The organism is Pseudoduganella sp. R-31 (assembly GCF_049913235.1).
Taxonomy (GTDB): Bacteria; Pseudomonadota; Gammaproteobacteria; order Burkholderiales; family Burkholderiaceae_D; genus Rugamonas.
Window position 1 is genome coordinate 4373800 of the sequence record NZ_CP183986.1, and the last position, 55413, is coordinate 4429212.

Here is a 55413-nt window from a genome sequence, read left to right on the forward strand (position 1 = left end):
AGAACAACAACGGCGAACTGAAACTGGTCACCGACTACTACATCAGCCAAGGCAAGCTGGGGGTCGACAAGTTCCGCGAAGGCGACCAGAAAACCCCGCTCGGCGTCTACTACATCACCGGCCGCGTAGCGGGCCCCAAGCTGCCCGACTTCTACGGCGCCAGCGCGCTGCGCATCAACTACCCCAACGAATGGGACCGCCTGAATGGCCGCAGCGGCGGCGGCATTTTCCTGCACGGCACGCCGGCCGACAATTACAGCCGCCCGCCCCTCGCTTCCGACGGCTGCGTGGTGCTGACCAACGACGATTTGCGCAAGCTTGAAAACACCGTCGATATCGGCAGGACGCCGGTAGTGATCGCCGACCACCAGGAGTTCATCAGCAAGGCCAAATGGGATAACGAGCGTTTTACCGCGAACCGCCTGGTCGAATCCTGGCGCGCCGACCTGGTCAGCGCCGACAGCAAGCGGCTGTTGAAGAATTATTCGGGCAAGTTCAAGTCGGCCAATGGCGAAGACCTGAAGACCTGGTACGAAAAAGACATGCGCCCGCTGGCCAGCGTGAATGGCCTCAGCGTGTCCCTCAGCGAAGTCACCATCTTCCGCTACCCGAGCCGCGACGATATGCTGGTCAGCACCTTCACCCTCGAATCGAAGATCGGCAAGAACCGCTCCACCCAGCGCAAGCGCCAATACTGGGCGCGTGAAGGCAGCGAGTGGAAGATCATCTTCGAAAGCATGATCTGAAAATCCCCCTGCGCACGCAGCTACTGAGTTGCGCCGCGCTGGCCGGCATCGCCCTTGCCATCCTCCTCTTCCGGCGCCAGCCGCTTGCCGCACTGCTGCTGGGCGGCTGGCCATGGTGGCAGCAAGCGCTGGCCGGCATCGCGCTGGGGCTGGCCGCCGGCGGCATGTCGGCCCTGACCACATTGCGCAAGCCCCATGCCGAAGCGGTGCAGCGCACCGCCGCCAGCTATACAAGGCTGGACCTCAGCGGCTGGAATCCCCTGTGGATTTCGCTTGCCGCCGGGGTTTCGGAAGAACTGCTGTTCCGCGCCGCGCTGCAGCCGCTGGCAGGCGTCTGGGGCGCCAGCCTGCTGTTCCTGCTGGTGCACGCCGGCGCCTACGACTTCCGCCGCTTCGACCGCGCCGCCCTGTGGCAGGCCAGCGGCGTATTCGGCATGGGCGTGCTGCTCGGCTTCGCCTTCGACTACATCGGCTTGCTGGCCGTGATGATCGCCCATGCGCTGGTCGACATCATCGGCCTTTACCTGGTGCGCCGCATAGCGGAAGGCGCAAAGCGCTTGCGGTAATCGCTGGGAGAAACGCCCAGCTTGCGCTGGAAGACGGTGCGCAGCCGTTCTTCATTGCCAAACCCGCACAGGCGCGCCACCTGTTCGACCGTGCGTTGCGATGCCTCCAGCATGCGCCGCGCAGCCTCAAGCCTGAGTGCCTCGACGCCCTTGGCCGGCGTGCGGCCGGTCTTCTCCTTGTACACCCGCGCGAAGTTGCGCGGGCTCATATTCACCTGGCCGGCCAGCACTTCGACGGGCAGCTCCAGCGTCAGGTTTTCCATGATCCACAGGTGCAGGCGTTCGAAGGTATCGCCGCCGGCCTCCTGCGCCAGCAGCAGTTCGCTGAACTGCGCCTGGCCGCCGGGGCGCTTGAGGAAAACCACCAGTTCGCGCGCCACCTGCATCGCCACCTCGCGCCCGCAATCGGCCTCCACCAGCGCCAGGGCAAGGTCTATGCCGGCTGTGACGCCGGCCGACGTCCATACCGCCTCCTGCCGCACGAACAGCGAGTCGCGATCGATGTCGACGGCCGGAAAGCGCTCCTGCAGCAGGTCGCACATCGCCCAGTGCGTAGCGGCCCGCTTGCCGTTCAAAAGGCCGGCCTGCGCCAGCAGGAAGGTGCCGCTGCAGACCGATGCCGTGCGCCGCGCGCGGCTTGCGGCACCCGCTAGCCAGTCGCTCAGCTCCCTCAACAACGATTGCACGCGCGGCATCTCCGGCGAACCGGGAACGATGATCGTGTCGATCTCCTGCAGCAGGAAGCAAGACAGCGGTTCGGTCGCCAGGGCCATGCCTTCGGCGCTGCGCACCATGCCGCCGGCCAGGCTGGCGACCCAGCGCGCATAGCCTGGCAAGCCGCGTTCGCGCATGCGTTTGTCGGCGGCCCAGAACACGGTCTGGGGGCCGCTCAAGTCCAGCAGGCCCACCTCTTCATAGGCCAGGAACAGCACCAGGCGGTCGCCCTCCATATTTGGCAGGAAATAAGGGGTATTCGTCATTCCTGCCGATTCTCGCCGTCCTAAGATGGTCTGTCAACGCGACAGCAACCCAAAGGAGAAAAACCATGAAAATCGTAGTCATTGGCGGCACCGGCCTGATAGGCGGCAAACTGGTCAAGCTGCTGCAGGCAAAAGGCCATGCAGTGCTGGCGGCATCACCGGGTACCGGCGTCAACGCCGTTACCGGCGACGGCCTGGCCGCCGCGCTGGCCGGCGCCGAAGTCGTGGTCGACGTGGCTAACTCGCCGTCGTTCGCACCGGACGACGTGCTGGACTTCTTCCGGAAATCCAGCCACAACCTGGGCAAAGCGGAGAAAGAGGCTGGCGTGCGCCATCACGTGGCGCTGTCGATCGTGGGCACCGACCGCTTGCCGGAGAACGGCTACTTCGCCGCCAAGGTGGCGCAGGAGGAACTGATCAAGCAAAACGGCGTTCCCTACACCATCCTGCGTGCCACGCAATTCATGGAATTCCTGGCCGCCATCGGCCAGTCGTCGGCAGTGGAAGGGACCATCCGCCTGTCGCCGGCCCTGATCCAGCCAGTGGCGGCCGACGACGTGGCGCAGGCGCTGGCCGATGTGGCGCTGGCCGCGCCGCTGAACGGCACCAGCGAACTGGCGGGCCCGCAAGCCTACCCGCTGGAGCAGATCGTGCGCCGCGCGCTGGCGGCGGCCGGCGAAACGCGGCCGATCGTGACCGACCCGCAGGCGCCCTACTTCGGCTCAGTCCTCGATCATGGCAGCCTGGTGCCTGCCGCCGATGCAAGGCCCCGCCTCGGCGCCGTCAGCTACGAAGCGTGGCTGAAGCAGCGCTAAGCCTTACTGGAAGGCCACCTCGGCGAAGCTGCGCAGCTTGCGGCTGTGCAGCTTGTCCGAGCCGAGGCCGCGCAGCAGTTCCAGCGCGCGGATGCCGATGCGCAGGTGCTGGTCGACGCGGTCGCGGTAGAACTGGTTGGCCATGCCGGGCAGCTTGATTTCGCCGTGCAGGGGCTTGTCGCTGACGCACAGCAGCGTGCCGTAGGGGACGCGGAAGCGGAAGCCGTTGGCGGCGATGGTTGCGCTTTCCATGTCCAGCGCCACGGCGCGGCTCTGGCTGAAGCGGCGCTCCGGCGTGCGCTGCGGCAGCAGCTCCCAGTTGCGGTTATCGGTGCTGGCCACGGTGCCAGTCCGCAGCACACGCTTCAGGTCATGGCCGCCCAGCTGCGTCACTTCGGCCACCGCCGACTCGATCGCCACCTGCACTTCGGCCAGGGCCGGAATCGGCACCCACAGCGGCAAGTCCTCGTCCAGCACATGGTCTTCGCGCACGTAGCCGTGGGCCAGCACGTAGTCGCCCAGTTGCTGCGTGTTGCGCAGACCGGCGCAGTGGCCCAGCATCAGCCAGGCGTGCGGGCGCAGCACCGCAATGTGGTCGGTCGCAGTCTTGGCGTTGGCCGGGCCGACGCCGATATTGACCATGCTGATGCCGCTGCCGTCGGCGCGCACCAGGTGGTAGCCCGGCATCTGCGGCAGGCGCGGCGGCGCCGCGCCCAGGTCGTCGCCCGGCTGCATGGCGTGGCCGACGCGGCGCGTGACGATATTGCCCGGCTCGACGAAAGCCACGTAGCCGTCGCTGTCCGGACTGGCCATCAGCTCATGGCCCAGGCGCACGAATTCGTCGATGTAGAACTGGTAGTTCGTGAACATGACGAAGTTCTGGAAATGCTCGGGCGAAGTGCCGGTGTAATGGCGCAGCCGCTGCAGCGAATAATCGACGCGCGGCGCGGTAAACAGCGACAGCGGCTGCGCCTCGCCCGGCGCCGCTTCGAACGTGCCGTTGGCAATGCCGTCGTCCATGGCAGCCAGGTTGGGCAGGTCGAACACGTCGCGCATCAGCAGGCGCCGCTCGGCGCTCAGGCTGCCCTCGATGTGGTCATGCTCGGCAAAGGAGAAGTGGATCGGGATCGGCTGGGCGCTCAGGCCCACTTCGATCTGCATTTGCTGCTGGCCGTGATTCTTCAACAGCAGGCGGAATTGTTCGGTGTAATAGCCTTCAAACAGGTCGGGGCGCGTCAGCGTGGTCTCGAAGGCGCCCGGGCCTGCGACAAAGCCGTACGACAGGCGCGAATCGGCGCGCGCCACGGTTTCCGTCTGTACCCGCACATATGGGTAGCAGGCGCGCACGCGCTCGGTGGGGGTTTCGCCCTCGACAAAGCGCTGCAGGGATTCGCGCAGGAAGCGGATACTGTCGTCGTAAATCGCCCGGACCTGGGCCAGTGCTGCGGATGGATCGTCAAACATGCGGGGTGCTACGTGGGGACGGCTGAACATCGTGCGACTCCTTTCTGCTGTTGCCCCCTATTATAATGGCAGCATGTGGCAGAAATATTTCATCGGGTTGCTGGCGACAGCCGGCGCGGCAGGAGCGGAGGCGGAAGCGCCGCTGACCGTGGCCTGGCGCGAAAAGCCGCCCTACTATTATTTTGACGAAAGCAAGGTCGCGAAAGGCTTCATGCTGGAACGCGCCAGGCAGGTATTCGCCGCCGCCGGCGTGCCGGCGGTCTTCGTCAACGAGCCGCAAAAACGCATCTGGGCCAATTTCAACCACGGCATGCCGAACTACTGCTCGATCAGCTGGTACCGCCTGCCCGAGCGCGAGGCCGTGGCGCAGTATTCGGTTCCGGTGCACGCGGACCTGCCGCACGCCGTGCTGGCGGTGCCGGCGGTGGCGGCCCGCATCCGGTCGCACCCCAGCCTGAAATCCCTGCTATCGGACAAGTCGCTGACGCTGGCCGTAATCGACGGTGTCTCCTACGGCCCGGAACTGGATGCCCTGATCAACACCAGCCAGAACCGCATCATGCGCCGCACGGTGGAAACATCGGCCATGTTCCGCATGGTGGCCTTCGGCCGCGCCGACTACCTGTTCGTGGACCGCGAGGACTGGAACTACCTGCGCCTCAAATTCCCGGAATTGCAGTCGCTGGTGCTGATCGATTTCGCCGACATGCCGCCCGGCCTGAAGCGCTACATCGTCTGCAGCCGCGACGTGCCGGCCGACACGATGGAGCGCCTGAACCGCGCCATCATGGCGCGCAGCGATACCCCGCGCCGCTAACTTCAGATTCCCTTGGCGCCCAGTACCCGCATGCGCTGGCGCCATGCCGCCACAGCCCCGGCATCCATCTTTCCGGCGCCGCCAACCAGCGTCTTGCGCACCGGCTTGATACCGACGAAGTTCAGGATATTGCGTTCCAGCGATTTCAGGCTGTGGGCGCCGAAGTACCAGCGATAGAACAGGGCCGGCATGCCCATCGTCACCACCACGCGTGCGCTGCGGCCGGCCAGCAGCCCCGCTTGCAGCGGATTCTTGGCTTCCCGCGCCAGCGCGAAGCCGGGCCGCGCCACCTGCTCCAGGAATGCCTTCAGGCTGGCCGGCATGTCGCCCAGCCAGAGCGGATAAAAGATGACGATATGCAGCGCATCCTCGATGGCGCGCTGCATCGGCGCCAAGGCCGGCGGCACCTCGCCTTCTTCCCATTCATGCGCGTTGGCCAGCATGGGAAACGCCAGCGTTGCGGGCGTAACGACCTGCACCTCGTGGCCGGCCGTGCGCGCGCCATCGACGTAGGCTTCGGCCAGCGCGTGGCACAGGTGCCCTCCTGCGGGATCGGGGTGCCCCTGGATCACGAGGATCTTGCTCACGCATCCTCCACGGTGACCAGGTTGCTTTGCGCTTCGGCGTATTCCAGCGCGTAGGCCAGCTCGCCCGGCGTGTCGGCATGGATCGCCAGGATCGGCTGCCCTACTTCGAGCCTGCCGCCCAACGGCGAAAAGAATCGCACGCCAGCAGCGGCGGCGCGCGGCGCGCCGGCCAGCTTGGCCAAGGTGGCCAGCTTGCGGTTGTCGATGGCGACCACGCGGCCGGCATGGCGCGCTTCCAGCACATGGGTGCAGGCCGCGACAGGCGGCTGGCGCAGGCCGCCCTGGGCCACGCAGATGGCCTGGAACTTGGCCCAGGCGGCGCCGCTATCGAGCGTCTGCGCGGCCAGCGTCATGCCTTCGCCGGGGGCGGCGCGGCCGCCCAGTTCCAGCACGCCTGCGGCCAGCGCCAGCGCGCGCTGGCGCAAGTCCTGCGGCGCATCGGACGCACCTTGCAGCACCGCCAGCACGTCCATCGCTTCCAGCGCCGGGCCGATGCCGACGCCGACCGGCTGGCTGCCGTCGCTGATGACGCACTTCACGGCCAGGCCCAGCGCCCGCCCCGCCCCCTCCAGGCGCTCGGCGAGCTGGCACGCGGCCTGCCCGGAGCGCACCTTGGCCGTGCGTCCGACCGGGATGTCGATCAGCACATGGCTGGCGCCGGCCGCCAGCTTCTTCGACAGCACGGAGGCGACCAGCAAGCCATCGCTATCGAGTTCCAGCGGGCGTTCGACGCGGATCAGGACATCGTCGGCCGGGCTCAGTGTCACGCTGCCGCCCCAGACGATGCAGCCGCCTTCCTGCTGCACCACGCGGCGCATGGCGTCGATGCCGATCGCCACCGGCGCCAGGGTTTCCATGGTGTCGGCCGTGCCGGCTGGCGAAGTGATGGCGCGCGAGGAAGTCTTGGGCATGGTCATGCCGCAAGCGGCGACGATCGGCACCACCAGCAGCGTGGTGCGGTTGCCCGGCAGGCCGCCGACGCAATGCTTGTCCACCACCACTTGCGACGGCCAGTGCATGCGCTCGCCCGCCGCCGCCATGGCGCGCGTCAGGGCGATGGTTTCCGCCAGGTCGAGGCGGTTGCCGGAACAGGCGGTGATGAAGCTGGAGAGGTGGATGTCCGGATAGCGCCCGCCGGCGATATCGGCAATGATGGCCTGGGCCGCTGCGTCGTCCAGCGGCCGGCCGTGGATCTTGCCGCGCACCGCCGCGAACGATGCCAGCGGCGCCGGGTGGCGCACGCTGACCGGCGCACCCGGCGCCGCAGCCAGCGCTTCCCAGGCCGCCTCGGACAGGCCGATGTCCTGCTCGTCCAGCAAGCCGCCGTCAACCACGTTCAGCGTGGCGGCGACGACCTGCGTGCCGCATTGCAGCTCGATGCGCGCTTGCGCTTCAAAGCCTTCCGCCAGGCAGACCTTGCAATCGCGCCGCATGTAGGCTACCGGCTGCTGGTAAGTGTCGATGCCGAGCCGCCTGGCCCGCAATGCATATCCCATGTGTCACTCCTTTCGCCCAGCCTATGCGATAGCACCGGCGCACGGAATGACCTGGATCAAAATTTCAGAAGCCTCGCGCCAGGCCTAGCACCACTTTGCTGCGCACCTTGCTGGACGGTGCGCTGGCGGTGCTGCCGTAGCCGGCGCCGGTTCCCTGGCGGCGCAGGCGGGCCGCATCCAGCGAGAGCTGCATCTGCCAGCCCTCCACTGACGTGCCGACGCCCATGCGTCCTTCCGCGCGGTTGCTGGCTGCATTGCCCGGGGCCGACAGGTAGCCGCCGCGCCAGAAATAGCGCCAGCTGGAGCCCAGCGCGCCGCCGCCATTGAGTTCAGCATATACCGTCCGCTCGCGGAAGCCGAGATAGTCGGGCGAATAATGCAGTCGCGCCGAGTAGTTTTCGAATGCCAGGCCGGCGAACACTTCGCGGAAATTCCAGTCCGGCGCGCCGTGGAAGGCGTAGGCCGACATGCCGGCTTCCCATGACAGGCCGGACGGCAGGCGCTGCGCATAGCCGCCATATCCCAGCCACTGGGCTGTGCGGTGCGATTGCGGCGCCAGTTGGCCGCTGACCACCTGGCCACCGGCGAACCAGCCATTGGCGCCATCGACATCGAGCGAGAGCCGCGCCGCCGGCTTGCCGGAACTTAAGGAGATGCCGCGGTACATATAGTCCGATACGATGCCGGCGCTGCCGCTCACCTGTGCCTGCGCACTCGCTGCAAGGATGCAGGCCAGCCCGGTCAGGGCGAACGTGCGAGGTTGTCGGAGGGAGGGTTGGGGCATGCGCAGGAACATTTACCGGTAATGCGCATGATGGTGGCGCAAAGATCTATCCCCGTCAACGGTGCGGGACCGCTATTGCGCACGATGCCCTCGTGCAGGCGCTCGCCGCTTAGCTGCGGCTTGAGTTCGCCGATCAGGGCGAGCATGCCGCTGACATGCGCGGCCGCGTAGGAGGAGCCGGACACCATGCCCCAGCGCGCGCCGGGCATGGTGGTCGGCACGTCGCGTCCCGGCGCCAGCAGGCATTGGCCGCCATGGCGCGGCGCATCGTCGGCAGCGACGGCAAACACTCCGGGACTGTTGGCTGGAAAGCCGCCATCGCCACGCGCCGGATCGATCGCGCCGACCACGCGGATGCCGCGCGCCTGCGCCACGCCGACCAGCTGCTGCAACAGGCGGTCCTGCGGCCCGGACAGGCTCAGGTTGATCACTTGGGCATTGTGCAGCAAGGCATAGTTGAGAGCCTTGGCCAGCGTGAAGCTGTTGCAGCGCGTGCCGCCGTCGGCTTGCCAGCAGGCCCGCAGCGCCATCAGCCGGGCTTCCGGCGCCACGCCGGCGATGCCGATGCCGTTGTCGGCGCGCGCGGCGATCACGCCCGCCACCGCCGTACCGTGCTCCTCGGCGACGTAGGACTGGCCGTCGACGAAGTTCTCCTGCACCGCCACCTGGCCGGCCAGGTCGGGGTGGTTGGCCTCGACGCCGCTGTCGATCACGGCCACCAGCACCTTGCGGCCGGTGGCCGACTTGCGCACCTGCTCCAGTTGCCAGGGCGCGGCGGCGGGCTGCACGCGGTACAGCGGGTCGCCCGAGGCGCCGGAGCCGCCTTGCGCGCTGAAATCCTGGATCGCCTGCGCCCAGGCGACACGGCTGTCGCGCGACAGGGCTGCCAGCACGGCCGACGGGTCCTGGCCGGCGGCAAGGCGCATGCGATAGCAATCGACATTCAGGGCCGGCATCGGCCAGTCTTCCATCATTTGCAAACCGTGCTCGCGCGCCAGGGCGGCGGCAATGCGCTGGCGCGCCAGGCGGCCCGCATCGTCGCGGTAACTGGCGCCGCTATAGCCATCGGCCCGGAAATGCGGCGCCGGCAAGTGCAGCATAACGAGGATTTCGCTGGCCCTGGCCGCGGGCGCCGCGACAGCGTCCGGCCTGGCCTGCGCCGCTGCCTGCGCGCCGGGCGGACCTGCCAGTGCGCACAGCGCCCAAACAATCATGGCGGCCCAACGCATCACTGACCGCCCTCCGCTGCCAGCGCTTCTGCCAGGTCCACGGCGGGATCGGCGCGCAGGGCTGCCAGCACTGGCGCGCGCTGCGCCGGTTCGACATCGAGCAGCCAGGCGCCGTTGGCGGTCGGGCCGCCAACCAGGTGGGCGCCGGAGATTTTCAACAGCCGCTGCACGTCCTGCACGCTGGCATCCGGCTTGAACACCACCAGCACGTCGGGCGTGGCCGCCGGTGCGCTGCCGAGCGCCTTGTATGCAGGCGGCGCGCCGGACGGCAGCATATTGGCTGCCAGCACGACAATCACGGCTGCCTGGGCGGCGATGGCCCAGCCCTTCCAGTCGCCGGGCCCGCGCAGCCAGTCCAGCAAGGCACTGGCGAAGCGGGACGACGCCGGCACGGCGGGAGATGGCTTGGCGACGGGCTGGGCCAAAGGGGACGGCGCCTCGTCCAGGCGCGGCATCAGGCGCGCCAGGGCGCGCTCGGGGTCCAGGCCGGCCGGCAACGGAGCTGCCGTTTCGATCAGGCGGCGCTGCCAGGCCAGCTCGGCGCGGCATTCGGGGCAATCGCGCAAATGCTGCTGCACGCGTGCCGCCTCGCCGTCGGCCAGCGAGCCGGCGGCATACCAGGGCAGCAGTGCCTGCATGTCCTGGTGCTCCGCAACGTTCGATGGGTCTTGCGTATTCATCGTATCTCTTCCAAATGATCGGACAACATGTCCTTCAAGCGCAGCCGGGCGTGGAACATGCGCGTCTTCACGGTATTGACCGGGCAGCCGATGGTCTCGGCGATCTCCTGGTAGGCCATGCCGTGGTAATAAGTCAGGCAGACCACGGCGCGCTGCTCCAGCGGCAAGGCGTCCAGCGCGCGGCCGACGCCGCGCTGCAACTGCAAGGCCGCCAGCGCATGCTCGGGCTCGTGCCATTCTTCGCCTGCCGCATCCGGCGCGTCCTCCAGCGGCTCGTCCAGGCCGCGCAGGGCTTTCAGGGCCTGGCGATAGGCGATGCCGAAAATCCAGGTGGAGACCTTGCTGCTGCCGTCATAGCTGGAAGCCTTCTGCCACACCACCAGCATGGTGTCGTTGACGATTTCTTCCAGCAGCGGCACATTGCGCGTCATGCGGTCGAGGAAACGGGCCAGGCGCGGGAAGTAGGCGCGATACAGGGCCTGGAAAGCCAGGCGATCGCCGCCTCCTACCAGCCGTACCAGCTCACCGTCGTCCACGTCCCCTGTCACTCCCGCCCTCCTGCCAAGCCGCATGCACTTTTCTCCTTTTTACGCCTGTGAATACACAGCCGGAGCAAAAAGGTTCAAAGAATTTTCAAAAATATTTTCACACCTGATTTTGAACCATTTTCGCGTGCGCCGGTATTGACCGTAACAACATTGACAGAATGTTCTGTACCTGTGTTCGCTCAAACTGCCGTCTGCGGCCCCGCCCTGCTCTCGCCTGACCTGGCCGCCGTGCTGCGCCTGCTGGTGCTGGCGCCGCTGCTGGAGGAATGGGTGGTGCGCGCGGGATTGCATGCATGGCTGTTGCCGCGCTCGCGCGGCGCAGTCGCGGTGCTGGCCAGTGCGGCGGCCTTCAGTGCGCTGCACCTGAGCTCCGGCCCGCTGGCGGCAGCGCTGGTGTTCGGGCCGGGCGTGATGTTCGGCCTGGCCTACCAGCGCTGGCGCGACTGGCGGCTGTGCGCCCTGCTGCACAGCGCATGCAATGCCTGGGCCCTGTCGATGTGCGCATGAACCAATTACCAACCACGGGAGCTCCGATGAAACATCACCGACTTTGGGCTTTGCTGGCACTGGGCCTGGCGCAAGCCGCGCATTTCGCGCAGGCCGCCGATGCCCTGAACGGCAAAAGCCTGTACCTGAACGGCCCCACTTCAGGCGGCACCACCTGCTCCGCCTGTCACGGCGCAAACCCGGCCGCCAACGTCAATAACGTCCTGGCGGGCGCTAACAACCCCACCGTCATCAGTTCTGCCTTCGCAGCCAACAAGGGCGGCATGGGATCGCTGTACAACGGCAAGTTCACGGCGGCGGAAGTTGCCGACCTGGCAGCCTTCATCGGCAACCCCAACGTGACGGCGGCGCCGGCGGCTTCGGTGGCGCCGTCCACGCTGTCCTTTGGCGGCGCGACGGTGGGCCAGGACAGCGGCGCCCTGTCCACCACGCTTTCCAATACCGGCTCGTCGGCGCTGAACATCAGCGGCCTGGCGGTGGGCGGCGGCAATGGCGGCGACTTCCGCATCACCGGCGGCACTTGCGCTTCCGGCCAGGCCGTGGCGGCAGGCAGCAGCTGCAGCGTGCAGTTGGTGTTCCGCCCGACCGCTTCCGGCGCCCGCAGCGGCGCGCTGACCATCAGCCACAATGCCACGGGCGGCTCCAGCAGCGTCACCCTGTCCGGCACCGGCAATGCCGTGGCGCAGGCCACGCTGTCGCTGTCGGCCACGGCGCTTGATTTCGGCGCCCTGCTGACCAATGCTCCGGCGCAGCGCACCCTGACCCTGGCCAATAGCGGCCAGGCGGCACTGAGCTTTTCATCGATCGGCGTGAGCGGCGCCCAGGCGGGCTTCATGACGCTTGGCGGGACTTGCGCGACCACGGCGCCGCTGGCCATTGGCGGCAATTGCACCGTGGTGGTGCAGGCACTGCCCACCACGGCAGGCGCCTTCGCTGCCAGCCTGAACCTGGCGTCGAACGCCAGCAATGCGAATGTGGCGGTCGCGCTGTCCGGCAACGCGTCCGCACCGGCGCCGGCCATCGACGCCAGCCCGAGCGCCGTTGCCTTTGGCCTGTGGACCATTGGGGCGGCTCCGATCGTGCAGCCTGTGACGCTGATTAATCGCGGCAACGTGGCCCTGGCCTTCAGCAGCATTGCCGTCGGCGGCGCGCCTGGCATCACCATCGGCAGCGGCGGCGACTGCGGCAGCAGCCTGGCCGTTGGCGCCAGCTGCACCGTGCCGCTGGCCTTCGCCCCGGCAGCCGCAGGCAATGTCGCCGGCACCTTGCTGGTACGTTCCAACGCAGCCGACCTGTCCGTTGCCGTCACCGGCGCCGGCACCACATCCCCGGTGGCCCGCCCGCAATTGAGCAACAGCGGCCCGCTGGCCTTCGCCAATACCCAGGTGGGCCAGCAGTCTGCCGCGCAGCGCGTCACCCTGGCAAACAACGGCACGGGTTCCATGAAAATTGCTTCGCTGGTCCTGGGCGGCAGCAATCCCGGCGACTTCGCGCTGGCCGGCAGCTGCGCCGCCGATGCCACCCTGAGCCCTGGCGCAAACTGCACCATCGATGCAAGCTTCAAGCCGACTGCGGCCGGCGCGCGCAGCGCAGACATGCAGCTGGTCACCGATGGCGGCGCCCAGTTCACCGTGCGACTGAACGGCAACGCCAGCGCGGTTCCCACTCCCACGCCATCGCTCGGTCTTGCGCCGCAGGCCTTCGACTACGGCAGCACCGCTGCCGGCAGCGCGGGCGTCGTCAAGCGCTTCACCCTGTCGAACACTGGCTCCGCTGCCCTCGTATTGAGCGGCATTAGCTTCAGCGGTCCATTCGCCGTGGCAACCGGCGAAGCCAATGCCTGCGGCGCCTTCCCGTTGACGCTGCAAGCCGGCGCCTCCTGCGAACTGCCGGTGCGCTTCACGCCAACCGCAGCGGGCAGCGCCAGCGGCGGCGCCACCTTGCAGGCGACAGGCGCAAGCTGGCAGCTCGCGCTGACCGGACAGGGTTCGAGCGAGGCGGCGGCCGGCGCGACTCAGAATCGCGGCGGCGGCGGATGCTCTTCGATCAGCGGCGGCAACGATCCGATGCTGGCCGTGCTGGCCGTGCTGGCGGCCGCGGTGCTGCTGTGGCGCCGCCGCCAGGCGCGCATGCTGGCGGCCGCCGCCGCGCTGGCGGTAGCCGGCCAGGCGATGGCGCTGGAACCGGGCCAGGCGGCACCGGCCTTTTCGCTGAGCGGCCCTGCAGGCACCGTGAAGCTGGAGCAATACCAGGGCAAGCTGGTGTACATCGATTTCTGGGCATCGTGGTGCGGGCCGTGCCGCCAGTCCTTCCCGTGGATGAACGAGATGCAGGCCCGCTACGGCGGCCAGGGCTTGCAGGTGGTCGGCATCAACGTCGACGCCAAGACCGATGACGCGCGCAACTTCCTGACCGCGACGCCTGCCAGTTTCGTGATTGCCTTCGACCCGAGCGGCACCGCGCCGCGCAACTACGGCGTCAAAGGCATGCCGAGCAGCGTGCTGATTGGGCCGGACGGCAAGGTGCTGTATGAACACAGCGGCTTCCGCCCCGCCGACCGCACCGTGCTGGAAGCGCGCATCAAGAGCGCACTGGGAGTACGTCAATGAGCGCCCGCCTGCTTGCGGCCTGCGCCGTGCTGGCCGGGCTTTCCGGTTGCGCCGTGAAACCCGTCCAGCCCTGGGAGAAAGGCGAACTGGCGCGCACCGACATGCTGCTCCAGGGCGACAGCCTGGAAACGCGCTTCAACGAACACATTTACGCCAGCAAGGAAGCGGCATCCGGCGGCAGCGCCGTGGGCGGCGGCGGATGCGGCTGCAACTGACAAGGAAGACCATGGAAAACAAACCACAGAACGGCATGCCCGTCGGCCAGGCCTTGCTGGCGGCGGCCATGCTGCTGCCGGGGATCGGCGTCGTGCATGCAGAAACGCCGCCGGAACGGGGCAGCATCGGCGTCAAATACCTGTATTACAAGGAAGACCAGCCGGGGCTGGACCGGGTGCGCGTGCATGCGCCGGCGGTGTCGGTGCTGGCCCCGGTCGCCGGCGAATGGTCGGTGGCCGCCAGCGCCACGGTGGACGACGTGTCGGGCGCTTCTCCGCGCTACCACACAGCCGTCTCCGGCGCCTCGCGCATGGACGACTTGCGCAAGGCCGGCGACGTGACCGTCACGCGCTACCTGCCGCACGGCACGGTCGGCGTGTCGGCGGCGTATTCGACCGAGCATGACTATGTATCGCGCGCGCTGTCGATGCAGGCGTCGCTTTCCAGCGAGGACAAGAACACGACCTGGAATTTCGGCGTGGGCGGTTCGGACGACAGCATCAACCCCGTCAACCATATCGTGCAGGACGCCGGGCGCCAGACCGTCAGCGTGCTGGCAGGGGTGACGCAGGTCCTGACGCCGGTCGACGTGGGCCAGTTCACCCTGACCCACACCCAGGGGCATGGCTACTATTCCGACCCGTACAAGATGGCCGACAACCGGCCGGACAAGCGGCGCCAGGATACCGCCCTGCTGCAGTGGAACCACCGCTTTGTCGCGCTGGGTGCGACCAGCCGGCTCAGTTACCGCTTCTACCGCGACAGCTTCGGCATCAGCGCCCACACGCTGGGCGCCGAATGGGTGCAGGGATTCAGCGATGGCTGGACTGTTACGCCGGCCGTACGGCTGTACACCCAGCGCGCAGCCGACTTCTATTTCGACCCGGTCTATGACCGCACCCTCGGCGAGCCCTTCCCACCCGGCTACGTGTTCGGCAGCGGGCAGGCCAGTTCCGCCGACCAGCGCCTGTCCGGCTTCGGGGCGGTCACGCTCGGCGTCAAGCTCGCCAAGCAGTTGAACCGGGACTGGGCGCTCGACTTCAAGGTCGAGCGCTACGAGCAGCGCGGTTCCTGGCGCGTGTTCGGCAGCGGCAGTCCAGGCCTGGCGCCAATGCGCGCGGTCAGCCTGCAAATCGGAGTGACACGGCAGTGGTAAATCCGGTCTACACGATCGACTTCCAGGCCATGGCCAGCCGCTGCGAGATCCGGCTGGCCGCCGCCAACGGCGCCGAGGCACGGGCATTGGCCGAGCCGGCGCTGGAGGAAGTACGGCGGATCGAGGCCAAGTACTCGCGCTATCGCCCGGACAGCATCGTGAGCCGGATCAATGCGGCAGCCGGCCTGGCGCCGGTCGACTGCGATGACGAGACCCTGGCCTTGCTGGAGTATGCCGATGCCGTGCATCGCAGCAGCGGCGGCCGATTCGATATCACCTCCGGCGTGCTGCGCAAGGCCTGGGATTTCCGGCTCGGTGCCGTGCCTGCGGCGGGGACGCTGGAGCGCTTGTTGCCGCTGGTCGGCTGGCAACAGGTGCGGCGCGAGGGCGGCAGCGTCCTGCTGCCCCGCGTTGGCATGGAGCTGGATTTCGGCGGCTTCGGCAAGGAGTATGCCGTGGACCGCGCGGCGGAAATCCTGATCGCCCAAGGTGTGCAGCATGGCTACGTCAACCTGGGCGGCGACATGCGCTTTCTCGGCCCCCGTCCGGATGGCGCCGAGTGGAGCATCGGCATCCAGCACCCGCGCGATGCCCGGGCCACCATCGCCAGCGTGCCTTTCAGCCGGGGCGCCCTGGCGACCAGCGGCGATTACGAGCGTTTTTTCGAAGCGGATGGGCGGCGCTATTGCCACATCCTTGATCCGTACAGCGGCATGCCGGTGTCGTACTGGCGCTCCGTGAGCGTGGTGTCGCCCATAGCCATCGCCGCCGGCAGCTGCAGTACCACGGCCATGCTGCTGGAGCGGGACGGGCTGGACTTTCTTGAACAGTCAGGCTTGTCCTACCTGGCCATCGACCAGGATGGCCGAATTTTTCGGAGATGAATAATGAAGTTCCTCATTAAATGGCTGGCGGCGCTGCTGCTGGCTGCACTTTTCGGCAACCCTGCCCTGGCCGATGATTTCCTGGCGCCGGAGCAGGCCTTTGACCTGCGCGCCGAACTGCGCACCGACGGCCAGCTTGCCTTGCACTGGACGATCGCGCCCGAGTACCACCTGTATCGCGATCGTATCAGCCTGCACAGCGACGGCGCCGTAGTGCCGGTCCTGCTGCCGCCCGGGAAGCGCAAGTTCGACGAGAATTTCGGCAAGGAGATGGAAACCTATGCGGGCGGACTGGCCTTGCAGCTTCCCTGGCAGGGCCGCTCCACCGCCACCTTGACGGTCGCCTACCAGGGTTGCGCCGACGCAGGCTTGTGCTACCCGCCGGCCGAACGCCGCTACCGCATCGATCCAGCGCGCCCGGGCGTGCTGGAAGCGCTGCCGGAAGCGCCGCCCGGACAGGCCGCGGGCACCGCTGCCGCAAGCGCTCCGGCGGCGAATGCCGGCGTGGCGCAGGCCAGTGCCCCGGTGGCGGCCGAAGATGACACCTCGCTCGCCCAGCGCACCCTGCAAAGCGGCAGCGCCTGGCGCATCGGCGCGGCATTCCTGGTGTTCGGCCTGCTGCTGTCGTTCACCCCATGCGTGCTGCCGATGGTGCCGATCCTGTCCTCCATCATCGTCGGCGAAGCGCAGGTGACGCGCAAGCGCGGCCTGCTGCTTGCCGCTGCCTACAGCCTGGGCATGGCCCTGGTCTACACCTCGCTGGGCGTGGCGGCGGGCCTGGCAGGCGAAGGCCTGGCCGGCGCGCTGCAAAAGCCATGGGTCCTGATGACCTTCGGCGCCCTGCTGGTTGCCCTGGCGCTGTCGATGTTCGACGTCTACCAGCTGCAACTGCCAAGCGCCCTGCAAACCCGACTCAGCTCCGCCAGCGGCAACCTGTCCGGCGGCCGCCTCGCCGCCGTGTTCACGATGGGCGCCGTGTCGGCCCTGATCGTCGGTCCCTGCGTGGCCGGCCCGCTGGCCGGCGCCCTGCTGTACATCAGCCAGACCGGCAATGCCCTGATCGGCGCCGGCGCCCTGTTCGCCATGGCATGCGGCATGAGCGTGCCCCTGCTGCTGACCGGCCTGTCCGCCGGCAGCCTGCTGCCGCGCGCCGGCGCCTGGATGAACCACGTGAAGAAGGTTTTCGGCCTGCTGCTGATCGCAGTGGCGATCTGGATGGTCAATCCGGTGCTGCCGGTAACCGCCAGCATGGCGCTGTGGGGCGCCTTCGCCATCCTGTGCGCCGCCTTCCTGCGCGTCGGCGAAGCTGTCCCGCAAGGCGCCGGCGCGGGCGCCTATGCAACGAAAGCGCTCGGCGTCCTGATGCTGCTGGGCGGACTGTTCGAGCTGGTCGGCGCAGCCAGTTCCGGACGCGACGTGCTGCAGCCGCTGGCGCACCTGCGCGGCGGCGGGAACAGTGCTACCATGGCCGCCGCGGGCACGGGCCAGCCACACGATGCCGAAACCCGCTTTACCCGCGTGCGCACGGTAGCCGACCTTGACCAGGCCCTGGCCAGTGCCAAGAAACCTGTCATGCTAGACTTCTACGCCGATTGGTGCGTCTCATGCAAGGAGATGGAACGCCTCACCTTCACCGACACGCGCGTGCAAGCGGCCATGCAGGACATGCACCTGCTGCAAGCCGATGTCACAGCCAACAGCGAAGAAGACCGCGCCCTGATGAAACGCTTCAGCCTTTTTGGACCGCCCGGCATCGTCATGTTCGACGCTAGCGGTAATGAAGTTCCTCAAGCGCGCATCATCGGCTACCAGCCACCCGAAAAATTCCTGCGCCGCCTGGAACTGGCGGCCAACAACCCTGAAAGGACCACTCAGTGAAACGCACTCTCTCCCTCCTGCTCAGCGCCGCCCTGCTGCCTGCCGCGGCCTTCGCTGCAGACAAGCCGGCACACTGGAGCTATGACGGCGCCACCGGCCCGCAGAACTGGGGCAAGCTGGAACAGGACTTCAGCACCTGCAAGCTGGGTCACAACCAGTCGCCGATCGACATCCGCAAGACCAGCAAGGCCAAGCTGCCGCCGCTGGAATTCGCCTACAGCCCGTCGCCGCTGAAGATCCTCGATAACGGCCACACCATCCAGGTGAACTACGCCGCAGGCAGCAGCGTCACCATCGACGGCAAGCGCTACGACCTGCTGCAATTCCACTTCCACAAGCCAAGCGAAGAAAAGATCAATGGCCGCAGCTACCCGATGGTGGCGCACCTGGTGCACAAGAATGAAGAAGGCAAGCTGGCCGTGGTAGCGGTGCTGTTCCGCAAAGGCGCCGAGAACCCGCTGGTGCAAACCCTGTGGGATGCCTTGCCGAAGGAAAAAGGCGAAGCACAGGAAGTGCCCGGCGCGAGCATCGATATCGGCAAGCTGCTGCCTGCCGCGCAAGGCTATTACAACTTCGCCGGGTCGCTGACCACTCCGCCCTGCAGCGAAGAGGTCAACTGGTTCGTGCTGAAAAATCCGGTTGAAATGTCGGACGCCCAGCTGAAGCGCTTCGCCCAGGTCTACAAGCACAACGCCCGCCCGGTGCAGCCGCTGAACGGCCGCACCGTCCAGGAAAGCCTGTAGATTCAGCAGCGCGCCTGCGCCCGCTTGCAGCGGTCGCGTCCCTGCCGCTTGGCGGCATACATGGCCGCATCGCTGCGCCGCAACAGCTCTTCGGCCAGTTGCGCATCATACGGAAACACGGCCAGCCCGATGCTGGCCGATACGAAGGCCGGCTGTTCTCCCGCCAGCCGCACCGGTGCGCGCACTGCCGCCAGCGCACGATCCAGGATCTCCTCCGCCTCGCCCACATCGTTCAGGCCAGCGAGCAGCAGCACGAATTCGTCGCCGCCCAGGCGCGCCACGGTATCGTTGGCCCGCACCACCTGCTGCAGACGTCCCGCCACTTCCACCAGTACCGCGTCGCCAGCCTCGTGGCCAAACGTATCGTTGACGTGCTTGAAGCCATCCAGGTCCATCACGCAAACGGCCACCAGCTTTTCGGCACGCGCCGCAAAGGCCAGCGCCTGCTGCAGGCGGTCTTCCATCAGGCGCCGGTTCGGCAGGCGCGTAAGCGGGTCCATGAAGGCCATCTTTTCGATCTCTTCCTGGCGGGCGCATTCATCGGTAATGTCGGTAAACAGGCCGAAATAGTGCTGCACCCTGCCGTGTTCATCGCGCACCGCGCTCAGGGTCAGGTGTGCGGCAAACAGCGTGCCGTCGGAGCGTTTGTCCCATACCTTGCCCTGCCACTGGCCGGTTCCCAGCAGGCCTTGCCACATCGCCTTGTAGAACTCGGCGTCCTGCCTGCCGGACTGCATGATGCGCGGATGCTGGCCCACCAGCTCGTGGCGGGCGTAGCCGCTCATGGCAGCGAAGGCGCGGTTGGCCTCGACGATGCGCATGTCGCGGTTGACCACCAGGATGCCTTCCGATGTCGCATCGAACACCTTGGCCACCAGGTGCTCGCGCGCCGCGGCGCTGCGCATGCGCTGGCGCAGCAGCCGGGAAATGCTCGTCACATGGCGAAACATCAGCCATGCCGTCAGCGCCGCGGCCAGCAGGGCGCCGCACAGTGCGGCAAGCGAGATTTCCAGCAAGGCCGCCATGGCATCCCCTACTCCAGTACCACCTCTTCCAGGTAGTCCGGCACCCGGCATGGCCAGTGGAGCTGTTCCGAAATGCGCAGCCGCAGGGCATCGGCCGCCGCCGGTTCGCCATGGGTGACGAACACCTGGCGCGGCGTGGCCGAAGAATGCGAGAGCCAGCCCAGGATTTCGTCGGAGTCGGCATGGGCCGACAGGTTGCCGATCAGTTCGACCTTGGCCCGGATCGGGTAATACTCGCCGTGGATCTTGACCGAGGTTTCGCCGGCCAGCATGCGGGCCCCGCGCGTCCCTGCCGCCTGGAAGCCGGCAAACAGGATAGTGTTGCGCGAATCGCCGGCAAAGGCTTTCAGGTGGTGCAGCACGCGGCCGCCGGTAGCCATGCCGCTGGCGGCAATGATCACCATCGGCGCCTGGCGCCGGTTCAGGGCCATCGACTCTTCCACGCTGTTGACGATGTGCGCCACGTGGCCCAGGGCGTGGCAACTGCGTTCGTCCAGCCGGTGCTGTCCCTGGTGCTTGATATAAAGCCGCGTGGCATCCACCGCCATCGGGCTATTGAGGTATACGGGGAGCGCGAGCGGGATGGCGCCGGCCTCCTTGAGCCGCCAGATTTCATACAGCAGTTCCTGCGCCCGTCCAACGGCAAACGAAGGGATCACGGTTACGCCGCCGCGCGCCGCCGTCTTGCCGATCACGTCGGCCAGCTTGCCGCCGGGGTTGGACGCGTCGTGGCGGCGGTCGCCGTAAGTCGATTCCACCACCAGGTAGTCGCATTTGCCCAGCACGGTCGGCGGCCGCATGATCGGATCGTTGGGCCGCCCCACGTCGCCGGAAAACATCACGGTCCGGCCATTGCATCGCACCGACACCGAGGCGGCGCCGAGGATATGCCCGGCCAGCTGGAAGCGCGCCATCATGCCCGGCACCGGCGAAAACTCATGACCGACCGGCACCGCCTCCAGGTGCTCCAGCGCACGCAGCGCATCGGCTTCGGAATACAGGGGCAAGGCCGGCTTGTGCTTGGAGAAGTTGTGGCGGTTCGCATACAGCGCTTCCTCCTCCAGCAAGCGGCCACTGTCGGGCAGCAGGACGCGGCACAAATCGCGCGTCGCCTCCGTGCAATACACCTTGCCGCGGAAGCCGGCGCTGACCAGCACCGGAAGGAAGCCGCTGTGATCGAGGTGGGCATGGGTCAGCAGCACCGCGCCAATGGACTCCGGCGGCACCGGGAAAGCATCCCAGTTGCGCAAGCGCAGCTGCTTATAGCCCTGGAACAGGCCGCAATCGACCAATACCTGTTCGTCGCCATGGCGCAACAGGTATTTGGAGCCGGTGACGGTGCCGGTGGCACCAAGGAATTTAAGTGTGAGCATGTTTGTAGCATATCCAAGCCGACGCACAAAATATTTGATCCAGGTCAAAGAGAAGTCTTGCGAAATGCGGCAGTGCGAAAATGACATTGTTGCCTTGCGAGGATGTAGAATCAGGGCCTTTGATCTTTTCGACACCAGGACGCCATACATGACAGAACTGAAACGGGGCCTGAAAAGCCGCCATATCCAGCTGATCGCGCTGGGCGGCGCCATTGGCACGGGCCTTTTCATGGGCATCGCCGACACCATCAAGCTGGCCGGGCCTGCCGTGCTGCTTGGCTACGCGGTGGCTGGCTTCATTGCCTTCCTCATCATGCGCCAGCTGGGCGAAATGGTGGTCGACGAGCCGGTCGCGGGTTCCTTCAGCTATTTTGCCGACAAATATTGCGGCCACATGGCCGGCTTCATGTCAGGCTGGAATTACTGGGTGCTGTACGTGCTGGTCAGCATGGCCGAGCTGACGGCAGTCGGCATCTACGTCCAATACTGGTGGCCGGGCATTCCCACCTGGGTCAGCGCCCTCGCCTTCTTCCTGATCATTAACGCCATCAGCCTGGCCAATGTGCGCGCTTACGGCGAAATGGAATTCTGGTTCGCCATCATCAAGGTGGTAGCGGTGGTCGGCATGATCGTGTACGGCGGCTACCTGCTGGTGTCCGGCAACGCCGGGCCGGAAGCGACCGTGGCCAACCTCTGGCAGCACGGCGGCTTCTTCCCGAACGGCGTGTCGGGGCTGGTGATGGCGATGGCAGTGATCATGTTCTCCTACGGCGGCCTGGAACTGGTGGGCATTACCGCCGCCGAAGCCAGCAACCCTTCCGAGACCATTCCCAAGGCGACCAACCAGGCCATCTACCGTATCCTGATCTTCTATGTCGGCGCATTGGGCGTGCTGCTGTCGTTGTACCCCTGGCAGAAGGTCGTCACCGGGGGCAGCCCGTTCGTGATGATCTTCCACGCACTAAACTCCAACTGGGTTGCGAACATCCTGAACGTGGTGGTGCTGACCGCCGCACTGTCCGTGTATAACAGCGGCGTGTACTCCAACAGCCGCATGCTGTACGGCCTGGCCAGGCAAGGCAATGCACCGAAAGCCCTGCTGGGCGTGAACAAGCGCGGTGTGCCCTTGGCGGCGCTGGGCGTATCGGCCCTCGCCACCGGCATTTGCGTGGTGCTGAACTACTTCATGCCGGGCAAAGTGTTCGGCTTCCTGATGGGACTCGTGGTTTCGTCGCTGGTAATCAACTGGGGCATGATCAGCTGGATCCACCTGCGCTTCCGCGCCCAGAAAAAGATCGAAGGGCACGAGACGGGCTTCAAGAGCTGGGGCTACCCGCTGACCAACTACCTGTGCCTGGCCTTCCTGGCCGGCATCCTGCTGATCATGTACATGAGCGAAGGCCTGCGTATTTCGGTGTACCTGATCCCGGTCTGGCTGCTGGCACTGTACATCGGCTACCGCCTGCGCGGCGTGCCTGAAAAGGCGGCGGCGTAATGCCCAAGGTCGCACTCCTGACGATCCACGGCATGGGCGAGCAACCGCTCGACTATGCCGACGACATGCGGCGCGCGCTGTCGCACCGCATGGGCGCGGCCTTCTCCGACGTCGACGTGCATAGCGTGTATTACCAGCACCTGCTCAAGCCCAACGAGCTCGATGTATGGAACCGCACGCGCGAGCGCTCCACCGTGCGCTACGAACAGCTGCGCAAATTCATCCTGTTCGGCTTTGCCGATGCGGCAGGGCTGGAGAATCGCAAGGAATACGACAATTCGGTCTACGAGCAGGCGCAGATGGAGATTGCGCGCGCCCTGCTGGCGATTCTTGCCAACCGCGGCCCGGAAACGCCGATCGTGCTGCTGGCGCATTCGCTGGGCTGCCAGGTCATGTCCAGCTTTATCTACGACGCGCAAAAGCGCGCCGGCGGCGGTGCTGTAGCCGCCGGCATCTGGAAGCCGGGCCGCATGGCCGACAGCCTGACAGCCGAGCAGCGCAAGTTCCTGCAATGCGGCACGGTGCGCACCTTCGTGACGACCGGTTGCAATATCCCGGTCTTCGTCTCCGCCCACCAGCGCATGGACGTCAAGCCGATCATCAAGCCCAATCCAGCATTCACCTGGCTCAACCTGTACGACCCCGACGATGCACTCGGCTGGCCCTTGCAGCCGCTGGAAGGCGGCTACGAAACCCTGGTCGAAGACCGCGTCGTCAACGCCGGCCAGGGCATCCTCGACTTCATGACCAAGAGCTGGAACCCGCTCTCCCACACCGCCTACTGGACCGACGACGAGATCATCAAGCCCTTGGCCAGCTTATTAGTTTGAAAGTCGGGGTCAGGTCTGGCAATCCGCCATTCTTTTCGCAATGCGAAAAGAATGGCGGATTGCCAGACCTGACCCCGACTTTTATCTTGAACGCATGTTGTCGGCGGCTTGGCGCTGCTGTTCGATGCGGCGGATCTTTTCTGCGACTTTGGCCAGCTCCTCAGGCGGCACGCCGGCTTCGCGACCTTGCTCGAGATCGGAATGCAGACGGGCTAGTTCGGGGACTGCGGCTTGGGCGTAGGCCGCGGCCAGGCGCTGTTTCTGCGCCAGCTCATGAGCGGCGTAGGCTTGCGGGTCGGCCATTACGCTGGCGTCGGGGTGCTCGGCCGGGGCGTCGTGCTGGATCGGCGGGGTGCGGGCATCGCCGGATTCCCGTGCCAGGGCCAGCGAGAGCCAGGCTGGCGCCCGCGGGTCCACCGGCGGGATCGGCACGCGGCGCAGTCCATCGCCCTCGCCCGTATCAGCCATCGCCGGACGTTCGCCAGCCCCCGGTGCGGGCATGGGGGCCGGCGGTGCGGGCTTGGGTGGTGTGACGGCGGGCGCCTGGGGAGGGGGCGTCGTTTCGCGAACGCTGGCGAAGTACCATTGGCCAACGACGGCGGCGACAATAGCCGCGATGACGGCGATGGCTTGCCAGTGTTTCATGGCGCCTCTGCGATTTCAACGCGCGCTGTGCGGCGCGACTGTTCGATCATCTGGCTTAGCTGCTGCCTGGCTTTCTGCAGCGCGATCATGCGGCTGGCCTGGTAGCGCACCGTTTCCGATTGCAGCGGCTGGGCGCCATGGACCTGTTCTTCAATGAGCACGATTTCCCAGTACGCGCTCTCGTCCGGGCCGACCGGCGCGCGGACCGGGGCGGATGGCTTGCCCGGCGGCTGGCTGAAGGCGAGGCTGGCCAGCCAGTCCTTGCTGCCGTCGGCGCTGATCCAGCCAAGGTCGCCGCCTTTGGCTGCGTCGCCGGCGCGCGACATGCGGCGTGCAGTGGCGGCGAAGCCTGCGCCTTGCTGCAATGCCCTCACCGCACGCTGCGCCTGCGCTTCGTCCGCTACCCGGATGTGGCGGGCGCGGACCCTGTCGACGCGGGCGAACAAGTCCTTGTGCTCGCGGTAGAAGCCTTCAATCTCCTGCGCACTGACTTCGCCGGACAGGCGGTTCAGCAGCGGGCTTCCGGCGTCGGTATCGAGGCCGACGCCGTGCAGGTTCTGCAGCGCCACCACCGTGTCGCCATCCTCGATGACCTTGCGCAGGTCGGCCACGGCTTCGGCGCCGAAGCGTTGTCGGGCCCAGTGCAGCACGAATGCGTTGGCGACGATGCGGCGTGCCTGCTGTGCTGCGACGCTGGCCGGTTGCTGCGACAGCGCCAGCCGCCCCTGGACGTTCTGGCGGTGGTACACGTCGTAAAGGGTGACGCTCGCTGGTTCGCCGCCGGGAAGCCGGTAGCGCAGGACGTCGGCCTTGCCGGCCAGGGACTGCTGTTCGGCGGTCAGCGCGATCTCCAGCTTCAAGCGGCCCTGGCGGCCGAAAATGGCGTCCAGCTGCGGCTGCGACATCGGCGGCTGCGCGATCACCAGGCTCTCCAGCGTGGCGCCCGGCTGCGCCTTCACGGCGGTGTCGATGTCCTTTCCATACACTTCGCGCAGGGTTGCGACAAGGCGTTCTTCCACCATGACTTCCGGGGCAAAGGCTACCGTGGCGCCGGGCTGCTCTTTTGGCGCTGCGTTGCCGGCACGTGCCGCCAGCAGGCGAACCTGGATGATGTCATCCAGCACCGCCCGCCGCTCCAGCGAGGGCTTGGCGGCGCGGCGCTGTTGCCAAAGGGCGTCCAGCGTGAAGGCATAAACCGGCTCGCCGTCGATGCGGGCGGCGATGGCGGCGCCGGGCGCGGTGGGGCCCGCCACCGCGCTTGCTCCGGCGAGCACTGCGGCGACGGCGGCGACGAAGTGGCGGGCGGCCATCAGTTGGCCAGGCGCTCGGCGGCGCGGTTCAGCACGTGGACCACCATGGCGATCGAGTGCGGAATCATCTTCTTGCCAACGACCACGCGGTCGCCATGCGCAGTCGACGACAGCACGATGCCGCCGTTCGCGTACGAATAGGTGCCGCCCTGGGTCAGCAATGGACGAATATCGCTGCCGCTTGCAGCCACCGACGTGAAATCAGCCATGGCGGCAGTCACCAGCGCCGAGTCGTTCAGGCGTTCGCTGTCGTAGTAGTCGTACACCCATTGCTCCCAGCCCGAGTGGTCGTGGGCGGAAGTGGTCCAGGTGTGGTGCGGCTGCAGCAGGTCGGTGGTATGCAGCACGAAGCCGAGCGACTGCGCGGTCGGCTGCGCCAGGAATTGCGAGAACCAGTACTGGCCCAGGTTGTCGATCGGCTGGAATGGCGCCGCTTCGAAGTCGGCATACATGGACGCGGTCGAATAGCCGCCCAGGCGGTAGTGGGCTTCGGTGATGCCGTAGGCGTTGTATTTGCTTCCGTCGCCGAACCAGCCTTTCAGGCCGCCGGCGCCGTCGTCCAGGTAATCGCCATACAGCCAGCTCGCCGCCAGGTTGTCGATGTCGCCTGCCACCGCCATCTTCGCGTAGTTGTAGCCGCCGAACGGATTGCCGTGCACATCGCGGCCGGAGGTATGGTTCTGGAAATGCCAGAAGGTGGTGTACTTGACGATGCTCGCGCCGGCGCCCCACACCGGCGCCAGCTGGCAATTGCCGGTGGTGGCGCCGCAGATATAGGTGTCGGCAAAGTCGTCCACGTCGTACGCGCCCTGCCCCAGCGCTGCCGCGAACTGGTCCATCGTGTAACCGGCGCGCGTGACGCCGGAGAGCAGCTTGTTGTAGTTGGTGGTACCAGGATTGGCCTTCATGTAATTGACTGCGTCCAGCACGATACGACGGTGCGTTTCCTGCTGCCATGCGTGGGCCGGAAGGCTTACTGCGGATGCTGCCAGCGCGAGGCTGGCAGCGATGGTGCTCAGTTTCATCTGGTGTCTCCTGGTTGAAAAGAGTCCAGACGATAGCGTCAATTTATGACGGACAGATGAAAAAGTATTCTAAAAATATTAACAAACTCAGAACTGCTCCCACTCGTCGCCGGCGGTGGCGCTGGCAACCTTGCGCTGCCGCGCCGGGCGCACCGCAACGGCGGTGGAAACGGGGGCGCTGCTGGCAGCGCGCAGCACCGGCGCCGCCTTCAGGTGGGCCGCGCCGATGCGGAACGCGCTCACCGCGCGGGCCAGGACTTCCGCCTGGTCCTGCAAGGCTTGCGACGCCGCCGCGGTTTCCTCCACCAGCGCCGCATTTTGCTGCGTGACCTGGTCCATCGAGGTAATCGACTGGTGCACCTGGGCGATGCCTGCGTTCTGTTCCGCGGTGGCGGCGCTGATCTCGGCCACGATGTCGGATACCTGCTTCACGCTGGCCACCACGTCGCTCATGGTGTCGCCGGCGCGCACCACCAGCCTGGTGCCGGAATCGACCTTCTCCACGCTGTCGTCGATCAGCGCCTTGATTTCCTTGGCCGCCGCGGACGAGCGTTGCGCCAGGCTGCGCACCTCGGTTGCCACCACGGCGAAGCCGCGCCCTTGTTCACCGGCGCGGGCCGCTTCCACCGCGGCGTTCAGCGCCAGGATATTGGTCTGGAAGGCGATGCCGTCGATCACGCTGATGATGTCCACGATCTTGTGCGAGGAGGCATTGATGGACGCCATGGTGTCGATCACTTCCTTCACCACCTCGCCGCCCTGCACCGCGATCTGCGAGGCGTTCTGCGCCAACTGGTTGGCCTGGCGCGCATTGTCCGAGTTCTGGCTCACGGTGGAGGTCAGTTCCTCCATGCTGGAGGCGGTTTCCTCCAGTGCCGCGGCCTGCGCCGAAGTACGGTTATTCAGGTCGCCGGTACCGGCTGCGATCTGGCGCGAAGCGGTGCTGACCGCATCGGCCGCCGACCGGGCCGTGCCCACCACGCCGCCGATTTCACCGAGCAGCTTGTTGAAGGCCACGCCGGCATGGCCGATTTCATCCATGCGCTCCACCTCGACCTGGTGCGTCAGGTCCAGCGAGGAGCTGACGTTTTCCATCGTGCCCTGCATCCTGTCCAGGCCACCGGTAATCACCAGGTACATCTTGTAGCCCATGAACGCCACCACCAGCAGCACGGCCACGGTGACCGCTACCAGGATGGTCAGCGCCTTCGAGTAATCCGCATCGCTGTCGGCCTTGACCTTTTCAATCAGCTTCTGGTTGTAGGCGACGTGGTCATCCAGGCTTTTCTTGACGCCGGCCGCGCCCAGCGCCAGCGGCGAGCCAGCCACCAGGGTGGCGCGCACGGCGTCCATGTCGCCGGCATGCGAGGCGGCGATAAACGGCACCAGCGCCTGGCGGTAGGTTTCCATTGCCGCCTTGTCCTGCTCCAGCATCTTGCGGTCGGTCTCGTCGAAGACGTTGTTCTTCGCGTAATCGGCCAGCACCTTGTCGAAGTTGGCGTGGGCGTCGTTGTAGGCCTTGTCCAGCGCAGTCTTGTCGGGCAGGTTGGAGAACACCGACAGGCGGTAGCCGGCCAGGCGGCTGTCGCTCACCGCCGCCTTGGCGGCATTGATGGCTGAAACGCTGGGGATCAGGCGGGTCTGCACCAGTTCCATGCGGCGCTGGGCATCGCGCAATTGCCAGATGCCTTCGGCCCCGACGAACAGCAGGCCAATCAGGGCAATTGCCAGGGTAATGATCAGTCGGTTGCTGATTTTCATGATGGGGTTTCTTCCTATGCAAGTGAATCAGTGTCGCAGTCTTAGAAACCTGGCCGGCGCACGCTGCCAGCTTACAGCCTTGCCCTCAGAATTGCGTCGCCAGTGATTCGTGGAAGATTGGCGGCTGGACGTCCGAACCGAAACCGTTGTCCAGTTCCTCCAGACGACGCTGCGGCACTTCCTTGAGGTCCGCAATCTGCGGCGTCCAGCGCAGCAAACGGTCGGCATCGAAGCGGTCGACCGCGCAGGCAATCGCATAGCCGCTCATAGCGCTGAGACGGCTGCGTGCCTGGGCTTGGGCCTCGCGAATTGCCAATACATAACGTTCGACAGTCAAGCCGGTGGAAGGCGCCTTGCCGACCCGTTCGCGCAGGCGGGACAGCAGATCGGTGTGCGTCGCAAGCAGTTCCATCAGTCCGCTGCCCGGCCGTGCAGTCGTCACATCGTGCTCGCCACGCATCAGGTAGGTGACAGCCATCGGCTTATGGTTGCTGGTGACCACACGAATGCTGCCGCCCACCATCGACATGATGCTGAAATAGATCCCATCGTTCAGCGCAGCCTTGCCTGCCTGCGGCAAGAGCTTCAATTGCTGGATTTCGATAATCATGCTGCCTTCGGCGTCCGTGAACATGGCAGCGACACCGGCCAGGGTTGGCGCACTTGGATAGGTTGTATAGTCGCCAAGCGGGCGAAAACCGCGGGTGGCGAGCTGGGTCGCGTAATCGTCGATCAGGCTCCAGTCGACCTGCTTGCGCGCTTGCTCGCTGTCGCGATCGATATGCACGTAAGAGGCGAGGTCCTGCAGGCGGGACAGCAGGCCTTTCCTGATCTTCCAGGCAGTGCGCAGGAAGGTCAGCACGCCGACACTGCAAATCAGCATGCCTGGCCAAAGCATGCCGCCGGGTGCGCCAAGCAATGGGATGAGAATGGCAGCCAGCGCGGCACAAACAACGCTGTTGACTAATGAATTCCTGAACATTGCCTTCTTCAAATGCAGCGCCATACGCTCTCCCAATAGATGGGGAAAATTATAGCGATGCAGATGGGGTTAAAAATGCACGCATTCTCACCATTCTTCACCATTCATGATGAAAGGTGCTGGCTGAACCAGTCGCGCGCCAGGCGGGCCACTTCTTCCAGTGCGCCCGGCTCTTCAAACAGATGAGTCGCCCCGGGCACGATGTCGATGCGTTTTTTGCAATTCAGCTGGAGGTAGGCCGATTCGTTGAGTTCGATGACGCCTTCATCGCGGCTGCCCACGATGAACAGGGTTGGCGCCGTCACGCGCGCCAGCGCCACCTGCCCGGTCAGGTCGGGCCGTCCGCCACGCGAAACGACGGCCGCCACCCCGCCCTTGCGCTCAGCGGCCAGTTGCAAGGCCGCTGCGGCGCCGGTACTGGCGCCAAACAGGCCAAGCGGCAGGCCGCGCGCCGCTTCGGACGCCGCCAGCCAGTCGGCCGCCATGCCAAGGCGTTCGGTCAGCAGGATGATATTGAAACGGATGCGGTAGACGTCGTCCTCGGCAGGCGTGAGCAAGTCCATCAGCAAGGTGCCGATGCCGGCCGTGCGCAAGACGCCGGCCACGAAATTGTTGCGCGGGCTGAAGCGGCTGCTGCCGCTGCCATGCGCGAACAAGACCACGCCCTTCGCCCCTATCGGCAGGTCGAGCGTGCCTTCCACTTCTCCGGCGGGCGTGGCGATGCTGGCGGTCTGGTGGTGCATGGCGGGCTGTCCTCCTGGCCCACTATACCGCTAGCCTCGCAGTCAGTGCGCGCGGATGGCTTTCAGCTCGGCGCTCAGCCAGGCCTTGCTTTCTACCGGCGCCGCCGCGCCGCACTTGACCGTATATGGCTTGCCGCTCGAGCTGCTGGCGCTGGCGCCAAGCTCGATGAACTGCTCGGCGTTCTTGACCAAGTCTTTCTTCTCGAGATATTCCAGCTTGCGCAGCAGGTGGGTCCTGGCGTCGGCGCCGCTATACCAGCTGCCGTTGCGGTTGAACTGGCAGCCGGACGATTGCAAGCGCGTCAGCAGCGCGTCGACTTCGGCACGCGCCGGCGCCGGCAGCGGCGCGGCCTGGACGCTGGCGCCGGCCAGCGCGAAGGCGAGGACGAGGATCTTGCGCATCATTTCTCCTTCTTGCGAACTTTATAAGGCGCGAGGATGTTGCCGCAGCGGATATTGCCGGCAGCGACGCGAGCATTGAAGGCATGCAGCTCTTTTTCCAGGCTGGTGCCGGCCGCGTTCAGGCTCGCTGCCTGGGCGTTCAATTCATCCTGACGGGCATTGTATGCGGCGACGGCCGCGTTGTCGGTCCGATTGACCTGGGCCGATGCGGCTTCGTGCGCCGACAGCGCGGCCGAAGTGCGCTCCAGTGCCGCTTCATGCTCGCGGAAGCGGCGCGCCAGGGCCTGGCGCTGGGGACGCAGTTCGCCCTCCTCCGCCATGCAGGCTTTATAGGCCGGGGTATCGGGCTGCGGCGGCATCGGCTGGGCGAAGGCGGCGCCGGCAAAAGTGGTCGCGGCAGCAGCCGCGGCGAGTATCATATATTTCATCTGTGGGGCAAGGACTTTTAAGGCAACAAACAATTCAGATTTACAATCCTACAACATCCCCCTCAAACCCGTGTGCTAATATGCGGCAGCCTTTTTTTGGCGATCCCAAAAGAGAAGAGATATTGGAGAGACTAGTGAGCATTTTTAGGACTAAGAACCTGGACGACATGGTAGCAGCCACCCGTACCCCGGGCGGCCTGCAGAAAGTGCTGGGTCCGATGGACCTGGTGCTGATGGGCATTGGCGCCATCGTCGGTACCGGCATCTTCGTCTTGACCGGCACCGGCGCACTGACCGCTGGCCCGGCCCTGACGATTTCCTTCGTGGTCGCAGCGCTGGCCTGCGGTTTCGCCGCCCTGTGCTACGCCGAATTCGCCTCGACCGTTCCGGTGGCCGGCTCCATCTACACTTATAGCTACGCCACCCTGGGCGAGCTGGTGGCATGGATGATCGGCTGGGACCTGATGCTCGAATATGGCCTTGCCACGTCCGCCGTGTCGGTGGCCTGGTCCGGCTACTTCCAATCGCTGATCGCCGGCATCGGCATCCACCTGCCGACCGCGCTGACCGCCGCCCCTGGCGCCGTGCCTGGCACGACCACCCTGTTCAACCTGCCAGCCTTCGTGATCATGATCGTGCTGACCGCCATGCTGGGCTGGGGCGTGCGCGAATCGGCCCGCGTCAACAACATCATGGTGGTCATCAAGATCGGCGTGGTGCTGCTGTTCATCGGCGTTGGCGCCGGCCACGTGCAGCCAGCTAACTGGCAGCCATTCATGCCCTTCGGCGCCTCCGGCGTGATGAGCGCGGCGGCCCTGGTGTTCTTCGCCTTCATCGGCTTCGACGCCGTAACTTCCGCCGCCGAAGAAGTGAAGCGCCCTGAGCGCGACCTGCCAATCGGCATCATCGGCTCGCTGGCCGTCTGCACCATCCTGTACGTGATCGTGGCCGGCATCATGACCGGCATCGTCCCTTACAAGCAATTCCTGGGCGTCGACCACCCGGTCTCGCTGGCCCTGCAATACGCCGGTGAAAACTGGTTCGCCGGCTGGGTATCGCTGGGCGCCATTCTCGGCATGACCACCGTGATCCTGGTGATGGCCTACGGCCAGACCCGCATCATCTTCGCCATGTCGCGCGACGGCCTGCTGCCGAAGAAGCTGTCCCAGGTGCACCCGAAATACCACACCCCGTTCTTCGCCACCTGGATGGTCGGCCTGATCTTCGGCTTCATCGCCGCCCTGGTGCCGCTGAACGTGCTGGCCGAACTGGTCAACATGGGTACCCTGGCTGCCTTCTGCCTGGTGTCGATCGCCGTGATCATCATGCGCAAGAAGCGACCCGACCTGCACCGCGCCTTCCGCTGCCCTGGCGTGCCGGTGGTTCCGGGCCTGGCGGTCGCCTTCTGCCTGGCCCTGATGGCCTTCCTGTCGGCCATTACCTGGATCGCCTTCGGCATTTGGCTGGCCATCGGCCTGGTCGTGTATTTCGGCTACTCGCGCCACCGCTCCGAACTGGGCAAAGCGAAGTAAGCAGCACCCTCCCCACATGAAAGCCCGCAGTAGCGGGCTTTTTTCATTGTTGCGCGCCTACCACGAACGGTGGCGCACCTGCCTGCAATCTGTGACACTTAGCCCCGTAGTCAGCTTGTTCACCACCAATAACAACGGGAGAGAGCATGACGATGAAAAGAATGTGCAGCGCGCTTGCCGCGCTTTCAGCAGCCAGTTTCACCATCACGGCAAGCGCCCAGGAAGGCGGGCCTACCGTCACCATCAGCGGCTTTGGCACCGCTGCCCTGACCTCCACCGACACCGACGACGCAGAATTCATCCGGCCCAACCAGGCATCCGGCGTGAAGAAGGATTGGCGCACCGGCGTCGACTCGAATTTCGGCATCCAGGCCACGGTCAAGGTCAACGACATGATCTCGTTCACCGGCCAGGGCCTGGTGCGCAAGGACGCCATCGACCATTACCGCGCCCAGGCCGCGTGGGCTTTCGCCAAGTTCAAGCTCAACGACGATTTCAGCGTGCGCGTCGGCCGCATGGGCGCGCCGATCTACATGATTTCCGACTTCCGCAATGTGGGCTATGCCAACACCATGCTGCGCCCGCCCGCTGAAGTCTATCGCCAGGTCACGCTCGATTCCTTCGACGGCGTCGACGTGCTGTACCAGCACAGCTTCGGCGATACCTCGCTGAGCGTGCAGCTTGGCACCGGTCGGGCCGACGTCGACCAGCCGGCGCAGAACATCGAGTTCCGCAAGATGCTGCTGCTGCACGTCGTGGCGGAAAACGGCCCGTTCACGCTGCGCTTCGGCCGCGCCCAGGCCGACTTCAGCGTGGTCGACAACCCCACGCTGACCGGGCTGGTGACCACGCTGCGCACCGTGGGCCTGGCTTCGGTGGCGAACATGATGCCGCTGAACGACGTGAAGGGCACTTTCACCTCCGTAGGCGGCACCATGGACTGGAAAAACGTGGTGCTGCAGGCCGAATACGCCATGCGCCGCACCGATACGCTGATCGTGCACGACACCAACTCGTGGTACGCGATGGCTGGCTACCGCTTCGGCAAGTTCCTGCCCTACTACTACCACGGCAGCATCAAGCAGAAGTCCGACCGCAGCGTCGCCGGCTTGCCCACCAGCGGACCGCTGGCGCCGCTTGCCGCGGGCGTGAACGGCCTGGCCAAGGCGGCCCTGCAATCGTCCGACGCGATCGGCGTGCGCTGGGACTTCTACAAGTCGCTGGCACTGAAAGTACAGGTCGACCACATCAAGCCGAAAGATGGCCCCGGCGCATTCATCAATTACAAGCCTGGCTTCAATGAGTCGGTGAATGTGTATGCGGTAGCTCTCGACTTCGTGTTCTGAGGAGGCAGCCATGGACAAGCGAATCAAGCCGCTGCTTGCCGCAGCGATGTTGTGTGCCGCCCTGCCCGCGCTGGCAGCCGAAATTGTGGTGATCGTCAATCCGAAGAACCCGGCCTCGCGCATGTTCAGCGAGCAGGCGGCCCAATTCTTCCTCGGCAAATCGACCTTGTTCACGCCGGTCGAACACACCGAAGGCCCGCTGCGCAATGAATTCAGCCAGAAGGTGCTGGGCAAGGACAGCGCCCAGGTCAAGGCGCAGTGGTCGAAGCTGGTGTTTACCGGCAAAGGAACGGCGCCCAAGGAGTACGGGTCCAGCGCCGAAGTGAAGAAAGCCGTGGCAGCCGACGTGCAGGCTATCGGCTATATTGAGAAATCCGCCGTCGACGACAGCGTCAAGGTCATCCTCACCGTGCAGTAAAAAAAAGGGGACGTACCCATTAAGGGGGACGTACCCTTTTTTTTAAGGGATACGTCCCCTTTTTTCATGCGATGATGATGGCAATGCGCCATCCCGTCCTCCCCTACACCGTCGCCATGCTCATGCTGAGCACCCTGGGTGTCTACGTCCAGGAGGCGGGCCTCGATCCAGTCACCACAGTGTTCTTCCGCTGCGCCATCGGCGCCCTTGCGCTGGCGCTCTATTGCGGCTGGAAAGGCATGTTCAGGCGCGAGAACATGCCGCCGCGCGCATTCAGGCTGGCGGCCTTCAGCGGCGTGCTGATGGTGGTGAACTGGGTGACGTTCTTCGAAGCGATCCGGCGCATCGGCATCGCGGTCGCCACCATTGTCTTCCACGTGCAGCCCTTCATGGTGCTGCTGCTCGGCGCGCTGATCCTGCGCGAACGGCTGGCGGCCAACAAGCTGGCCTGGGTGTTACTGGGCTTTGGCGGCCTGGCGCTGGCCTGCGGCGTGCGCTTCGACGCGCCGATGGACGCCAATTACCTGCTCGGCATCGCCAGCACACTGACCGGCGCCCTGGCCTACGCGGGCGTAACGCTGGCCACCAAGTCGATGCGCGGCACGCCGCCACACCTGACGGCCCTGGTGCACTGCATGGCCGGCGCGCTGCTGCTGGCCGCCTTCACCAGGATTCCCCCCGGCGGCCTGGACGCCGCGCAATGGGGCTGGCTCGCCACCCTCGGCCTGGTGCCCACTGCCCTGGCCTACGTAATGATCTACGGCGCCACGCCGCACATGGAAACGGCGGCGATCGCGGTACTGACCTTCATTTATCCCGCAGCGGCGGTGTGCTGGGACTACGTGGTCTATGGCCACCTGATCAGCGCGTGGCAGGTCACGGGCTTCGCCCTGATCATCCTGGCCAGCCTGGGCGTCAATCTCGATTGGCGAATTGCTGTCGGAAAACTTTACAGTCGATAAATGCTTCTTGCATAAGTCATTGATTTATTTACGTGGCACAAGATTTGCTTTAAGGCATTCCTGTTTGACCAACAATAATTATGGAAACCTTAATGAAATTCAAAGCAATCCTCGCCGCACTGGCAGCAGCCGCCACCATCCCGGCGTCGGCATCCGTCCTCTACTCCAACAATTTCGAAGCCAACGCGAACGGTTTCACCGGCGCCGGCTTCCTGACCGGGACCCAGGGCTACGGCCAGGTGGGTTTTGGCAACCAGATGCTGCGCAACTCGGCCGCGGGCAATCCAGCAGCCGCCTCGGTCCTGAACCTGAATCTTGAAGGCGCGGTCAGCGACGCCACGCTGAAACTGTCGTTCGGCGCCATCGATTCGTGGGATGGCAGTAACTGCTGCGGCCCGGATTACTTCAATATCCGCGTCGACGGCACCCTGCTGTACCAGCAGAACTTCGACACTTTCGGCGCATCCGCTTCCGACTCGCACCTGACCCTGCTGTCCCACACCCACCTCGGTTTCTCCGGCTCGGAAGACCAGGCCTATAACATGACCTTCAACCTGGGCAACCTGGCTGCCGGCGTGCACACCATCGAGTTCTTCGCTTCCGGCAACGTGTGGCAGGCAGGCGACGACGAGAGCTGGGCAATCGACAATCTCAGCGTTGACGGCGAGCGCGCCGCGCCTCCGGCCGACGTGCCGGAACCCGTCAGCGGCGCCCTGCTGCTGGGCGGCCTGGGTGCAATGGCCCTGGTACGCCGCCGTCGCCGCGCCTGATCCCTTCCAACGCGCGCCTCAAGCCGGCGCGCCGAACATCGCTTCGGCGCGCTGGAACAGGATCCACGAAGTAGCCACATATTTATCGCCGCTGCGCGATACATTTCCCTTGTGCGTATGGGTGAAGCCGGCCGGCGCGATGATCAGCCGGCCCTGGCGCGCTTCCACCTTGCGCTGCTGATAGAAGAACTCCGTTTCCCCGCCCTCCGCCACGTCGTTCAGGTAGAACTGGAACAGCAAGGCGCGGTGCAGCGTTTCACAACTGGCATTCTGCGGATAGATCTCGGAATGCCAATGGTGGTAGCCGCCGCTGGCCTGCAGGTATTTCTGCACATTGATCGGGCCGCAGCGGTACATGGACTGGATCAGCTCCGCCAGGTAGGGCCGGCCGCAGCGCTCGAAATTGTCGATATTGAGCGTGACCGGCTGGCCGCTCTCCGGATCGGCCACGCGCGGCGACAAGGCGCCGGTCAGCAGCATGCGGTACTTGTCCATGTAGGCCGACAGGTGGGTCAGCACGCTGGCCATCATCAAGTTCGACACATCGTTCCATTCCGCGTGCTGGCTGATGGTCAGGTCGTAGCTGTCCTTCTTGGCCACGTCCACGCCCTGCCCGGTCTTGCCGCGCACGGCTTTGCCGCTGGCTTCGAAGCGCGCCAGAATTTGCTGGCATTGATCGGGCGTCAGGGCGCCGTCGTAGATTTCAATAAAGTCGTCCATGCCGGGCAGCATACGGCAAAACCAGGCTCCGTTTGTCCAGTTTGAGACAGTGACTTTCAAAATGTCTCATTCTTAACAAATGTGTATGCCAAATTCAACAGCTGGATACAACTGGAGACATTTCGATAGATTTCTTGCGTTTTTCTCCATACACTCAGTCCTGTCGAACGCAAAATCTTTGCGATACGGCAAATAATATTCGCGCCGAACAACGGCCCGGGGACATACACCTTACACAAGAGTGGGAGAATTTCCATGGTTCAAAAGCAATTCCAGGTTTCGAAAATCGCTGCCGGCGCCAAGCTGCTGGCTGCAGTAGTTGCTGTCGGTGCTGCTGGCCAGGCTTTCGCCGCCAACGACACCACCCGCGTCATCGTGCAATTCCAGCCAGGCAAGGCAGCCGCCATGAAATCGGCCGTCGCTGCTGCCAAGGGCAACATCAAACATGAAATCTTCGGCATGGACGCGATGGCGATCGAAGTGCCGACCCAGGCCATCAAGGGCCTGGAACACAACCCGAACGTGATCCTGGTTGAAGAGGACGTCAAGCGCCAGCTGTTCGCCACCACCTCGCCTTCGACCGGCACCCCATACCAGCTGGGCCAGCTCGTACCATGGGGCATCAAGGCTGTGCAAGCGGACCAGCTGTCCGATGCGAACACCTCCAACCGCAAGGTCTGCATCATTGACTCCGGCTACGACAACGCCCACGAAGACCTGAACGGCAACGTGGTGACCGGCGAGTACGACTCCGGCACCGGCAACTGGAATACCGACGAAAACCACCACGGCTCGCACGTTGCAGGCACCATCGCCGGCATCAACAACGGCCTGGGCGTGGTTGGCGTGAACCCGAACAAGAAGCTGAAGCTGCACATCGTCAAAGTGTTCGGCGCTGATGGCTGGGCATATTCCTCGACCCTGGCAACTGCAGCCAACAAGTGCGGCGCAGCCGGCGCGAACGTGATCTCGATGTCCCTGGGCGGCGGCCGCTCCAGCCAGACCGAGAAGAAAGCCTTCGACACCCTGCAAACCAAAGGCGTGCTGTCGATCGCCGCAGCAGGCAATGACGGCAACACCGTGATTTCCTACCCAGCCGGCTACGCCAGCGTGATGATGGTCGCCGCTGTGAACGAGAACAAGCAATGGGCCGACTTCTCGCAGTACAACAGCAAGGTTGAAATCTCCGGCCCAGGCGTGGCTGTGCTGTCGACCGTGCCGATGGGCGCCGGTTCCGAATCCCACCTGAGCGTAGGTTCGACCGTGTACACCCCAGGCGATATGGACGGTTCGCCAAAAGTGACCCGCACTGCTCCGCTGGCTGACTTCGGCCTGGGCGATGCGGTCAACAGCTCGGTATCCGGCAAGGTCTGCCTGATCCAGCGCGGCACCGTAGACTTCGCGACCAAAGTGTCGAACTGCCAGGCATCCGGCGGCGTTGGCGCCATCGTGTACAACAACGCAGCAGGCAGCTTCGGCGGCACCCTGGGCACGACCGTGACCAGCATCCCATCGGTCACCGCGACCGACGTTGACGGCGCAGCGATGAAGAACCAGCTCGGCCAGTCCGCGACTGTGGAAGTGAAGCCGACCAACTACTCCTTCTACGACGGCACCTCGATGGCAACCCCGCACGTATCGGCTGTAGCGGCGCTGGTATGGTCCTACTTCCCAAGCTGCACCGGCTCGCAGATCCGCGCCTCCCTGACCAAGTCCGCACTGGACCTGGACGTGGCCGGCAAGGATAACAAGACCGGTTACGGCCTGGTGCAAGCCAAGGCAGCCTACAACCGCATCCAATCCCTGGGCTGCGGCAACTAAGTTACTGCTTTCTCCAAGCACGAAGGGCGCCTCGCGGCGCCCTTTTTTTATTCGGGGTCAGGTCTGTCAATCGGACAGTTAGCGCAATCGTTTGATCTAGCTCAATACGCGAAATCATCGAAATTTGCGTATTGAGATAAATCAAGGAACCCGCATGGGTGTCCAAATGACAGACCTGACCCCGACTTGGGGTTACTGGAAGCGCTCGTTTCCTACGATGGCGATATTGCGTACCCCGAGCCGCTGGGCCGTGGCCAGCACGCCGGCTACGACCTTGTATGGGGCGAGGCCGTTGGAGCGCAGCTGGATGCTGTCGTCGCCTTTCAGCGCCGCCAGCTTTTCTTCCAGCGCGGCGCGGCTTGCGAGCTGGGCGCCGTTCCACCACAGCGTGCCGTCGAAATCGACTTCCAGCGTCTGGGCCAGCTTCTCGATAGCGCCGCTGTGCCGCGGCATGTCCATGCCGATGGAATGATTGGCTTTCGGGATGGTGACGATCAGCATGATGATCAGGACCAGCATGACGTCAATCAGCGGCGTCATGTTCAGCTGGTTCAGGGGCTCGGCTTCGGCCGATGGTGCGGACAGTGCTGCATTGCGTGCGTAACGCATGGTGCCTCCTCGGGTTAGTGTTAGCAAAACGATCAACTCCGGAGTGAAGCCAATATACCGCGTGGAAACAACAGTTGCGAAAATTTTAGAAGGCGCCCTCTAACTCAACCCATGTCGGCGCGTGGTCGCTGGGCTTCTCGCGGCCACGCACTACCCGGTCGACATCCGCGCCGCGCAGGAGCGGCGCCAGCACCGGATTCAGCAGGAGGTGATCGATGCGCAGGCCGGCGTCGCGGCCAAAGGCGTTGCGGAAGTAATCCCAGAAAGTGTAGATCTTTTCGTCGGGATGCATCGTGCGCAGGGCGTCGGTCCAGCCCTGCCCCACCAGCTTTGCGAAGGCTGCGCGCGTTTCGGGGCGGAACAGCGCGTCGTCAACCCAGCGCTCCGGCTTGTACACATCGAGCTCGGTCGGCATCACGTTGTAGTCGCCGGCCATGATGACCGGCTTTTTCGACACTACCAGTTCTTCTCCGCGCGCTATCAGGCGATCGAACCATTTGAGCTTGTAATCGAATTTGGGACCGGGCGCCGGATTGCCATTGGGAAGGTACAAGCATGCAACCAGCAACTTGCCCACCATCGCTTCGATATAGCGGCTCTGTACATCTTCCGGATCACCGGGCAAGGCGCGGCCAAGTTCCACCGGCGTGGTGCCGCGGGCCAGGATGGCAACGCCGTTCCAGCTTTTCTGTCCGTGCCAGATGGCGCCATAGCCGGCGTCGTTGATTGCAGCTTCGGGGAATTTTTCGTGCGGGGCTTTCAGCTCCTGCAGGCACACCACGTCAGGCTGGGTCTCATTCAGCCATTGCAGCAGCGCCGGCAGGCGGGCGCCGATTCCGTTGATGTTGAAGGTCGCGACTCGCATGGCGACCATTATGCATAATCCCGGTCAGTTGCGGCGCATGACGATGGCGGGCAGGCGCTGGCCGCTGCCGGAGGCGAAATAGCCCTCGATTTCGCCGATTTCGGCAAAGCCTTCGGCGCGGTAGATGCGGCGGGCCGCATCCCATTCGGGATTGACGATCAGGATCGTGCTGCGCAAGCGTGGGTGGCGGGCGAACATTTCGACCAGGGCGTCGCGGAACAACCGGCGCCCCCAGCCAGTGCCGCGTGTTGCGGGATCGACCACCATGGAGGAAACGTAGACTTCTTCGCCGTCTGGCACATGGGCTTCGGCTGCAGCATGGTTGCGCGCGAAGCGGGCTGAATTGAAGCCCTGCTCCAGCGGCCAGAATTCGGCACAAAGGTAGCCGTACAAACGCTTTGCTTCGCCGGCCAGCACCCAGCATCCTTCGGGCGCGGAAGACAAGCGCTCGGCAAAAGCTTCCTCAGTTTCCTGGATCGCCTCCGCAAAACCGGCGCGCTCAAGCCGCATGATTTCGGCCATGTCGGCCATCGCGGCTGGCCGCAGGGTGAAAGACATTACTGCTGCTTCGGGCAGCCTTGCGCCACGCTGCGCACTTTGAAGGCTGCGACGGATTCGCCTTCGGTTACTACCTTCAGGCAGATGCCGTCATACGACACGAAAAAGTGCGTGCACTGGCCGCTGGCGGCCTCGCAAGACCGCAGTTCGGGGAACTGCCCCTGGAGCTGGCGCTCCCATTCGGACGAGGCATCGCGGTGGTCGGCACGCCAGCCCGCATCGATGACTTCCTTGCGCGCCTTGGCGTATTTCATGCCTACGAGGTTGTCCCAGGTATTGGTTGGCTGGGGGGCGGCGGCTGCAGTGCCGACGGCCAGGGCCATCGAAAACGCCATAATCAATCGGGTGACATTCATGAATTGTTCAGGATTATTATTAAGAACTAAATCAATTATGCCACGCAGAAATAGCCCCCGGCCAGTGTTATATACAACATTTCAGGAATTTGCGACGCACACTACAACCTTGCCGAAATTGCTGCCTCGCAACAAACCGATCAAGCCCTGCGGGGCCTGCTCCAGGCCGTCCAAGACATCTTCGAAAACCTTGATTCTGCCCTCTGCAACCCAGGCCGACATGTCGCGGGCGAAGTCCTCATAGCGGGTCTCGTAGTGATCGAGGATGACCATGCCCTGCATCAGGATGCGCTTTTGCAGGATGGCCGACATCACTTTGGGCAACCGGTCTTCGCCGTGCAATGCACCATTCTGATTGTATTGGGCGATCACTCCGATCACCGGAACACGGGCGCCGATGTTCAATAGAGGCAACACTGCATCGAAAACGGCTCCGCCCACGTTCTCGAAGTAGACGTCGATGCCGTCCGGCGCCGCCTCGGCCAGCTTTTGCGCCAGTTGCGGGTCATGGCGGTCCAGGGCGACGTCAAAACCCAGTTCGTCACGTGCAAACGCCACCTTGTCGGCGCCGCCGGCAATGCCAATCACGCGCGCGCCTTTCAGTTTGGCCAGTTGGCCGACGATGGAGCCGACCGCGCCGGTCGCCGCCGCCACCACCACCGTTTCGCCCGGCTTGGGCTGGCCAATATCCAGCAGGCCGACATAGGCGGTGAAGGCAGGCATGCCCAGGCCGCCCAGCGCCAGCGATGGCTGTTTCATGTCGCCCAAGGCGCGCAGGTCGCTACCATCGGACAGCGCGTAATCCTGCCAGCCGGCGTTGCCAAGCACGATTTCGCCTGCCTTGAAAGCGGGATGGCGCGATGCCACCACGCGATTGACGGTGCCGCCCACCATCGTAGCGCCCAGCTCCACGCGCGGCGCGTAGGCTGGCGGGACTTCGTCCATCAAGTTTCGCATGTACGGGTCGAGCGACAGGTAAAGGGTGCGCAGCAGGACCTGGCCTTCGCCCGGTTCCGGCACCGGGCCTTCCTCGAGGCGGAAGTCGGCCTGCACAGGCTCGCCATGCGGGCGCGAGGCCAGGACAATGCGGCGGTTGGTAGTGGCAGTCATTTTGATGCTCCCTTCAGTATTAGACCAGTCGTCTAGTCGACAATTACAAAAAAGGCGGGAGGCCTGCGTCACATTCCCGCCCGGTTCACGCTTGCAGCGTTTGATTCAGTACTTGCTGCGTTCCCGCCATGGCCGTATCAAGCGGCGCACGGTCATGGTTGATCTTGGCGAGCAGGCTCGCGCCCACCCAGCTCTGATACAGGGCAACGGCCAGCACTTTGGCGTCCAGGCCTTGCGGCAGCGAACCGTCGGCCATGCCGCGTTCAATGCATTGCGCCAGCCGCGTGGTGATGCCGCTGACGCCGCGATGCAGCGATGCGCGCAGGGCTTCAGACAAATCGCTCACTTCCGCGCCCAGCTTGACGGCCAGGCACTGGCTGGATTCGCCCAACTGGCATTCGCGCCAGTCCTCGAAGTAATTCTGCAGGCCTTCGCGCCCGGTGGCTCCCTGCGCCAGCAGATCGTCGATGCGCGCCAGGGTCCGCTCGAAATAGCTGTCGATGACGGCCGCTCCAAAGACTTCCTTGGAGCCGAAGTAATGATAGAACGAGCCTTTCGGCACCCTGGCGGCGCCGAGCAGTTCTGTCAGCCCGACGCCGTTAAAACCCTTGTGCATGAACAGCGGCATCGCCGCATCGATAATGCCCTGGCGAACGTCGGCGTAATTGGTAGAAGTCATGAAATACAGTCTAGACCGAATTAGACCAGTCGTCTACAAATATTTTTGACCCAGGTCATGTCGAGGCCGAACAGGCCCGTGGCACCATGGGCGCATGAAGATCCGCAAAACATTCCTGGCCGCGATGCTGGCCATGCCGGTGCTGGCAATGGCTGCCGCGCCTGTCGTCAACGTCTACAAGAGCGCGACCTGCGGCTGTTGCGAAGCATGGGTCAAGCATTTGCGCGACAACGGCTTCAAGGTGGAGGCGTACAACGTCGCCAACCCTTCCGACATGCGCGAGAAGATGGGCATTCCTGACCGCTTCGGCTCCTGCCACACGGCGGTGGTGGACGGCTATGCGATAGAAGGCCATGTGCCGGCAGCGGACATCAAGCGCCTGCTGGCATCAAGGCCAAAGGCGATAGGCCTGGCTGCGCCGGGCATGCCGCTGGGCTCACCGGGCATGGAGGGGCCGCGCAAGGACGCGTACGACGTGCTGATGGTACTGCCCGATGGCTCGTCCCGGGTCTACCAGCGCTACAACTAGAGTGCGAGCAGCAGCAAGGCGACACCGGCCACCGCCAATAGTGCGTGGCCGACCATGACGGCGCTGGGTATCAGCACGCCCTGCTGGTGACGGCCCAGGTTCATCCACACGCCGCCAGCAGCAGCCAGCAGCAGCGCCAGCAAGCCAAGCTGCGCGAAATCCGGCACATGCGAGAAGATTGTCACGTACGCCAGCAGCGTCACGCCGGCTGCGGCGATAAAGCCGTGCAGCATGGCGATCCAGTGCGGTGGATTAGCCTTTTTCCCCAGGCGGATCAGCGCCATGACGATGCCGCCGGCAGCGGCAACACCGAACAGCACACAGGCAACAAATAATATTGTTTGGGTATCCATGCGGGCATTCTGCGCCCCTGCCTGTGGCCGTTCGGTGCGCTGGCTCACGCAGGCACTATACTGTCGGCCCTGCGCCGGAAAACAGAGCGCAGGGCAAGACAATCTTTACCTCGTGCAAAAAAATGGAAGCAAAGCCTGAACTCCGCAGCCTTGCGTTGCAATGCCTGGTCGAACCCGATCCCGCTGCCAAAGTCGCTGCCGTCGCCGCCATGGCCGAAGCCTGGGCCGGCGGCGCACTCGCACTCGATGCCGCGTCCGCGCTGAGCGCGCCGGATGCGCAGATACCCGGCCGCCCTGCCCGCCCTGAACTGGTGGCGCCGCGCCTGGTGGGCCGCCGTTCCATGGCAACCGTGGAGGGACGGGCCATGCTGGTGCACGCGCTGGCGCATATCGAGTTCAACGCCGTCAACCTGGCGCTGGATGCGATGTGGCGCTTCCCCGCGATGCCGGAACAGTTTTATACCGACTGGCTGCGCGTGGCGAAGGAAGAGGCCTATCACTTCTCGCTGCTGTCGGCCCATCTCCTTACGCTTGGTTGCGCCTACGGCGACTACAGCGCGCACGGCAGCCTGTGGGAAATGGTGGAGAAGACCACCGGTGACGTGATGGCACGCATGGCCCTGGTGCCGCGCACGTTGGAAGCGCGCGGCCTCGATGCCATTCCACCGCTGCGTGCCAAACTGTCGCAGGCCGGCGACGAGGCGGCGGCCGCCATCCTCGACATCATCCTGCGCGACGAAATCGGCCATGTGGAAATCGGCAACCGCTGGTACTGGCACCTGTGCGGCCTGCGTGGAATCGACCCGATAACGACCTACGACCAACTGGTGGTAAAGTACAAGGCCACCGTACGCGGCCCGTTCAACATGGAAGCACGCCGCAAGGCAGGCTTCAGCGAGGAGGAGCTGCGCGCGCTACCTGACCAATGACAGGAGCCCCTATGCCGCGCCTGAACTTTATCATTGCAACCATCCTGCTGGCGGCCAGTGCCGCACCAGCGATCGCCGGCCCGAAAGGCTGGACTGCCTTGAATGCCAGCCGCACATACACGGCGATTCCCGTCGCCAGCGACGACACCGTCAATCCCTTGCGTGGGTATTATCGCTGGCAGAACCAGGAGCTGGTCCCGCAGTCGGCGCCGGCCAGGGACGCCTACCGCCGCTATTACTGGAAAGACCTGGAAACCGCCGAAGGCCAGTACAACTTCAGCGCCATCCTGAACGACCTTGCCTTGGCAAGGAGCCAGGGCCGCAAGTTCGCCTTCCGCCTGCGCACGATGGCGGGCTATGACGACAACGTGGTCTATGCCCCGGCCTACATCGTCAACAACGCCAATTGCCAGGCAGGCTGCGGCTTCTGGGCCGACACCGATACCACGGTCCCCGGCCAGACCTTCATCCCCGACTGGAACGACCCGTGGCTGCAACAGCGCTCACGCGCCCTTCTCACCGCGCTGGCCAGCGCATTAGGCCCGAACAATCCGGACCTCGCATGGATCGACGTGGGCATGTACGGCCAATACGGCGAATGGGCACTGCGCTCCAGCGCCTACGCCAACCCACCGGCCGGCATCACGCCTGCGACCGATGCCAGCAAACGCGAATATGCGAAGATGCATTTCGAGGCATTCCCCAACCAGCAGCACGTGATGTTCATCCCCTACTCCAGCAAGGATGCGCTGACCTTCGGCCTGCTGGAACAAACCATCACGAGCCGGCCGGTAGGCTTGCGCGCGGATTGCCTGAGCCGCTACGGTTATTTCGACCAGTGGACCAACCGTCCCGCCGAATGGGCGGCCTTTGCGGCTCAATGGCAGAAGGCGCCGTTCGTGTCCGAATTCTGCCCGTTCAGCAGCGGCGATCCGCAGAACAATCCCGCCACGGCACGCCAGCAGGCCGCCGCCTTCCATATCACGCTGTTCAGCAACGGGAATTTCGAGACCAGCCGGCCGGATGCCGAGCGCTGGGGTGCGCTGTCCGTGGCCGAACAGAATGACTTGCTGATGATGGCGCGCGAATCAGGCTATCGCTACGCCGTCGCCAGCAGCACCGTCAACCTCACTGCCGGCGGCGCGCTGACGCTGACAACGACGCTGCGCAACGACGGCAGCGCACCGGCCTACGAAACGTGGCTGGTGAAAGCGGAACTGGTGAATGCTTCCGGCACGGTGGTGTGGACGGGTCAGACTTCCGCCCAGCTGAAGTCCCTTCTGGGCGGCGGCGCCAGTGCCAGCTACCAGGACAACTGGACGCTACCGGCACTACCGACGGGCGACTACCTCTTGCGGCTGGCAGCGCGCGATACCAGCGCCTCGCCGCGCGCGCCCTTGAAATGGACCATCGGCGAACGCGCCGGCGACGGCACGCTGGCAGTGGCAACGCTGCGCCGCCGTTAGGCGTCAGGCAGTCGGCAGCCAGCGCGGCTTGGTGTCCGTGTGCAGCTCACGCTGCACCGGGCCATCATATTCAGGCTCCATGGTGCCAAGCGTGATAGCGATACGGTCCGGCGCCTGCGTGCTGCGCCAGGTCAGGGTCGAACCGCACACCTTGCAGAAACCGCGCCGTCCATGGTCGGAAGAATGGAATTCCGTCACCAGCTCGGCGCCTTTTTCGAAACTGAAGCCAGAGCTGGCGACATTGGCATACGTGCCCGATGCGGCGCCGTGCTGCTTCTGGCACATGGTGCAATAACAGTGGCTCGCACTGTGCACCGAATTTTTCTCAGCCTTGTATTCGACACCGCCGCAAAGGCAGCTACCGCGCAGATATTCCGTCATGCCTAGTCTCCTTTGGAGGAATGTCGGGAATGATAATATATCCAGGCACCCAAGGGAGACGCACATGACGACCGAAGCCATGCCTTTCCGCACCCTGCTCTACCGCTTCATCTTCTTCGACTGGCTGTTCAAGGATGTCAGCGCGGCACGCAACGTGATCGAGCGCCACGCCGCCCTGCAGCACAACAAGTACATGAGCCGTTACCTGCCGATTTATTTCCGGCGCTGGACCGTCATGGCGACCTTTGACTTTGGGCTGGGCTGCCTGTTCGAACGCGCGCTGCAGGCCACCGTGCTGTCAGCTTATTTCTTCACCTGGTCGTGCGTGACAGTGGCCGGGATGGTGGTGATTGCCGCCGCCTGGATCTTCCTGACCTTCGGACGCCTGAGTTGACGCAAAATTGAGCAGCCAGATTATTCTCATTAGAATCATGGCTTTAGCAGACGGAGGGATTCCTTGTTAACAGACTTTTCCACAGAAACCGTTAACAACTCCTTGCAGCGCCGCCTCGACCGTTTCGAGCTGTTCGACAGCATGGACAGCCCCGCGCTGAACCTGACCTTCGTACTGGAGTTGCCGGATTTCCGGCCTTGGTGCAAAGAGCAAGGCCTGCCGCCATTCCACGTGATGCTGTGCGCCGTGCTGCGCTCCGTGCTGAAGGTGGAAAATTTCCGCTACCGCATCCTGGACGGCAAAGTGATTCGCATCGAGCGCCTGACACCGTCCTTCACGGTCAAGAATCAATATGACGACTTGAACTTCGCCCAGTTCGAATGGTCGGACGACCTGCGCGAGTTCGTAGCGCGCGGCCTGGCAGCACGCGAACAGGCATCGAATATGGAAGCACTGAATCGCAAATACAGCAGCATGACGCCGCGCGAAGCAAAGGAGCAGGTATTCGTCACCTGCATACAGTGGCTGAACTTCACGTCAATTCAGCATCCCACCGCCGTACTGGCGCAGCCGGATATTCCATCGTTCGCATGGGGCAAATTCCGGGATGCTGGCGCCGGGCGCCTTGAGCTGCCATTCTCGGTTCAAGCGCATCATGGTTTCGTCGACGGCTATCACATTCACCTGTTCGCCGAACAGGTAGCCGCCGAACTCGCCGCAATCATGCAGGCCTAGGCCAGGCGGATGTCGCGTGCGCCTGCTGCAGCCAAGCGCGCCAGCAAATCTTCCAGCGCCTGTACAGGCGCCGAACCAAGATCCAGTTCGACCGCGACCATGGCGCCTTCCGGCCGCGGATCGCTCGCAAAATGGACTACGCCGAACAGCCCCTCTTCATTCAGCCGATTGGCATCCTCCGCATCGAACCAATCCATGAACCACGGCGCCAGCACCGCACCGACCTGCTGCGGAGCCAGGCCGCCGATACGCAAGGCGACATCGTCCCACACAAAAGGCGCGACATAGACAATGGCTGGAGGAAGCGGCAAGGTGTGCACGCTGAACTGCATGCGCGTGTGCGAGTCGACCGTAAGCAACTTGCCCGCCTGCGAGCCCCACCTTGGAACCAGGTCGGCCCGCATTGGCAAGTCATACTCGCCATCGAGCGCAAGGCTGCCGTCGTCGCGACGCAGTGCCGCTTCCACATGGGCGCTCGCGGAGGATGCAACCGCATCGGCGAACGTGGCGGCATAGGCCATGCGAATGACCGAGAAAAGTTCCGTCATCGGCTTAAAGCACGCTTGGCAGGGTGATGTAGACGAGCCCGGACAACAACAGGAGCGAAGCGCATGCGACGAGACGATTGAGCGACTGCTCCCAGGCGTGATCGCGAGTTCGTGCCATGCGCGCATCGGCCGCAGCCTGGATGCGTTTGAACTCTTCGTCCGTCACTGCGGTAGCGACGATGTGCAGGGGGTTGTGGAGCAGCTCGACCGCATCGTCATATTGGTGTGCGAGCCAGATGCAAAGTACCCGTCCTTCTTTCGACGGTTTGGAAGGCTCGAATACCGGGATGCCTGCACGGGACAATCGATCCCATGCATCCTCGTACTCGAGCTCGCAAGTTGTGACAAAGACCTGACGCATAGCGCGGTATGGTAACCGCCAAGGAGGCCTTAGAAACTCTCAGAATTTCACTTATCAAATAATTTTATTTGATGGCGCACGCTTGACCTTAGCGAAGCCGAACAGTGACGCCGGCTTCGCGCCAGTCAATTACTTGCAGGTGAACGTTGCAATACCGCTGTAGCTAGTCTTGTTCTCGTTCGCCACGACCACGTTATAGATCGCAATGACGTTCACTGCGCCGTTGCCCGCGTCACCGACTGCAACCATGCCACCATTGCCGGTGCCGCCCAACCCACCCGAGATATAAGTGGCATTGCCGGTCTTGACCGTGCCTGACAGATTGACCGTACCGCTGGCGCCAGCACCGGTGGTGGTGATCATTAACGACACATTGGCGCCAGCCCCATCAAAAGTAACGCTTGCGCTGCCGGTAGACGTACCAAAGTAGTCCGTGGACCGTACGGTTCCTCCAGAATAACCCGGTTTGGTGAATTTGCCGGAATTGCAGGTCATGCTGCCATTCGTTGGGAAGGTCTCGAGGCTGTTGTAAACAGAGTAGTGAAACGCGTCAAAAGAATCGCCGGTCATCGTCCAGGTGCTGCTGGAAAATTTGGCCGTGCCGACACTCCAACGACCTTGAGCGAAGCTCGCGTTACCAGAAATATCCTGGGTTGCAATTGTCGTTCCGGTCAGGGTGGTGCTTCCCATGACCGTCACTGCCCCGTCACTTGTCTGCGTTAAAGGTGATGCGATTCCGCTCATCTGACCCAAGCGGCCAGTCATCAGGAATCGTGGCTTTGCTCCGGCAACGAAAGGCGCATCGACAGAGCCCGGATTGGCCGGCTTACTTTCGGCTGGTGGCGGATTGACTGGGGCAGGCGGATTGGTTACGGAAGCCGAGCTACCGCCGGCACCTGGAGCAGCAGCGGAAGTACTATCGCCGCCACCACCTCCACAACCGACCAGCGTAAATGCCGAGACTACTGCCAACGAAAGAAATTTAATGTTCATGTTCTTCTTCAAAAAACTACGCAACTATCCAAATCCGATCCATGAGATGCGTAGATACCTCATGAAACCAGCTTTCCTCGAGTGAGATTCAGTCTCCAATGCGCGAACCCAAAGGGCATGACTAAGCCTCGCTGGACTCGCGCGTTCTTTTTAATTGAGGGGTACATTGATGAGCCCACCGACCAGGCGGCGGGTCCGTGCAGGACGTCGGCCGCGCCCCCCACCCGCATGAAGGGCGGCGGACGAGGCTTCCAGACTTACGGCGACTACTTAATTGAAGGGTTCGTTTGCGGGCAATTGGCTGGCCGTGCATGCGGCAGAGCAATTACACAATGGCACCAAACATTTCATCAATGCATTTTTTACAGCTATGAAGTATAGCGGCGCATCGCCCCAAAATCAATTGTCCGGCTTACATTCCCTTAAGCTTTTAGAACAAATAGCCCAACATTTGAACGAGCTTGCCGTCATTTAGTGACATTTGGTGAGAATATCTCTTGCTCAAGCACATGATCGCCGCAAGAGATGCGTTGACCTATTGGCATTTTCCATTGGAGTCAGATGCTAGGCATTTGGTGGAGCCAAAGAATTCTGGCCTATCGTCGCGCCAAACCAATGCAGGCCAAGCGCCGCAGCACAGGAAGCGAGGCGCGGCCTGTATTGTTGACTGGCTTTCGAATACGGCGACGATGCCGCTATTTGCAGTTTCGGCAAGAACAGCCGCCGAGGTGGCGCACCGACCATATTGATTGGAATCTACACAACATGGGTCAGAAAAAGCGCGCCCCCTTGCAAACACCGGCTGGTATCAGCCGGCGCCCATGAAAATCACTCCTCACTTCAAAGAAAACGGACTATTCCCACGGCTCGCTTCACTTATGGTCATTTGGAGAAGAATCACGACACTGGGCACAACTGGGATTGACCAGGTCAGTCATCCAGCCAGTCGCGCATAGCCGACTTTTCGGTGCCGAATTGATAATCCCCTTGCGCCGCCGGCGCGTGTCAAGGTAGTTGTCGCCCGATTCAAGCAGCAATTTGCTGAGTATGGCTCTCCTTTGCACTGGTGGAAACGACGTGATCGCGCTCTGGGTTCAAGGTAACGGCGCCACAAGGTGCCCAGTTGCGCGTATTGCCCGACCAGCGGGCCGGATGGCGCGCCTGGGCAGCCAAATAGAGCTGATGCCGCGCTGCCAGAATAGCCTTGTCTTGCCCAGCATGGCGCTGTGCGGGGCTGACATAGCGAATGCCGCTGTGTCGATGTTCGACGTTGTACCACTGCACAAAGCGGGCGGCCCAGTCGCGCGTGGCGGCCAGATCGGCGAAGCCACCCGATGGGAATTCCGGGCGATACTTTGCGGTGCGGAACAGTGCCTCGGCGAACGCGTTGTCGTCGCTCACACGCGGGCGCGAGTAAGAAGGCTTGATGCCCAGCCAATGCAGCATGGCTAACACCGTGGTCGCCTTCAGTGTGGCACCGTTATCGCCATGCAGCACTGGCTTGTTGCGGTTCATAGCGACGCCTTCGGCCAATGCGGTGCGGCGCACCAAGTGACTGGCATGGTCGGCATCATCCTCGGCATGCACCTCCCAGCCAATGATCTTGCGGCTGTAGAGATCCAGGATCAAGTAGAGGTAAAACCAGCGGCCCGCCACCCGAGCCGGCAAATAGGTCATATCCCAGCACCAGACCTGGCCGGGCGCAGTGGCGATATGTGTGGTCGGTGGCCGCTGCCGACGCGGCGCTTTGGCCCGACCGCGATGGCGAATCTGACCATGGGCGCGCAGGATACGACTGAATGTCGATTCGCTGGCCAAGTAGACGCCCTCGTCGGCCAGCATGGGGACGATGCGAGCCGGCGGCATGTCAGCAAAACGCGGTTCGTTCGCGGCGGCCAAAACGGCAGCGCGTTCGTTCTCCGTCAGCGCATGCGAAGGCAGAGGGCGTATTACCGTCGGCCGGCGGTCGCCGTTTTCCAAGCCGCCGTGCGCTTGCCAGCGTTGCAGGGTGCGCGCATTCAAGCCGACTGTGGCACATGCCTCACTCAGGCGTGCACCGGCCTGGCAAGCGTCGGCGATATCTCGGGCCATGACTTGGCGATCTTCGAGTCCGATCATTCGTCCTCGGCCTTGTACTTGCTGAAGATCGCCTCGGCTTTTTTTGATAGCACGAGCAAAGCTGCCGTCTCCGCTAACGCCTTGTCCTTGCGGCGGATCTCGCGTTCCAGTTCCTTGATGCGGCGCCTGTCTTGCTTGGCCTCTGCCGCAGTCACGCGCTTCTCTCCAGGTTCGGCTAAAGCATTGATTGCATGCTCGCGCCACACTGCCAGCTCGTGCGGATAGACGCCATTACTGCGGCACCAAGCGCCTTTGTTTGCCTCGTCCATCATGGACGTCGCCAGCACCGCTTCAAACCGCGCGGCGGGCGTCCATTCGCGGCGTTGCGTCGGATTGGCCAGCGCTTCACTGCGCCAGCGTTCCAATGTCGATTCGCTCACGCCAATCGACAAGGCGACATCCTTGATCGACGCGCTCTCTGGCGGCAACAAACGCGCTACCGCCTTATCCTTAAATTCCTGTCCGTACCGTGCCACTTCACACTCCTGTTATCGCCCCCATTTTCTCAGATCTATCGGAGCGACAACTATTTTGACACTGGGGGCCGCGACAAAGGCGTCTTCCGCTACCTTGTTTAAGTTTACTTCTGAGAAAGCGGACTATTTTAAACGAATCACTTCGCTTATTAAACATTTGCACAGGACCACACTATTGTTCATTGGGCTCGGATGAGTTCGTCGCATCGAAGTATCGTGATCTTACTCGATCTAAATTCGCCAAAATTCTGCTTTCTTCACTTGGGAATTCGAGCAGATAAGAGCGACATAATAATTCAATCAGGTAGACATAGTCAGCAATCGGCAAAATTGAGCTTTCGTACTCACCAATAACGAATACGACCCCATCAAATTCGTCCGGATGATCTAAATCCTCTTCGAGAACGAACTCTAACCCCTCATGCACTCGAGTTCCAACGCCTTGAGCAGCAGAGGACAGCATTTCATTAAATGAAATACGCTGCTCCATCAACATCGTTTTAATCAAGTAAAAGAAGTCCTTGCCCGCAAAGCCCATCTCGTCAAATGAGGTTACGAGCTTCACCAGCCAATCTATTGTTCTAGCATCAATCATTGCTTACCCCGCGCGGGAGTCGTGATAGAGTCTATCTCCCAATTGTGTCCTCTTCGTCATCCCAGAAGTTTCCAGGTGGAGAATATTGTCTATTTTCTAGTATAGGACACCAACCAAACCGTGCATAAAAGAGCGCGAGATTGACAATCTTATAAATATTGGGCTGCACTTCCTCCAATGTAATAGTTCCATTCTCATAATGGGTGTATTGCCCTCCGCCTCCAGCCATGGCCCGCTCTTCTAGCAAATCCCGGTCCCAGCCTTGTACCAAACCAATTACCTCCGGTAGCGGGTGAGAAATGATAACTTCGAACTCTCGGCCAACTCGACAAACACACGGAATTTTTTCTTGTTGTACCATTGCCGCACTGACCAGATTTTTAGGAAAATTGATATGTAAATAAAGGCTCAATTGGCTTCTTAGGTACGATGACCTCTCCTGTAACGTTTTATGCAAAAATCTCGGCCAGGCTATCTCATCATAACGGCTTCCGTGAGGTCACGACTTGCCACCTCAGATTTTCCCGCTTTCGTCGCTACCGCGTCAACGACCACAGAATGGGAAAAGTCCGCACATGATGTTCATTCGGCCGCATGTACATTTGGACGGCGTGACGCCGGACGAGGTTTGACAAGGGATAGACCCTCATCGACGAATGCCAATGCGCGTGGAGTGGTTCGAGGCGTGGGATTGCCTGCTGACTAGGTTTCGAATACGTCGACGCTGATGTAGTTCGCAGGTTCGAAGAGTAACGGCGCTTTCCACGGTCGCCGCGGCCGCGATCGTCAACTCATCGCGATCTATGGTGATCTGCTTTAAAAGTGGACAAATAAATGGCGCGGTCCTCCTAGGCGACCGGCTCGCATCAGCCGGCGTCCACGAGATTCGCGCCTCTTTTCTGAGAAAGCGGCCCGCTCCCCTTATTGATCATTTGGACAGGACATGCCAGGTTTGCACCGTGGAGGTGACATCAACCAGCGACTTTCGTTGAAAAATCGCTGCTTTAATTGTTGCCCAATCCTTTGTGGGCGTGTGGACGGGCAACAATTTATCCAATGAAGACTGTCAGTGAGCTGCTACCATTCAGGCTTAGCGAATTCAGTCCCTTTAGAAGAGCCTCAATTCGCTCAAGCACTTTGTCCTTCTCAGACTTAGGGATATTAGTCTGGGGTTGATGATCAACCCAGCGGCGCAATAAATTTAACTCACCAGAAACCTCTTCAAAATCACTGACACTCACGTCAACGCCGGTTTCAAACATCGGCAACCAAAAAGCATTAGTTTCCTTCGCTGCCGTCAGCCAAATACGCCGAAAAACCTCTTCTGTTGCCAAAGGGATATAGAAGTTTCGATACTCATCAGACTTTGGCGACGATACAATCAACGAAACAGTCATTAATTTCCTCCATATTCAACGCCAAATCTCCATAGTGGATACTTTGCTCGTAATCTGCTGAGCTGAAACTCAACGGCCGGCTTCAACTCCGGACTGACACTCTCAATCCTAAACACCAAGTTTTTGTATCCTTTGATCTCTTCAAGAGACGGAACCACTTCACTTCCTGAAGCAGCAGCTGGCCGTGTAGTCACCGCAACGTCTTCCAAATTTGTCAAGCGTACGACCGTTTTATCATAGACTTGCTTCTCTGCCCATTCAACTGCGGTCTGCTGCGGTTGTCCTGTCCGAGGATTAATAACTTTTAGTCCACGTCCAGACTTATCCTCGATTAGTAGTCCCTGCACGACTACGTCGAATTCTCCAAGCGCCTTACCTCCGGCACTGGCAAGCTCCACTTCACGATAAACTGTATTCGCTGCACGAACTGATTTCCATAGATCATCTATTCCACCGAGCAGTATGCCCCCTCTAACTGCCAACCCCAATGGCAGCGAAGCAATATTCATGAGTCGCTCAGTTTCATATGTTTGTCTTGCTCGATAATCTTGAGTACCTCGATCGCTTTCGATTAAGCTCGGAGTCCATGGGTCGACAACTGCAGGAGGCACAAATGCGACGGCTGCTCCGGTGGCTCCGTCGCGATATTGGCCAGCGCTACGATCAAATTCCACATAACCCGACTGAGTGTAGACATAGTTCGGCCCCGGCGTCAGAGCATATCGGCTGCTAACACCACCAGTATTGTCGAGGATGTACGCGATCATGTCATTGCTTGGCTTAGTCGGCACCTTCTCTACCAGCGTGTGTTCGTCGCCACTGGTAAAGAGCATTTCCCCGTCATCCTTAAGTGTGGACACTATCGATTCTCGGGTAATAATGTTGACTGGTACGCCATCTTTGCTGAGTTCAGGGGAGTTAACAAAAGTTTCCGCATGGTTTTCCGGAACGATGATATTGCCCTTGCTATCCTTCAGTCCGGCATAACGCAATGCATCCAGGATTTGCTGCTCCGTATACTTGCCGTCGCTTCTTTTCGCCAGAATTTTGGCAACTTCTCGATCGCCAGAGTGGAGTCGACGATTGAAATCATCCACCGTTCCCGCGGACTGGCCACCTTGCGCAGCAGCCAGCAACGCACTGACGTCGCTGGCGTTGCTCGATATGCTCGCGGCACCTGTGCTTGCGACCATTCCACCGATAACCGCGCCGGTGTTCTGATACGCGTTAATGAAGGCGTCGGCCTTTTCGCCGGTCAGGCCGAGCTTCTTCGCTTCGACACGCCCCAGCTGTTCGCCGAGTTGCTGTCCAAGATTGCCGCCCACGACACCGGCGGCGCTCTCCAGGGCCCCCGCTTGACCGTTGGCCAGCCCGCCCAGCAGCCCTTGCGTTGCAGAGTGCAGACCGACCCGGTAAATGCCGTTGTCGCTCCAGTTTGCTGCAGTCGCATCCGCTTCGGCAGCCTTGGCCGCCAATTCGGCTGCCGCTTTCGGATTTCCGTCGATCATCGCTTGCTTCGACTGCTTCTCTAACTCGCGAGCCTCGAGGAAAGCTTCTGCCTGAAGTGAGCCAGCGATGTCGCCAATCGTTTTGGCAACTGTTGGCGCAATGGCATTCGCTGTGACTTGCCCCCCGCCCTGTCCCGCCATGACGCCGGTCAGGATGCCA

60 protein-coding genes (2 of these 60 cut by a window edge) are annotated in these 55413 nt (G+C 63.3%); 25 read left to right on the forward strand and 35 right to left on the reverse strand.

What is annotated here, in order from left to right; genetic code table 11:
* Positions 1-746 carry the 3' portion of a L,D-transpeptidase family protein gene (locus ACN9MY_RS19740; protein ID WP_426162213.1) on the forward strand. Its footprint begins 475 nt before the window's first position, so only the last 746 of its 1221 coding nucleotides appear in the window; its start codon lies off the left edge, out of view; the stop codon is at positions 744-746.
* The gene (locus tag ACN9MY_RS19745; RefSeq protein ID WP_426336019.1) at positions 716-1312 is read left to right on the forward strand and encodes a CPBP family intramembrane glutamic endopeptidase; all 597 of its coding nucleotides are present in this window, start codon (positions 716-718) and stop codon (positions 1310-1312) included. The genes ACN9MY_RS19740 and ACN9MY_RS19745 overlap by 31 nt, the downstream gene beginning before the upstream one ends.
* On the opposite strand, the gene ACN9MY_RS19750 is transcribed toward ACN9MY_RS19745, so the two are convergent.
* Positions 1267-2292: a GlxA family transcriptional regulator gene (locus tag ACN9MY_RS19750; RefSeq protein ID WP_426318384.1), complete on the reverse strand. Its 1026-nt coding sequence runs from the start codon at positions 2290-2292 to the stop codon at positions 1267-1269. The genes ACN9MY_RS19745 and ACN9MY_RS19750 overlap by 46 nt on opposite strands.
* 65 nt (positions 2293-2357) lie before the next feature.
* Here ACN9MY_RS19750 and ACN9MY_RS19755 point away from each other — a divergent pair, with 65 nt between their 5' ends.
* Positions 2358-3107: an SDR family oxidoreductase gene (locus ACN9MY_RS19755; protein WP_426318385.1), complete on the forward strand. Its 750-nt coding sequence runs from the start codon at positions 2358-2360 to the stop codon at positions 3105-3107.
* Positions 3108-3110: 3 nt separating this feature from the next.
* Here the strand turns inward: ACN9MY_RS19755 and ACN9MY_RS19760 are convergent, their stop codons facing one another.
* Positions 3111-4601, reverse strand: a complete 1491-nt coding sequence (locus ACN9MY_RS19760; RefSeq protein ID WP_426162217.1) for an AMP nucleosidase — start codon at positions 4599-4601, stop codon at positions 3111-3113.
* A gap of 43 nt (positions 4602-4644) precedes the next feature.
* Between ACN9MY_RS19760 and ACN9MY_RS19765 the strand changes: the two genes are divergently transcribed.
* Complete coding sequence (locus ACN9MY_RS19765; RefSeq protein WP_426162218.1) at positions 4645-5388, forward strand: substrate-binding periplasmic protein; 744 nt, start codon at positions 4645-4647, stop codon at positions 5386-5388.
* Positions 5389-5390: 2 nt separating this feature from the next.
* Here the strand turns inward: ACN9MY_RS19765 and ACN9MY_RS19770 are convergent, their stop codons facing one another.
* From ACN9MY_RS19770 to ACN9MY_RS19795, 6 genes are all read right to left on the reverse strand, one after another.
* Positions 5391-5975 carry an NAD(P)H-dependent oxidoreductase gene (locus ACN9MY_RS19770; protein WP_426318387.1) on the reverse strand — a complete coding sequence of 195 codons (585 nt, stop codon included), beginning with the start codon at positions 5973-5975 and terminating at the stop codon, positions 5391-5393.
* Positions 5972-7471, reverse strand: a complete 1500-nt coding sequence (locus tag ACN9MY_RS19775; protein ID WP_426318388.1) for a thymidine phosphorylase family protein — start codon at positions 7469-7471, stop codon at positions 5972-5974. Before ACN9MY_RS19775 ends, ACN9MY_RS19770 begins: the two co-directional genes overlap by 4 nt.
* A gap of 64 nt (positions 7472-7535) precedes the next feature.
* Complete coding sequence (locus tag ACN9MY_RS19780) at positions 7536-8255, reverse strand: TorF family putative porin (RefSeq protein WP_426318389.1); 720 nt, start codon at positions 8253-8255, stop codon at positions 7536-7538.
* A complete protein-coding gene (locus ACN9MY_RS19785) occupies positions 8213-9484 on the reverse strand; it encodes a S8 family peptidase (RefSeq protein ID WP_426323803.1) in 1272 nt (423 codons plus the stop codon). The genes ACN9MY_RS19780 and ACN9MY_RS19785 overlap by 43 nt, the downstream gene beginning before the upstream one ends.
* The gene (locus ACN9MY_RS19790; RefSeq protein ID WP_426318390.1) at positions 9484-10164 is read right to left on the reverse strand and encodes a zf-HC2 domain-containing protein; all 681 of its coding nucleotides are present in this window, start codon (positions 10162-10164) and stop codon (positions 9484-9486) included. The genes ACN9MY_RS19785 and ACN9MY_RS19790 overlap by 1 nt, the downstream gene beginning before the upstream one ends.
* Positions 10161-10712, reverse strand: a complete 552-nt coding sequence (locus ACN9MY_RS19795) for an RNA polymerase sigma factor (RefSeq protein ID WP_426162226.1) — start codon at positions 10710-10712, stop codon at positions 10161-10163. Before ACN9MY_RS19795 ends, ACN9MY_RS19790 begins: the two co-directional genes overlap by 4 nt.
* A gap of 171 nt (positions 10713-10883) precedes the next feature.
* Here ACN9MY_RS19795 and mrtJ point away from each other — a divergent pair, with 171 nt between their 5' ends.
* The 7 genes from mrtJ to ACN9MY_RS19830 are packed head-to-tail and all read left to right on the forward strand — an operon-like array spanning position 10884 to position 18705.
* Positions 10884-11219, forward strand: a complete 336-nt coding sequence (gene mrtJ / locus ACN9MY_RS19800; protein ID WP_426318391.1) for a JDVT-CTERM system glutamic-type intramembrane protease MrtJ — start codon at positions 10884-10886, stop codon at positions 11217-11219.
* A gap of 26 nt (positions 11220-11245) precedes the next feature.
* Positions 11246-13828 (forward strand): choice-of-anchor D domain-containing protein, encoded by a 2583-nt coding sequence (locus ACN9MY_RS19805; RefSeq protein WP_426336020.1) that lies wholly within the window; start codon positions 11246-11248, stop codon positions 13826-13828.
* Entirely contained in the window at positions 13825-14043 is a 219-nt protein-coding gene (locus ACN9MY_RS19810) for a DUF4266 domain-containing protein (RefSeq protein WP_426162230.1), read from the forward strand. The genes ACN9MY_RS19805 and ACN9MY_RS19810 overlap by 4 nt, the downstream gene beginning before the upstream one ends.
* Positions 14044-14054: 11 nt before the next feature.
* Positions 14055-15200, forward strand: a complete 1146-nt coding sequence (locus tag ACN9MY_RS19815; RefSeq protein ID WP_426162232.1) for a DUF3570 domain-containing protein — start codon at positions 14055-14057, stop codon at positions 15198-15200.
* Complete coding sequence (locus ACN9MY_RS19820; RefSeq protein WP_426318393.1) at positions 15194-16084, forward strand: FAD:protein FMN transferase; 891 nt, start codon at positions 15194-15196, stop codon at positions 16082-16084. Before ACN9MY_RS19815 ends, ACN9MY_RS19820 begins: the two co-directional genes overlap by 7 nt.
* A 3-nt stretch (positions 16085-16087) precedes the next feature.
* Positions 16088-17962, forward strand: coding sequence for a protein-disulfide reductase DsbD (dsbD, locus tag ACN9MY_RS19825; RefSeq protein WP_426162235.1), 1875 nt, complete (start codon positions 16088-16090; stop codon positions 17960-17962).
* Positions 17959-18705, forward strand: coding sequence for a carbonic anhydrase (locus tag ACN9MY_RS19830; RefSeq protein WP_426162236.1), 747 nt, complete (start codon positions 17959-17961; stop codon positions 18703-18705). Before dsbD ends, ACN9MY_RS19830 begins: the two co-directional genes overlap by 4 nt.
* A 2-nt stretch (positions 18706-18707) precedes the next feature.
* Here the strand turns inward: ACN9MY_RS19830 and ACN9MY_RS19835 are convergent, their stop codons facing one another.
* Complete coding sequence (locus ACN9MY_RS19835; protein WP_426162238.1) at positions 18708-19730, reverse strand: diguanylate cyclase domain-containing protein; 1023 nt, start codon at positions 19728-19730, stop codon at positions 18708-18710.
* An 8-nt stretch (positions 19731-19738) separates the two neighbouring features.
* Positions 19739-21103, reverse strand: coding sequence for an MBL fold metallo-hydrolase RNA specificity domain-containing protein (locus ACN9MY_RS19840; protein ID WP_426336021.1), 1365 nt, complete (start codon positions 21101-21103; stop codon positions 19739-19741).
* A 148-nt stretch (positions 21104-21251) separates the two neighbouring features.
* Between ACN9MY_RS19840 and ACN9MY_RS19845 the strand changes: the two genes are divergently transcribed.
* Positions 21252-22598, forward strand: coding sequence for an amino acid permease (locus ACN9MY_RS19845; protein ID WP_426318395.1), 1347 nt, complete (start codon positions 21252-21254; stop codon positions 22596-22598).
* Entirely contained in the window at positions 22598-23428 is an 831-nt protein-coding gene (locus ACN9MY_RS19850) for a hypothetical protein (protein ID WP_426162241.1), read from the forward strand. Before ACN9MY_RS19845 ends, ACN9MY_RS19850 begins: the two co-directional genes overlap by 1 nt.
* An 81-nt stretch (positions 23429-23509) precedes the next feature.
* On the opposite strand, the gene ACN9MY_RS19855 is transcribed toward ACN9MY_RS19850, so the two are convergent.
* The 8 genes from ACN9MY_RS19855 to ACN9MY_RS19890 form a co-directional block, all read right to left on the reverse strand.
* Positions 23510-24073, reverse strand: coding sequence for a hypothetical protein (locus ACN9MY_RS19855; RefSeq protein WP_426336022.1), 564 nt, complete (start codon positions 24071-24073; stop codon positions 23510-23512).
* The gene (locus tag ACN9MY_RS19860) at positions 24070-25383 is read right to left on the reverse strand and encodes a peptidylprolyl isomerase (RefSeq protein WP_426336023.1); all 1314 of its coding nucleotides are present in this window, start codon (positions 25381-25383) and stop codon (positions 24070-24072) included. The genes ACN9MY_RS19855 and ACN9MY_RS19860 overlap by 4 nt, the downstream gene beginning before the upstream one ends.
* Positions 25383-26408: a phospholipase gene (locus ACN9MY_RS19865; protein WP_426336024.1), complete on the reverse strand. Its 1026-nt coding sequence runs from the start codon at positions 26406-26408 to the stop codon at positions 25383-25385. The genes ACN9MY_RS19860 and ACN9MY_RS19865 overlap by 1 nt, the downstream gene beginning before the upstream one ends.
* An 87-nt stretch (positions 26409-26495) precedes the next feature.
* Positions 26496-28169, reverse strand: a complete 1674-nt coding sequence (locus tag ACN9MY_RS19870) for a methyl-accepting chemotaxis protein (protein WP_426336025.1) — start codon at positions 28167-28169, stop codon at positions 26496-26498.
* A gap of 85 nt (positions 28170-28254) precedes the next feature.
* Positions 28255-29175 carry a hypothetical protein gene (locus ACN9MY_RS19875; protein ID WP_426162247.1) on the reverse strand — a complete coding sequence of 307 codons (921 nt, stop codon included), beginning with the start codon at positions 29173-29175 and terminating at the stop codon, positions 28255-28257.
* 80 nt (positions 29176-29255) lie between these two features.
* The gene (locus tag ACN9MY_RS19880) at positions 29256-29894 is read right to left on the reverse strand and encodes a dienelactone hydrolase family protein (protein WP_426318399.1); all 639 of its coding nucleotides are present in this window, start codon (positions 29892-29894) and stop codon (positions 29256-29258) included.
* Between the two features lie 42 nt (positions 29895-29936).
* Entirely contained in the window at positions 29937-30299 is a 363-nt protein-coding gene (locus ACN9MY_RS19885; RefSeq protein WP_426162250.1) for a DUF5329 family protein, read from the reverse strand.
* Positions 30296-30715, reverse strand: coding sequence for a hypothetical protein (locus ACN9MY_RS19890; protein ID WP_426162251.1), 420 nt, complete (start codon positions 30713-30715; stop codon positions 30296-30298). Before ACN9MY_RS19890 ends, ACN9MY_RS19885 begins: the two co-directional genes overlap by 4 nt.
* 143 nt (positions 30716-30858) lie before the next feature.
* Between ACN9MY_RS19890 and ACN9MY_RS19895 the strand changes: the two genes are divergently transcribed.
* From ACN9MY_RS19895 to ACN9MY_RS19915, 5 genes are all read left to right on the forward strand, one after another.
* Positions 30859-32256, forward strand: a complete 1398-nt coding sequence (locus ACN9MY_RS19895; protein WP_426162252.1) for an amino acid permease — start codon at positions 30859-30861, stop codon at positions 32254-32256.
* A gap of 146 nt (positions 32257-32402) precedes the next feature.
* Positions 32403-33602: a porin gene (locus tag ACN9MY_RS19900; protein ID WP_426318400.1), complete on the forward strand. Its 1200-nt coding sequence runs from the start codon at positions 32403-32405 to the stop codon at positions 33600-33602.
* A gap of 10 nt (positions 33603-33612) precedes the next feature.
* Complete coding sequence (locus ACN9MY_RS19905; protein ID WP_426162254.1) at positions 33613-34020, forward strand: hypothetical protein; 408 nt, start codon at positions 33613-33615, stop codon at positions 34018-34020.
* Between the two features lie 83 nt (positions 34021-34103).
* Positions 34104-34982, forward strand: a complete 879-nt coding sequence (locus ACN9MY_RS19910) for a DMT family transporter (protein ID WP_426318402.1) — start codon at positions 34104-34106, stop codon at positions 34980-34982.
* Between the two features lie 92 nt (positions 34983-35074).
* Complete coding sequence (locus ACN9MY_RS19915; RefSeq protein WP_426318403.1) at positions 35075-35752, forward strand: PEP-CTERM sorting domain-containing protein; 678 nt, start codon at positions 35075-35077, stop codon at positions 35750-35752.
* Positions 35753-35770: 18 nt separating this feature from the next.
* Here the strand turns inward: ACN9MY_RS19915 and ACN9MY_RS19920 are convergent, their stop codons facing one another.
* Complete coding sequence (locus tag ACN9MY_RS19920) at positions 35771-36472, reverse strand: 2OG-Fe(II) oxygenase (protein WP_426318404.1); 702 nt, start codon at positions 36470-36472, stop codon at positions 35771-35773.
* A gap of 255 nt (positions 36473-36727) precedes the next feature.
* On the opposite strand from ACN9MY_RS19920, the gene ACN9MY_RS19925 reads away from it, so the two are divergent.
* Entirely contained in the window at positions 36728-38293 is a 1566-nt protein-coding gene (locus tag ACN9MY_RS19925) for a S8 family serine peptidase (RefSeq protein ID WP_426318405.1), read from the forward strand.
* 192 nt (positions 38294-38485) lie between these two features.
* Here ACN9MY_RS19925 and ACN9MY_RS19930 read toward each other — a convergent pair whose 3' ends face one another.
* From ACN9MY_RS19930 to ACN9MY_RS19955, 6 genes are all read right to left on the reverse strand, one after another.
* A complete protein-coding gene (locus ACN9MY_RS19930) occupies positions 38486-38902 on the reverse strand; it encodes an ExbD/TolR family protein (protein WP_426318406.1) in 417 nt (138 codons plus the stop codon).
* 85 nt (positions 38903-38987) lie between these two features.
* Positions 38988-39767, reverse strand: a complete 780-nt coding sequence (gene xth, locus ACN9MY_RS19935; RefSeq protein ID WP_426323805.1) for an exodeoxyribonuclease III — start codon at positions 39765-39767, stop codon at positions 38988-38990.
* A 24-nt stretch (positions 39768-39791) separates the two neighbouring features.
* Positions 39792-40325, reverse strand: coding sequence for a GNAT family N-acetyltransferase (locus tag ACN9MY_RS19940; RefSeq protein WP_426318407.1), 534 nt, complete (start codon positions 40323-40325; stop codon positions 39792-39794).
* The gene (locus tag ACN9MY_RS19945; protein ID WP_426318408.1) at positions 40325-40681 is read right to left on the reverse strand and encodes a hypothetical protein; all 357 of its coding nucleotides are present in this window, start codon (positions 40679-40681) and stop codon (positions 40325-40327) included. Before ACN9MY_RS19945 ends, ACN9MY_RS19940 begins: the two co-directional genes overlap by 1 nt.
* An 81-nt stretch (positions 40682-40762) precedes the next feature.
* Positions 40763-41797, reverse strand: a complete 1035-nt coding sequence (locus tag ACN9MY_RS19950) for an NADP-dependent oxidoreductase (RefSeq protein ID WP_426323807.1) — start codon at positions 41795-41797, stop codon at positions 40763-40765.
* Positions 41798-41876: 79 nt separating this feature from the next.
* Entirely contained in the window at positions 41877-42470 is a 594-nt protein-coding gene (locus ACN9MY_RS19955; RefSeq protein ID WP_426318409.1) for a TetR/AcrR family transcriptional regulator, read from the reverse strand.
* Between the two features lie 94 nt (positions 42471-42564).
* Between ACN9MY_RS19955 and ACN9MY_RS19960 the strand changes: the two genes are divergently transcribed.
* Positions 42565-42999 (forward strand): DUF411 domain-containing protein, encoded by a 435-nt coding sequence (locus ACN9MY_RS19960; RefSeq protein WP_426162263.1) that lies wholly within the window; start codon positions 42565-42567, stop codon positions 42997-42999.
* Here the strand turns inward: ACN9MY_RS19960 and ACN9MY_RS19965 are convergent.
* Positions 42996-43352, reverse strand: a complete 357-nt coding sequence (locus ACN9MY_RS19965; RefSeq protein WP_426162264.1) for a hypothetical protein — start codon at positions 43350-43352, stop codon at positions 42996-42998. The genes ACN9MY_RS19960 and ACN9MY_RS19965 overlap by 4 nt on opposite strands.
* 122 nt (positions 43353-43474) lie before the next feature.
* Here ACN9MY_RS19965 and ACN9MY_RS19970 point away from each other — a divergent pair, with 122 nt between their 5' ends.
* Both ACN9MY_RS19970 and ACN9MY_RS19975 read left to right on the forward strand, forming a co-directional pair.
* Positions 43475-44281 carry a ferritin-like domain-containing protein gene (locus ACN9MY_RS19970; protein WP_426318410.1) on the forward strand — a complete coding sequence of 269 codons (807 nt, stop codon included), beginning with the start codon at positions 43475-43477 and terminating at the stop codon, positions 44279-44281.
* 11 nt (positions 44282-44292) lie between these two features.
* Positions 44293-45747 carry a DUF4832 domain-containing protein gene (locus ACN9MY_RS19975; RefSeq protein WP_426318411.1) on the forward strand — a complete coding sequence of 485 codons (1455 nt, stop codon included), beginning with the start codon at positions 44293-44295 and terminating at the stop codon, positions 45745-45747.
* Between the two features lie 3 nt (positions 45748-45750).
* Here the strand turns inward: ACN9MY_RS19975 and ACN9MY_RS19980 are convergent, their stop codons facing one another.
* Positions 45751-46128, reverse strand: a complete 378-nt coding sequence (locus tag ACN9MY_RS19980; RefSeq protein ID WP_426162268.1) for a GFA family protein — start codon at positions 46126-46128, stop codon at positions 45751-45753.
* Positions 46129-46192: 64 nt separating this feature from the next.
* Here ACN9MY_RS19980 and ACN9MY_RS19985 point away from each other — a divergent pair, with 64 nt between their 5' ends.
* A complete protein-coding gene (locus tag ACN9MY_RS19985; RefSeq protein WP_426162269.1) occupies positions 46193-46522 on the forward strand; it encodes a hypothetical protein in 330 nt (109 codons plus the stop codon).
* A 63-nt stretch (positions 46523-46585) separates the two neighbouring features.
* Positions 46586-47257, forward strand: a complete 672-nt coding sequence (locus ACN9MY_RS19990; RefSeq protein WP_426318412.1) for a CatA-like O-acetyltransferase — start codon at positions 46586-46588, stop codon at positions 47255-47257.
* On the opposite strand, the gene ACN9MY_RS19995 is transcribed toward ACN9MY_RS19990, so the two are convergent.
* The 3 genes from ACN9MY_RS19995 to ACN9MY_RS20005 form a co-directional block, all read right to left on the reverse strand.
* Positions 47254-47805, reverse strand: a complete 552-nt coding sequence (locus ACN9MY_RS19995) for a hypothetical protein (RefSeq protein WP_426162272.1) — start codon at positions 47803-47805, stop codon at positions 47254-47256. The two genes, ACN9MY_RS19990 and ACN9MY_RS19995, sit on opposite strands and share 4 nt — an antisense overlap.
* Positions 47806-47809: 4 nt before the next feature.
* Positions 47810-48166: a hypothetical protein gene (locus ACN9MY_RS20000; protein ID WP_426162274.1), complete on the reverse strand. Its 357-nt coding sequence runs from the start codon at positions 48164-48166 to the stop codon at positions 47810-47812.
* A gap of 129 nt (positions 48167-48295) precedes the next feature.
* The gene (locus ACN9MY_RS20005) at positions 48296-49159 is read right to left on the reverse strand and encodes a hypothetical protein (protein ID WP_426162276.1); all 864 of its coding nucleotides are present in this window, start codon (positions 49157-49159) and stop codon (positions 48296-48298) included.
* Between the two features lie 274 nt (positions 49160-49433).
* Between ACN9MY_RS20005 and ACN9MY_RS20010 the strand changes: the two genes are divergently transcribed.
* On the forward strand, positions 49434-49634 hold the full coding sequence (locus ACN9MY_RS20010) for a hypothetical protein (RefSeq protein ID WP_426318414.1): 201 nt from the start codon (positions 49434-49436) through the stop codon (positions 49632-49634).
* 551 nt (positions 49635-50185) lie between these two features.
* Here ACN9MY_RS20010 and ACN9MY_RS20015 read toward each other — a convergent pair.
* The 5 genes from ACN9MY_RS20015 to ACN9MY_RS20035 form a co-directional block, all read right to left on the reverse strand.
* A protein-coding gene (locus ACN9MY_RS20015; protein ID WP_426336026.1) for an IS3 family transposase occupies positions 50186-51753 on the reverse strand; the annotation gives its coding sequence in 2 pieces (ribosomal slippage) (positions 50186-51315 and positions 51315-51753; 1569 coding nt in all).
* Positions 51754-51925: 172 nt separating this feature from the next.
* Positions 51926-52348: a hypothetical protein gene (locus tag ACN9MY_RS20020; protein WP_426318415.1), complete on the reverse strand. Its 423-nt coding sequence runs from the start codon at positions 52346-52348 to the stop codon at positions 51926-51928.
* Between the two features lie 31 nt (positions 52349-52379).
* Positions 52380-52760 carry a hypothetical protein gene (locus ACN9MY_RS20025; protein ID WP_426318416.1) on the reverse strand — a complete coding sequence of 127 codons (381 nt, stop codon included), beginning with the start codon at positions 52758-52760 and terminating at the stop codon, positions 52380-52382.
* A gap of 637 nt (positions 52761-53397) precedes the next feature.
* Positions 53398-53745, reverse strand: coding sequence for a hypothetical protein (locus ACN9MY_RS20030; protein ID WP_426336027.1), 348 nt, complete (start codon positions 53743-53745; stop codon positions 53398-53400).
* Positions 53745-55413, reverse strand: the 3' portion of a protein-coding gene (locus tag ACN9MY_RS20035; RefSeq protein WP_426337648.1) for a hemagglutinin repeat-containing protein. Its footprint extends 2735 nt past the window's final position; 1669 of the gene's 4404 nt are visible here — the last part of the coding sequence; its start codon lies beyond the right edge, outside the window; its stop codon occupies positions 53745-53747. The genes ACN9MY_RS20030 and ACN9MY_RS20035 overlap by 1 nt, the downstream gene beginning before the upstream one ends.

Coding starts and splice junctions, on each gene's coding strand:
- ACN9MY_RS19775 (WP_426318388.1), bottom strand. CDS start 7,471: ATGGGATATGCATTGCGGGCCAGGCGGCTCGGCATCGACACTTACCAG.
- ACN9MY_RS19965 (WP_426162264.1), bottom strand. CDS start 43,352: ATGGATACCCAAACAATATTATTTGTTGCCTGTGTGCTGTTCGGTGTT.
- ACN9MY_RS20020 (WP_426318415.1), bottom strand. CDS start 52,348: ATGATTGATGCTAGAACAATAGATTGGCTGGTGAAGCTCGTAACCTCA.
- ACN9MY_RS20000 (WP_426162274.1), bottom strand. CDS start 48,166: ATGCGTCAGGTCTTTGTCACAACTTGCGAGCTCGAGTACGAGGATGCA.
- ACN9MY_RS19835 (WP_426162238.1), bottom strand. CDS start 19,730: ATGGCGGCCTTGCTGGAAATCTCGCTTGCCGCACTGTGCGGCGCCCTG.
- ACN9MY_RS19880 (WP_426318399.1), bottom strand. CDS start 29,894: ATGCACCACCAGACCGCCAGCATCGCCACGCCCGCCGGAGAAGTGGAA.
- ACN9MY_RS19760 (WP_426162217.1), bottom strand. CDS start 4,601: ATGTTCAGCCGTCCCCACGTAGCACCCCGCATGTTTGACGATCCATCC.
- ACN9MY_RS19945 (WP_426318408.1), bottom strand. CDS start 40,681: ATGAATGTCACCCGATTGATTATGGCGTTTTCGATGGCCCTGGCCGTC.
- ACN9MY_RS19810 (WP_426162230.1), top strand. CDS start 13,825: ATGAGCGCCCGCCTGCTTGCGGCCTGCGCCGTGCTGGCCGGGCTTTCC.
- ACN9MY_RS19865 (WP_426336024.1), bottom strand. CDS start 26,408: ATGAAACTGAGCACCATCGCTGCCAGCCTCGCGCTGGCAGCATCCGCA.
- ACN9MY_RS19925 (WP_426318405.1), top strand. CDS start 36,728: ATGGTTCAAAAGCAATTCCAGGTTTCGAAAATCGCTGCCGGCGCCAAG.
- ACN9MY_RS19910 (WP_426318402.1), top strand. CDS start 34,104: ATGCGCCATCCCGTCCTCCCCTACACCGTCGCCATGCTCATGCTGAGC.
- xth (WP_426323805.1), bottom strand. CDS start 39,767: ATGCGAGTCGCGACCTTCAACATCAACGGAATCGGCGCCCGCCTGCCG.
- ACN9MY_RS19920 (WP_426318404.1), bottom strand. CDS start 36,472: ATGGACGACTTTATTGAAATCTACGACGGCGCCCTGACGCCCGATCAA.
- ACN9MY_RS19875 (WP_426162247.1), bottom strand. CDS start 29,175: ATGGCGCTGCATTTGAAGAAGGCAATGTTCAGGAATTCATTAGTCAAC.
- ACN9MY_RS19845 (WP_426318395.1), top strand. CDS start 21,252: ATGACAGAACTGAAACGGGGCCTGAAAAGCCGCCATATCCAGCTGATC.
- ACN9MY_RS19940 (WP_426318407.1), bottom strand. CDS start 40,325: ATGTCTTTCACCCTGCGGCCAGCCGCGATGGCCGACATGGCCGAAATC.
- ACN9MY_RS20005 (WP_426162276.1), bottom strand. CDS start 49,159: ATGAACATTAAATTTCTTTCGTTGGCAGTAGTCTCGGCATTTACGCTG.
- ACN9MY_RS19890 (WP_426162251.1), bottom strand. CDS start 30,715: ATGATACTCGCCGCGGCTGCTGCCGCGACCACTTTTGCCGGCGCCGCC.
- dsbD (WP_426162235.1), top strand. CDS start 16,088: ATGAAGTTCCTCATTAAATGGCTGGCGGCGCTGCTGCTGGCTGCACTT.
- ACN9MY_RS19930 (WP_426318406.1), bottom strand. CDS start 38,902: ATGCGTTACGCACGCAATGCAGCACTGTCCGCACCATCGGCCGAAGCC.
- ACN9MY_RS19755 (WP_426318385.1), top strand. CDS start 2,358: ATGAAAATCGTAGTCATTGGCGGCACCGGCCTGATAGGCGGCAAACTG.
- ACN9MY_RS20030 (WP_426336027.1), bottom strand. CDS start 53,745: ATGACTGTTTCGTTGATTGTATCGTCGCCAAAGTCTGATGAGTATCGA.
- ACN9MY_RS19790 (WP_426318390.1), bottom strand. CDS start 10,164: ATGAATACGCAAGACCCATCGAACGTTGCGGAGCACCAGGACATGCAG.
- ACN9MY_RS19785 (WP_426323803.1), bottom strand. CDS start 9,484: ATGCGTTGGGCCGCCATGATTGTTTGGGCGCTGTGCGCACTGGCAGGT.
- ACN9MY_RS19885 (WP_426162250.1), bottom strand. CDS start 30,299: ATGATGCGCAAGATCCTCGTCCTCGCCTTCGCGCTGGCCGGCGCCAGC.
- ACN9MY_RS19860 (WP_426336023.1), bottom strand. CDS start 25,383: ATGGCCGCCCGCCACTTCGTCGCCGCCGTCGCCGCAGTGCTCGCCGGA.
- ACN9MY_RS19780 (WP_426318389.1), bottom strand. CDS start 8,255: ATGCCCCAACCCTCCCTCCGACAACCTCGCACGTTCGCCCTGACCGGG.
- ACN9MY_RS19985 (WP_426162269.1), top strand. CDS start 46,193: ATGACGACCGAAGCCATGCCTTTCCGCACCCTGCTCTACCGCTTCATC.
- ACN9MY_RS19955 (WP_426318409.1), bottom strand. CDS start 42,470: ATGACTTCTACCAATTACGCCGACGTTCGCCAGGGCATTATCGATGCG.
- ACN9MY_RS19905 (WP_426162254.1), top strand. CDS start 33,613: ATGGACAAGCGAATCAAGCCGCTGCTTGCCGCAGCGATGTTGTGTGCC.
- ACN9MY_RS19840 (WP_426336021.1), bottom strand. CDS start 21,103: ATGCTCACACTTAAATTCCTTGGTGCCACCGGCACCGTCACCGGCTCC.
- ACN9MY_RS19805 (WP_426336020.1), top strand. CDS start 11,246: ATGAAACATCACCGACTTTGGGCTTTGCTGGCACTGGGCCTGGCGCAA.
- ACN9MY_RS19815 (WP_426162232.1), top strand. CDS start 14,055: ATGGAAAACAAACCACAGAACGGCATGCCCGTCGGCCAGGCCTTGCTG.
- ACN9MY_RS19975 (WP_426318411.1), top strand. CDS start 44,293: ATGCCGCGCCTGAACTTTATCATTGCAACCATCCTGCTGGCGGCCAGT.
- ACN9MY_RS19915 (WP_426318403.1), top strand. CDS start 35,075: ATGAAATTCAAAGCAATCCTCGCCGCACTGGCAGCAGCCGCCACCATC.
- ACN9MY_RS19980 (WP_426162268.1), bottom strand. CDS start 46,128: ATGACGGAATATCTGCGCGGTAGCTGCCTTTGCGGCGGTGTCGAATAC.
- ACN9MY_RS19995 (WP_426162272.1), bottom strand. CDS start 47,805: ATGACGGAACTTTTCTCGGTCATTCGCATGGCCTATGCCGCCACGTTC.
- ACN9MY_RS19970 (WP_426318410.1), top strand. CDS start 43,475: ATGGAAGCAAAGCCTGAACTCCGCAGCCTTGCGTTGCAATGCCTGGTC.
- ACN9MY_RS19870 (WP_426336025.1), bottom strand. CDS start 28,169: ATGAAAATCAGCAACCGACTGATCATTACCCTGGCAATTGCCCTGATT.
- ACN9MY_RS19765 (WP_426162218.1), top strand. CDS start 4,645: ATGTGGCAGAAATATTTCATCGGGTTGCTGGCGACAGCCGGCGCGGCA.
- ACN9MY_RS19855 (WP_426336022.1), bottom strand. CDS start 24,073: ATGAAACACTGGCAAGCCATCGCCGTCATCGCGGCTATTGTCGCCGCC.
- ACN9MY_RS19850 (WP_426162241.1), top strand. CDS start 22,598: ATGCCCAAGGTCGCACTCCTGACGATCCACGGCATGGGCGAGCAACCG.
- ACN9MY_RS19900 (WP_426318400.1), top strand. CDS start 32,403: ATGACGATGAAAAGAATGTGCAGCGCGCTTGCCGCGCTTTCAGCAGCC.
- ACN9MY_RS19750 (WP_426318384.1), bottom strand. CDS start 2,292: ATGACGAATACCCCTTATTTCCTGCCAAATATGGAGGGCGACCGCCTG.
- ACN9MY_RS19960 (WP_426162263.1), top strand. CDS start 42,565: ATGAAGATCCGCAAAACATTCCTGGCCGCGATGCTGGCCATGCCGGTG.